64 protein-coding genes and 6 tRNA genes (1 of these 70 only partly in view) are annotated in these 57,186 nt (G+C 34.2%); 53 read left to right on the top strand and 17 right to left on the bottom strand.

What is annotated here, in order from left to right; translation table 11 throughout:
• From ACWG42_RS07980 to ACWG42_RS07870, 23 genes are all read left to right on the top strand, one after another.
• On the top strand, positions 1-645 hold the 3' portion of the coding sequence (locus ACWG42_RS07980) for a D-alanyl-D-alanine carboxypeptidase family protein (protein WP_455791403.1). 444 nt of this gene lie to the left of the window's left edge; the window shows 645 of its 1,089 coding nt (coding positions 445-1,089); its start codon lies off the left edge, out of view; it ends in the stop codon at positions 643-645.
• Position 646: 1 nt separating this feature from the next.
• On the top strand, positions 647-1,240 hold the full coding sequence (locus ACWG42_RS07975) for an O-methyltransferase (protein WP_455791401.1): 594 nt from the start codon (positions 647-649) through the stop codon (positions 1,238-1,240).
• Positions 1,241-1,315: 75 nt separating this feature from the next.
• On the top strand, positions 1,316-1,981 hold the full coding sequence (locus tag ACWG42_RS07970) for a ribonuclease E inhibitor RraB (RefSeq protein WP_455791400.1): 666 nt from the start codon (positions 1,316-1,318) through the stop codon (positions 1,979-1,981).
• 117 nt (positions 1,982-2,098) lie between these two features.
• On the top strand, positions 2,099-3,421 hold the full coding sequence (locus ACWG42_RS07965) for a hypothetical protein (RefSeq protein WP_455791399.1): 1,323 nt from the start codon (positions 2,099-2,101) through the stop codon (positions 3,419-3,421).
• A gap of 46 nt (positions 3,422-3,467) precedes the next feature.
• Entirely contained in the window at positions 3,468-4,295 is an 828-nt protein-coding gene (locus tag ACWG42_RS07960) for an energy-coupling factor transporter ATPase (RefSeq protein WP_455791398.1), read from the top strand.
• Positions 4,271-5,131 (top strand): energy-coupling factor transporter ATPase, encoded by an 861-nt coding sequence (locus tag ACWG42_RS07955; RefSeq protein WP_455791397.1) that lies wholly within the window; start codon positions 4,271-4,273, stop codon positions 5,129-5,131. The genes ACWG42_RS07960 and ACWG42_RS07955 overlap by 25 nt, the downstream gene beginning before the upstream one ends.
• On the top strand, positions 5,124-5,924 hold the full coding sequence (locus ACWG42_RS07950; protein WP_455791395.1) for an energy-coupling factor transporter transmembrane component T family protein: 801 nt from the start codon (positions 5,124-5,126) through the stop codon (positions 5,922-5,924). The genes ACWG42_RS07955 and ACWG42_RS07950 overlap by 8 nt, the downstream gene beginning before the upstream one ends.
• Complete coding sequence (truA, locus tag ACWG42_RS07945; protein ID WP_455791394.1) at positions 5,917-6,660, top strand: tRNA pseudouridine(38-40) synthase TruA; 744 nt, start codon at positions 5,917-5,919, stop codon at positions 6,658-6,660. Before ACWG42_RS07950 ends, truA begins: the two co-directional genes overlap by 8 nt.
• A gap of 54 nt (positions 6,661-6,714) precedes the next feature.
• Positions 6,715-7,329: a hypothetical protein gene (locus tag ACWG42_RS07940; RefSeq protein ID WP_455791393.1), complete on the top strand. Its 615-nt coding sequence runs from the start codon at positions 6,715-6,717 to the stop codon at positions 7,327-7,329.
• A 115-nt stretch (positions 7,330-7,444) separates the two neighbouring features.
• A complete protein-coding gene (locus tag ACWG42_RS07935) occupies positions 7,445-8,245 on the top strand; it encodes a histidinol-phosphatase (protein WP_455791392.1) in 801 nt (266 codons plus the stop codon).
• Between the two features lie 289 nt (positions 8,246-8,534).
• A complete protein-coding gene (gene rplM, locus ACWG42_RS07930; protein WP_455791391.1) occupies positions 8,535-8,972 on the top strand; it encodes a 50S ribosomal protein L13 in 438 nt (145 codons plus the stop codon).
• Positions 8,973-8,984: 12 nt separating this feature from the next.
• Entirely contained in the window at positions 8,985-9,389 is a 405-nt protein-coding gene (gene rpsI / locus ACWG42_RS07925) for a 30S ribosomal protein S9 (RefSeq protein WP_455791390.1), read from the top strand.
• Between the two features lie 400 nt (positions 9,390-9,789).
• Positions 9,790-11,163 carry an SH3 domain-containing protein gene (locus ACWG42_RS07920; protein WP_455791389.1) on the top strand — a complete coding sequence of 458 codons (1,374 nt, stop codon included), beginning with the start codon at positions 9,790-9,792 and terminating at the stop codon, positions 11,161-11,163.
• Positions 11,164-11,626: 463 nt separating this feature from the next.
• Positions 11,627-12,076 carry a DM13 domain-containing protein gene (locus ACWG42_RS07915; protein WP_455791388.1) on the top strand — a complete coding sequence of 150 codons (450 nt, stop codon included), beginning with the start codon at positions 11,627-11,629 and terminating at the stop codon, positions 12,074-12,076.
• 127 nt (positions 12,077-12,203) lie between these two features.
• Positions 12,204-12,899, top strand: coding sequence for a response regulator transcription factor (locus ACWG42_RS07910; protein ID WP_455791387.1), 696 nt, complete (start codon positions 12,204-12,206; stop codon positions 12,897-12,899).
• On the top strand, positions 12,896-13,933 hold the full coding sequence (locus ACWG42_RS07905) for a sensor histidine kinase (RefSeq protein ID WP_455791386.1): 1,038 nt from the start codon (positions 12,896-12,898) through the stop codon (positions 13,931-13,933). The genes ACWG42_RS07910 and ACWG42_RS07905 overlap by 4 nt, the downstream gene beginning before the upstream one ends.
• 70 nt (positions 13,934-14,003) lie before the next feature.
• On the top strand, positions 14,004-14,705 hold the full coding sequence (gene ccdA2 / locus ACWG42_RS07900; protein ID WP_455791385.1) for a thiol-disulfide oxidoreductase-associated membrane protein CcdA2: 702 nt from the start codon (positions 14,004-14,006) through the stop codon (positions 14,703-14,705).
• Between the two features lie 23 nt (positions 14,706-14,728).
• A complete protein-coding gene (locus tag ACWG42_RS07895) occupies positions 14,729-15,241 on the top strand; it encodes a redoxin family protein (RefSeq protein WP_455791384.1) in 513 nt (170 codons plus the stop codon).
• A gap of 49 nt (positions 15,242-15,290) precedes the next feature.
• Positions 15,291-16,385 (top strand): peptide-methionine (R)-S-oxide reductase MsrB, encoded by a 1,095-nt coding sequence (gene msrB, locus ACWG42_RS07890; protein ID WP_455791383.1) that lies wholly within the window; start codon positions 15,291-15,293, stop codon positions 16,383-16,385.
• A 147-nt stretch (positions 16,386-16,532) separates the two neighbouring features.
• A complete protein-coding gene (locus ACWG42_RS07885) occupies positions 16,533-17,261 on the top strand; it encodes a winged helix-turn-helix domain-containing protein (protein ID WP_455791382.1) in 729 nt (242 codons plus the stop codon).
• A 132-nt stretch (positions 17,262-17,393) separates the two neighbouring features.
• Positions 17,394-18,755 (top strand): MFS transporter, encoded by a 1,362-nt coding sequence (locus ACWG42_RS07880; protein WP_455791381.1) that lies wholly within the window; start codon positions 17,394-17,396, stop codon positions 18,753-18,755.
• Positions 18,756-18,775: 20 nt separating this feature from the next.
• Positions 18,776-19,540 (top strand): uridine phosphorylase, encoded by a 765-nt coding sequence (gene udp / locus ACWG42_RS07875; RefSeq protein ID WP_455791380.1) that lies wholly within the window; start codon positions 18,776-18,778, stop codon positions 19,538-19,540.
• A gap of 163 nt (positions 19,541-19,703) precedes the next feature.
• Positions 19,704-20,975 (top strand): EAL domain-containing protein, encoded by a 1,272-nt coding sequence (locus ACWG42_RS07870; RefSeq protein WP_455791379.1) that lies wholly within the window; start codon positions 19,704-19,706, stop codon positions 20,973-20,975.
• A 251-nt stretch (positions 20,976-21,226) separates the two neighbouring features.
• On the opposite strand, the gene tgt is transcribed toward ACWG42_RS07870, so the two are convergent.
• Together tgt and ACWG42_RS07860 are read right to left on the bottom strand one after the other, a co-directional pair.
• The gene (tgt, locus tag ACWG42_RS07865) at positions 21,227-22,438 is read right to left on the bottom strand and encodes a tRNA guanosine(34) transglycosylase Tgt (protein ID WP_455791377.1); all 1,212 of its coding nucleotides are present in this window, start codon (positions 22,436-22,438) and stop codon (positions 21,227-21,229) included.
• A complete protein-coding gene (locus ACWG42_RS07860) occupies positions 22,435-23,067 on the bottom strand; it encodes a queuosine precursor transporter (RefSeq protein ID WP_455791376.1) in 633 nt (210 codons plus the stop codon). Before ACWG42_RS07860 ends, tgt begins: the two co-directional genes overlap by 4 nt.
• A gap of 135 nt (positions 23,068-23,202) precedes the next feature.
• Between ACWG42_RS07860 and ACWG42_RS07855 the strand changes: the two genes are divergently transcribed.
• The 5 genes from ACWG42_RS07855 to ACWG42_RS07835 all read left to right on the top strand — a co-directional run bounded on the left by ACWG42_RS07855 (position 23,203) and on the right by ACWG42_RS07835 (position 25,136).
• Complete coding sequence (locus ACWG42_RS07855; RefSeq protein ID WP_455791375.1) at positions 23,203-23,598, top strand: MerR family transcriptional regulator; 396 nt, start codon at positions 23,203-23,205, stop codon at positions 23,596-23,598.
• Complete coding sequence (locus ACWG42_RS07850; protein WP_455791374.1) at positions 23,595-24,128, top strand: flavodoxin family protein; 534 nt, start codon at positions 23,595-23,597, stop codon at positions 24,126-24,128. Before ACWG42_RS07855 ends, ACWG42_RS07850 begins: the two co-directional genes overlap by 4 nt.
• A 61-nt stretch (positions 24,129-24,189) precedes the next feature.
• The gene (locus ACWG42_RS07845) at positions 24,190-24,885 is read left to right on the top strand and encodes an N-acetylmuramoyl-L-alanine amidase (protein ID WP_455791372.1); all 696 of its coding nucleotides are present in this window, start codon (positions 24,190-24,192) and stop codon (positions 24,883-24,885) included.
• A gap of 80 nt (positions 24,886-24,965) precedes the next feature.
• Positions 24,966-25,042: transfer RNA gene (locus tag ACWG42_RS07840), tRNA-Ile, on the top strand.
• Positions 25,043-25,060: 18 nt separating this feature from the next.
• A tRNA-Ala gene (locus ACWG42_RS07835) sits at positions 25,061-25,136 on the top strand.
• 84 nt (positions 25,137-25,220) lie between these two features.
• Here the strand turns inward: ACWG42_RS07835 and ACWG42_RS07830 are convergent.
• Positions 25,221-25,772, bottom strand: coding sequence for a DUF4362 domain-containing protein (locus ACWG42_RS07830; RefSeq protein ID WP_455791371.1), 552 nt, complete (start codon positions 25,770-25,772; stop codon positions 25,221-25,223).
• 104 nt (positions 25,773-25,876) lie between these two features.
• Here ACWG42_RS07830 and ACWG42_RS07825 point away from each other — a divergent pair, with 104 nt between their 5' ends.
• On the top strand, positions 25,877-26,530 hold the full coding sequence (locus tag ACWG42_RS07825; RefSeq protein WP_455791369.1) for a hypothetical protein: 654 nt from the start codon (positions 25,877-25,879) through the stop codon (positions 26,528-26,530).
• 26 nt (positions 26,531-26,556) lie between these two features.
• On the opposite strand, the gene ACWG42_RS07820 is transcribed toward ACWG42_RS07825, so the two are convergent.
• Positions 26,557-26,973, bottom strand: coding sequence for a DUF2871 domain-containing protein (locus ACWG42_RS07820; protein WP_455791368.1), 417 nt, complete (start codon positions 26,971-26,973; stop codon positions 26,557-26,559).
• A gap of 79 nt (positions 26,974-27,052) precedes the next feature.
• On the bottom strand, positions 27,053-27,454 hold the full coding sequence (locus ACWG42_RS07815) for a thioesterase family protein (protein ID WP_455791367.1): 402 nt from the start codon (positions 27,452-27,454) through the stop codon (positions 27,053-27,055).
• A gap of 84 nt (positions 27,455-27,538) precedes the next feature.
• On the opposite strand from ACWG42_RS07815, the gene ACWG42_RS07810 reads away from it, so the two are divergent.
• From ACWG42_RS07810 to ACWG42_RS07780, 7 genes are all read left to right on the top strand, one after another.
• Entirely contained in the window at positions 27,539-28,195 is a 657-nt protein-coding gene (locus tag ACWG42_RS07810) for a manganese catalase family protein (RefSeq protein ID WP_455791366.1), read from the top strand.
• Positions 28,196-28,276: 81 nt separating this feature from the next.
• Complete coding sequence (locus ACWG42_RS07805) at positions 28,277-29,278, top strand: hypothetical protein (protein WP_455791365.1); 1,002 nt, start codon at positions 28,277-28,279, stop codon at positions 29,276-29,278.
• 66 nt (positions 29,279-29,344) lie between these two features.
• On the top strand, positions 29,345-30,007 hold the full coding sequence (gene deoC / locus ACWG42_RS07800; RefSeq protein ID WP_455791364.1) for a deoxyribose-phosphate aldolase: 663 nt from the start codon (positions 29,345-29,347) through the stop codon (positions 30,005-30,007).
• Between the two features lie 137 nt (positions 30,008-30,144).
• Positions 30,145-30,220 (top strand) — tRNA-Asn (locus tag ACWG42_RS07795).
• Positions 30,221-30,398: 178 nt separating this feature from the next.
• Positions 30,399-32,027, top strand: a complete 1,629-nt coding sequence (locus ACWG42_RS07790) for an N-acetylmuramoyl-L-alanine amidase (protein WP_455791363.1) — start codon at positions 30,399-30,401, stop codon at positions 32,025-32,027.
• A 17-nt stretch (positions 32,028-32,044) separates the two neighbouring features.
• Positions 32,045-34,051: a dockerin type I domain-containing protein gene (locus ACWG42_RS07785; RefSeq protein WP_455791361.1), complete on the top strand. Its 2,007-nt coding sequence runs from the start codon at positions 32,045-32,047 to the stop codon at positions 34,049-34,051.
• A 15-nt stretch (positions 34,052-34,066) separates the two neighbouring features.
• Positions 34,067-35,431 carry a cadherin-like beta sandwich domain-containing protein gene (locus tag ACWG42_RS07780; RefSeq protein ID WP_455791360.1) on the top strand — a complete coding sequence of 455 codons (1,365 nt, stop codon included), beginning with the start codon at positions 34,067-34,069 and terminating at the stop codon, positions 35,429-35,431.
• A gap of 64 nt (positions 35,432-35,495) precedes the next feature.
• On the opposite strand, the gene ACWG42_RS07775 is transcribed toward ACWG42_RS07780, so the two are convergent.
• Positions 35,496-35,924 carry a hypothetical protein gene (locus ACWG42_RS07775; RefSeq protein WP_455791358.1) on the bottom strand — a complete coding sequence of 143 codons (429 nt, stop codon included), beginning with the start codon at positions 35,922-35,924 and terminating at the stop codon, positions 35,496-35,498.
• Between the two features lie 193 nt (positions 35,925-36,117).
• Here ACWG42_RS07775 and ACWG42_RS07770 point away from each other — a divergent pair, with 193 nt between their 5' ends.
• The 3 genes from ACWG42_RS07770 to ACWG42_RS07760 all read left to right on the top strand — a co-directional run bounded on the left by ACWG42_RS07770 (position 36,118) and on the right by ACWG42_RS07760 (position 38,742).
• Entirely contained in the window at positions 36,118-36,954 is an 837-nt protein-coding gene (locus tag ACWG42_RS07770; RefSeq protein WP_455791357.1) for an alpha/beta fold hydrolase, read from the top strand.
• Between the two features lie 63 nt (positions 36,955-37,017).
• Positions 37,018-37,434, top strand: a complete 417-nt coding sequence (locus ACWG42_RS07765) for a helix-turn-helix domain-containing protein (RefSeq protein WP_455791356.1) — start codon at positions 37,018-37,020, stop codon at positions 37,432-37,434.
• Between the two features lie 147 nt (positions 37,435-37,581).
• Positions 37,582-38,742 carry a D-alanyl-D-alanine carboxypeptidase family protein gene (locus ACWG42_RS07760; RefSeq protein ID WP_455791354.1) on the top strand — a complete coding sequence of 387 codons (1,161 nt, stop codon included), beginning with the start codon at positions 37,582-37,584 and terminating at the stop codon, positions 38,740-38,742.
• A gap of 212 nt (positions 38,743-38,954) precedes the next feature.
• On the opposite strand, the gene ACWG42_RS07755 is transcribed toward ACWG42_RS07760, so the two are convergent.
• Positions 38,955-39,848, bottom strand: coding sequence for a PHP domain-containing protein (locus tag ACWG42_RS07755; RefSeq protein WP_455791353.1), 894 nt, complete (start codon positions 39,846-39,848; stop codon positions 38,955-38,957).
• A gap of 63 nt (positions 39,849-39,911) precedes the next feature.
• Complete coding sequence (locus ACWG42_RS07750) at positions 39,912-41,171, bottom strand: EAL domain-containing protein (protein WP_455791351.1); 1,260 nt, start codon at positions 41,169-41,171, stop codon at positions 39,912-39,914.
• Positions 41,172-41,304: 133 nt separating this feature from the next.
• Between ACWG42_RS07750 and ACWG42_RS07745 the strand changes: the two genes are divergently transcribed.
• The 4 genes from ACWG42_RS07745 (at position 41,305) to ACWG42_RS07730 (ending at position 44,486) form a co-directional block, all read left to right on the top strand.
• The gene (locus tag ACWG42_RS07745; protein ID WP_455791349.1) at positions 41,305-42,102 is read left to right on the top strand and encodes a Cof-type HAD-IIB family hydrolase; all 798 of its coding nucleotides are present in this window, start codon (positions 41,305-41,307) and stop codon (positions 42,100-42,102) included.
• Entirely contained in the window at positions 42,103-43,065 is a 963-nt protein-coding gene (locus ACWG42_RS07740) for a type I phosphomannose isomerase catalytic subunit (RefSeq protein ID WP_455791348.1), read from the top strand.
• A 105-nt stretch (positions 43,066-43,170) separates the two neighbouring features.
• Positions 43,171-43,818: a hypothetical protein gene (locus ACWG42_RS07735; protein ID WP_455791346.1), complete on the top strand. Its 648-nt coding sequence runs from the start codon at positions 43,171-43,173 to the stop codon at positions 43,816-43,818.
• Positions 43,815-44,486 (top strand): LytTR family DNA-binding domain-containing protein, encoded by a 672-nt coding sequence (locus ACWG42_RS07730; protein ID WP_455791344.1) that lies wholly within the window; start codon positions 43,815-43,817, stop codon positions 44,484-44,486. The genes ACWG42_RS07735 and ACWG42_RS07730 overlap by 4 nt, the downstream gene beginning before the upstream one ends.
• A 31-nt stretch (positions 44,487-44,517) precedes the next feature.
• On the opposite strand, the gene ACWG42_RS07725 is transcribed toward ACWG42_RS07730, so the two are convergent.
• From ACWG42_RS07725 to ACWG42_RS07715, 3 genes are all read right to left on the bottom strand, one after another.
• On the bottom strand, positions 44,518-44,808 hold the full coding sequence (locus tag ACWG42_RS07725; protein ID WP_455791343.1) for a helix-turn-helix domain-containing protein: 291 nt from the start codon (positions 44,806-44,808) through the stop codon (positions 44,518-44,520).
• 169 nt (positions 44,809-44,977) lie between these two features.
• Positions 44,978-45,063 (bottom strand) — tRNA-Leu (locus ACWG42_RS07720).
• A 207-nt stretch (positions 45,064-45,270) separates the two neighbouring features.
• A tRNA-Leu gene (locus ACWG42_RS07715) sits at positions 45,271-45,356 on the bottom strand.
• 176 nt (positions 45,357-45,532) lie between these two features.
• Here ACWG42_RS07715 and ACWG42_RS07710 point away from each other — a divergent pair.
• A complete protein-coding gene (locus ACWG42_RS07710) occupies positions 45,533-45,895 on the top strand; it encodes a hypothetical protein (protein WP_455791341.1) in 363 nt (120 codons plus the stop codon).
• A 17-nt stretch (positions 45,896-45,912) separates the two neighbouring features.
• Here the strand turns inward: ACWG42_RS07710 and ACWG42_RS07705 are convergent, their stop codons facing one another.
• From ACWG42_RS07705 to ACWG42_RS07695, 3 genes are read right to left on the bottom strand one after another with little or no spacing between them, the layout of a single operon-like run.
• Positions 45,913-46,929 (bottom strand): aspartate-semialdehyde dehydrogenase, encoded by a 1,017-nt coding sequence (locus tag ACWG42_RS07705; protein ID WP_455791340.1) that lies wholly within the window; start codon positions 46,927-46,929, stop codon positions 45,913-45,915.
• Between the two features lie 46 nt (positions 46,930-46,975).
• Positions 46,976-48,286, bottom strand: coding sequence for an aspartate kinase (locus tag ACWG42_RS07700; protein WP_455791338.1), 1,311 nt, complete (start codon positions 48,284-48,286; stop codon positions 46,976-46,978).
• Complete coding sequence (locus tag ACWG42_RS07695) at positions 48,279-49,466, bottom strand: homoserine dehydrogenase (RefSeq protein ID WP_455791337.1); 1,188 nt, start codon at positions 49,464-49,466, stop codon at positions 48,279-48,281. Before ACWG42_RS07695 ends, ACWG42_RS07700 begins: the two co-directional genes overlap by 8 nt.
• Positions 49,467-49,582: 116 nt before the next feature.
• Here ACWG42_RS07695 and thrC point away from each other — a divergent pair, with 116 nt between their 5' ends.
• The 8 genes from thrC to ACWG42_RS07655 all read left to right on the top strand — a co-directional run bounded on the left by thrC (position 49,583) and on the right by ACWG42_RS07655 (position 55,252).
• A complete protein-coding gene (gene thrC, locus ACWG42_RS07690; RefSeq protein WP_455791335.1) occupies positions 49,583-51,073 on the top strand; it encodes a threonine synthase in 1,491 nt (496 codons plus the stop codon).
• Positions 51,070-51,951: a homoserine kinase gene (thrB, locus tag ACWG42_RS07685; RefSeq protein WP_455791333.1), complete on the top strand. Its 882-nt coding sequence runs from the start codon at positions 51,070-51,072 to the stop codon at positions 51,949-51,951. The genes thrC and thrB overlap by 4 nt, the downstream gene beginning before the upstream one ends.
• Positions 51,952-52,386 carry an ACT domain-containing protein gene (locus ACWG42_RS07680; protein WP_455791332.1) on the top strand — a complete coding sequence of 145 codons (435 nt, stop codon included), beginning with the start codon at positions 51,952-51,954 and terminating at the stop codon, positions 52,384-52,386.
• 109 nt (positions 52,387-52,495) lie between these two features.
• Positions 52,496-53,224, top strand: a complete 729-nt coding sequence (locus ACWG42_RS07675) for a TIGR01906 family membrane protein (RefSeq protein ID WP_455791331.1) — start codon at positions 52,496-52,498, stop codon at positions 53,222-53,224.
• Positions 53,214-53,780 (top strand): Maf family protein, encoded by a 567-nt coding sequence (locus ACWG42_RS07670; RefSeq protein ID WP_455791329.1) that lies wholly within the window; start codon positions 53,214-53,216, stop codon positions 53,778-53,780. The genes ACWG42_RS07675 and ACWG42_RS07670 overlap by 11 nt, the downstream gene beginning before the upstream one ends.
• A gap of 54 nt (positions 53,781-53,834) precedes the next feature.
• A tRNA-Thr gene (locus ACWG42_RS07665) sits at positions 53,835-53,908 on the top strand.
• Positions 53,909-54,029: 121 nt separating this feature from the next.
• Complete coding sequence (traF, locus tag ACWG42_RS07660) at positions 54,030-54,464, top strand: conjugal transfer protein TraF (protein ID WP_455791328.1); 435 nt, start codon at positions 54,030-54,032, stop codon at positions 54,462-54,464.
• Positions 54,434-55,252: an aminoglycoside N(3)-acetyltransferase gene (locus ACWG42_RS07655; protein ID WP_455791326.1), complete on the top strand. Its 819-nt coding sequence runs from the start codon at positions 54,434-54,436 to the stop codon at positions 55,250-55,252. Before traF ends, ACWG42_RS07655 begins: the two co-directional genes overlap by 31 nt.
• On the opposite strand, the gene ACWG42_RS07650 is transcribed toward ACWG42_RS07655, so the two are convergent.
• The 3 genes from ACWG42_RS07650 to ACWG42_RS07640 form a co-directional block, all read right to left on the bottom strand.
• Positions 55,240-55,698: a GAF domain-containing protein gene (locus ACWG42_RS07650; RefSeq protein ID WP_455791325.1), complete on the bottom strand. Its 459-nt coding sequence runs from the start codon at positions 55,696-55,698 to the stop codon at positions 55,240-55,242. The genes ACWG42_RS07655 and ACWG42_RS07650 overlap by 13 nt on opposite strands.
• A gap of 107 nt (positions 55,699-55,805) precedes the next feature.
• On the bottom strand, positions 55,806-56,087 hold the full coding sequence (locus tag ACWG42_RS07645) for a spore coat protein (protein WP_455791323.1): 282 nt from the start codon (positions 56,085-56,087) through the stop codon (positions 55,806-55,808).
• Positions 56,087-56,299, bottom strand: a complete 213-nt coding sequence (locus ACWG42_RS07640; protein ID WP_455791322.1) for an oxidoreductase — start codon at positions 56,297-56,299, stop codon at positions 56,087-56,089. Before ACWG42_RS07640 ends, ACWG42_RS07645 begins: the two co-directional genes overlap by 1 nt.
• Positions 56,300-56,410: 111 nt before the next feature.
• Between ACWG42_RS07640 and ACWG42_RS07635 the strand changes: the two genes are divergently transcribed.
• Entirely contained in the window at positions 56,411-56,956 is a 546-nt protein-coding gene (locus ACWG42_RS07635) for a DUF402 domain-containing protein (protein ID WP_455791320.1), read from the top strand.
• Positions 56,957-57,186: the final 230 nt, after the last annotated feature.

Below are 57,186 nucleotides of genomic sequence, written 5' to 3'. Positions count from 1 at the left end.
TATCAAGTTACTTCTAATGTGAATATTTCAAAAGAAGGAAGTTATACAGTAGAGGTAACCGCAATTGATAAGAATGGCAATAAAGCTAAGAAAAGCTATAAGGTAACAGTAAAAAAAGGTACACAAGGAACATCTCAAGAAATCCAACCTACCTATATCAATGGTATACTCATTGTGAATAAGAAGTATGGTTTACCAAGCAGTTTTGGAGAAATGGATTCGACAGCTTATGCAGCGCTACAGAATCTTCAAAAAGAAGCGCAAGAGGCAGGTTATGATATACCAACACTCTCTGGTTTTCGTACCTATGATACACAAGTAACGTTATATAATAACTATGTAGCGCGTGATGGAAAAGAAGCCGCAGATCGTTATTCTGCACGTCCTGGTTTCTCTGAACACCAGAGTGGCTTATGTTTTGATATTGGGGCGATCGATGATAATTATGGAGAAACGCCTGCAGGGAAATGGTTAGAAGAAAATTGCCATAAATATGGATTTATTATCCGTTATCCAAATGGAAAAGAAAATATTACAGGATATATGTATGAACCATGGCATGTACGCTATGTTGGAGAAACAGTCGCAACTACGATTATGAATAAAGGAATCACATTAGAAGAATATTTAGGAGTAAAAGGATAAAATGGAGAATGAGACAAATAATTTAATACAAGAAATGGAACAATATGCAGTCGATAACAACGTTCCTATTATGATGCAAGATGGACTAGAATTTATGTGTTCTTTTATTCATGAACACAATATCAAATCCGTTTTGGAAATAGGAAGTGCTATCGGATATTCTGCACTACGTATGGCAATGCTTGACAAAGATATACGCGTTGTAACGATTGAAAGAGATGAAGCTCGATATCAGAAAGCAAAAGAATATATAGAACGTAGCAAATACGCAACTCAAATCACGTTATTATATGGAGATGCTTTAGAAGCACATATCGAAGGAGAGTTTGACATGTTGTTTATCGATGCGGCCAAAGCGCAATATATCAAATTTTTTGAGCGTTATGAAGGCAATGTGAAACAACATGGGTATATCTTATCTGATAATTTACAATTTCATGGGTTTGTAGAACATCGCGATCGTAAGATGTCTAGAAATCTTCGTCAATTGGTTGGCAAAATTGAACGCTTTGTAGATTACTTAAAAACCAGAGATGATTATGACACACAATTCCTAGAAGATGGGGATGGTATTGGAATTAGTAGAAAAAAATAGTTTTCATGTATTAACTATAAGGTTTTGTGATACAATATAATCATAGAAAGATAATATTAGAAAGTGGTGACTTATATGAAAAAAATAATACCTGTATTAGCAATTCTTGGTGGTGCAGCAGCACTTGCTGCATATAAAATTAAAAAGGATGAGCAGAAAAAAATCATCGATCTTGATGAAGGTATGCTTTATGATGAAGCATTAGCAGAAAATGAAGATGATCCTGTTGAAGAAGGTCCTATCAGTGATCCTACTTCTTGTTGTGTAGAAGATGTCAAAGATAAGATTAAAGACACTTTAGACAGCGCTGATGAGGCAATTGATGAAGCAAGCGATAAAGTGGAAGCTTTTGCGGAACATGCTTCAAAGAAAGTAAAAAAGGCTGTAAAGGATGCAAAGGAAGTATTTCCAAATCTTTTAGAAGAAGAAATCAATGAGTTAAAAGATAAGGCAAAAGCAATCATGGAAGATATGCGTGCACAAGGTGATGTTCACGAAAACGAACGTCCTGTACAACACACTGTCCATTTTGATGCTGTTGAGGATGCTGAGAACTTTAAAAACAAAATCATCAATAAAGGATATGTTGTAAGTGCTGGTGAAACAGAACTTGAACTTCTTGTACTTCATATCGCTCCACTAGATGAAGTGAAATTGATTGCGAACATTTTATACATCGTAAATGAAGTCCGTGCAAATCATGGAACTTACGATGGATGGACAAGCAAGATAACTTATTGAACATGGAAAATTCCATGTTTTCTTTTTTTCTATAAACATACTTGAGAATTATAGAATTAGGATATTGCGATTTTTTTACTTTCCTATATAATAAGAGGATATAGGGAGATGAGGGAAATGATTAAAAAGCACTTTAATTTTTTCACGATGTTTGTAAGTGGCGCTTTTTTTTGTGTTCTCGGCGTCTCTTTTCTTTTTGATAGCTTGTCTATATGGAATTGGCTCTATATTACATTAGTTGCGGGTATTTCAGGAGTCGTTGTCATTAAAATCTTTAATATGTTCTTAAACTATAAAAAGATTAAAAAAAGAATTTCACAATGGATGGATATCCTTCTTTGGATTGTAGTATTAATCGTCTCCTTTTCTGTTCCAGAATATTTTTATGCGATATTACCTAGACTAGTGGGTGGATGGATTTTGCTTCATGCGATTGTAAAAATCATTGTTTTGAACATACGTAAAAAAGATAAACTACCCGTACAAATTCATAGTATTTTATTCTTGATTGGTGATTTAATCATGTGTTTCTATTTATTGATTGCGCCTGATAAACATGAGACAGTTATCAATTGGTTTACAGGGGGATACTTCATTATTTATGGAGGAAATGTTTTACTTGATATGATTCGTGAAATATTACCAACTGGTTCAGGAGAAAAGTTAGATCATAAAATACAATTATCCGTACCTCCAATTTTATCTGTAATCATACCACCTCATCTAATGTCTACGCTATTAAACAAAGATAAAGAAGATCAAATCAAAGAAGAATTTGAGGCCATTAAAGAAGATATACCGGTAGATATGGAAGTGCTTATTCATTTAGCCGCAAAGGGACCAGCGATGTTTGGACATGCGGATTTGGTGTATCGTGGGATGGTCATATCCTATGGGTGTTATGATCCTCATAATCGTCGGTTGTTTGGTACGTTAGGAGATGGGGTAATCATCATCGCACCACGTGATTCCTATATTAAGAATTGCCTTGAGAATGAAGGGAAAACATTAGTTAGCTTTGGGGTATCTTTAAATACAGAACAAAAGAAATTACTGAATGAACGATTATTAGAAGTGTTTTCTAATTTGGTTGATTTTGAAAGTGATGAACAATTAAAACAAAAAAATCTTCCAATTCAAGGCATTTGTGATGATTATATTAGTAGGGTAACACGAACTTCACCAGAAGCACTGTTCTATAAAATCAAAGAAGGAAAATTAAAAACATTCTTTGTGTGTTCTACAAATTGTGTGTTCTTCATGTCCAACATATTAAGTGTCATAGGTTTAAATTTGTTTGATTTAAGCGGTATTGTATCACCAGGAGCATATTATGACTTTTTAAACAAACAATTTAAAAGTAATAAAGGATTCATTGTTTCTAGAAAATTATATCGAAAAAAAGATGCACATTTGTTTTCAAAGCGTAAGGGTTTGTAATACGGTCTCATTCGTTGTATAATAATAAGGCTTTGAGGTGATGAAAATGGAAAAGATAAGAGTAGAAAATCTAACCTTTTCTTATGATAGAGAAAGAAACGCAGTAGAAGGTGTTTCTTTTCATATTGAGAAAGGCAGTTATACGACAATCATTGGACATAATGGTAGTGGGAAAAGTACGATAGCAAAATTGATCACTGGACTATTAGAAAAAAGTGATGGAAAGATCTTTGTAGACGATGAAGAATTAACGGTTGATAATGTGTACGATATACGCAATAAAATTGGAATTGTTTTTCAAAATCCTGACAATCAGTTTATTGGTGCAAGCGTCGCAGATGATATCGCGTTTGGTTTAGAGAATCATCAGGTAGCAAGTGAAAAAATGCAAGAGATTATCGAACGTTTTGCGGATAAGGTCAAGATGAGTAAATATTTGTTAAGTGAACCTACGAAATTATCTGGTGGACAAAAACAAAGAGTTGCCATTGCGGGTGTTTTAGCAATGTCTCCTGAAATCTTGATTTTTGATGAATCCACTAGTATGTTAGATCCACAAGGAAAAGCAGAAATCAACGAACTTATTCAAGAAATTCATCGCGAAAGTAAAATCACAATCATCTCAATTACGCACGATATTGAAGAGGTGGCAACTGCAGATTACGTCATTGTCATGGATGATGGACATGTCGTTATGGAAGGAAAACCAGAAACCATATTGTTGCGTGAAGAGGAACTAATTGCGCTTCAATTGGATATCCCTTTCGCATTAAAATTTACAAATGCATTGAAAAAATGTCATATTCATATAGCAGCATGTACAACAATGGAAAAGGTGGTGGATGAAGTATGTCAATTACGTTCAAACAAGTAGAACATACATACAATCCTGATTCTCCTTTTTCTTATGCAGCATTAAAAGGAATCGATTTAGATATAACAGAAGGAAAAGTAACCGCTGTTATCGGAGAAACTGGAAGTGGAAAATCTACACTTGTTCAGCATTTAAATGCACTTCTTTTACCAAGTGGTGGAGAATTACAAGTTCTAGATAAAACCATTACCGCAAATGTAAAACCAAAAGATTTAAAAAGCTTACGTAAACAAGTAGGACTTGTGTTCCAATTTCCAGAGTATCAATTATTTGAAGAAACAATCGCAAAAGATGTTAGCTTTGGACCTAAGAACTTTGGTGTAAGTGAAGAAGATGCATATCTTCGAGCAAAAGAGATTATAAAAATTGTAGGCATGGATGAAAGCTACTTAGAAAAATCTCCATTTGATTTATCTGGAGGACAAAAAAGAAGAGTCGCAATCGCTGGTATTTTAGCAATGGACCCAAACGTATTAGTACTTGATGAACCAACAGCTGGATTAGATCCACAAGGTGCACAAGATATGATGGCACTCTTTGTACGTATGAATAAAGAATTCAAGAAAACAGTTTTAATTGTTACGCATGATATGGAACATGTTCTTCATTACTGCGATGAAGTAATCGTAATGAAAGATGGTAAAGTGAAAACTAAGTGTGATGTACAATCTTTCTTTGAAGATGTTTCTATATTAAAAGAATTGGAGATTAATCCACCAGCTGTCATTCGTCTTCGTGAAGAATTGATTAAAAACGGATTTCATATCGACACAAAGATATTGGATATCGATGAACTTGCGGCTGCGGTTGAAAAAGAGGTGAATCCTCATGAATAATATTGCATTAGGTAGTTACCTTCCATTAGATTCACCAATACATAAAATGGACCCTCGTGCCAAAATATGTGCGATGTTACTAATGATGATTGCGATTTTCTTGCCAGCAGGATACATTGGTTATGTTGTATTAGGCATTTGTATTGTGCTAGTGGCAATCCTAGCAAAACTAAAAATCAAATTCTTATGGCGAGCTATGAAGCCAATGTTGTTTATGTTAAGTTTTTTATTGATTATCAACTTAATTGTAGTAAAACAAGGAGATGTCTTATTTTCAATTAGTAGCTGGGATATTTATAGTGGTGCTATTTCACAGACTTTATATATTGTGGTTCGATTAGCCTTAATGATTATGATTACCACAATATTAACAGCCACCACAAAACCCTTAGAACTTACATTAGGAATCGAAGATTTATTAAAACCATTTCAAGTAATTCACGTACCAGCTCATGAAATTGCGATGATGATTTCTATAGCGTTACGTTTTATTCCTACATTAATTGAAGAAACACAGCGTATAATGAAAGCACAGGCATCCCGTGGTGTGGATATGGAAAATGGGAAATTAATCGAAAAAGTAAAAGCGATTCTTTCTTTGATTGTTCCATTGTTTGTTTCTGCCTTTCAAAGAGCAGAAGATTTAGCCTATGCAATGGAAGCGAGAGGGTATATTCCAAATCGTCCTCGTACACGTTATAAACAATTGAAAATGACAGGGCGTGACTATATATTACTTGTAGGTGTCTTTGTTATCCTAGCTCTTACTATCGGTATTGCGCTATATGTCTAGATTCAAAGCGATTGTAAGTTATGATGGTTCTCGATACGGTGGATGGCAAAAACAACCCAATACTCATTCTATCCAAGAAGAGATAGAACTTGCGTTAGAGAAGATCAATGGCACCCCTACACCTATCACAGCGAGTGGTAGAACGGATGCACTTGTTCATGCGATTGCGCAATGCTTCCATTTTAATGCTGTTAAAGAACTTGATGGAGATCACTGGAGACAGGCGATCAACTCCCTTCTTCCTAAAGACATACGTATTCAACAGGTAGAGAAGGTTCATGATGAATTTCATGCACGATTCGATTGTGTTGGGAAACGTTATGATTATTTAATTACACATGATGTACTCAATCCATTCCTAGAACAATATATGGAAAAAGATCGAAAGATTTTGGATGTTGCCTATATGCAAGAATGTGCAAATGTATTTATTGGCACCTATGACTTTACAAGTTTCACAAGTAATAAAATTGACCCAAGAAAGCCAAGGATCAAAACTATAACACGTGCTGAAATTCTACAAGAAGGTAAATCTGTACGTATGATATTTGAAGGCAATGGATTCTTACGTTATATGGTAAGAATGCTAGCGGGAACACTCATTGAAGCTGGAAAGCATCGTATTTCTAAAGAAGATGTTGAACAGATGCTACATGCGAAGGATAAACATGTATGCCGTTATAAAGCGCCAGCCCAAGGGTTGTATTTAGTAAAGGTTGATTATAAAGAAGAGTAATCTTCTTTTTTTGTTATATAAGGTGTATGATCAAAATAGAACGGAGGTATTCAAATGAATTTAGAAGAATTTTATGATCAATTCAAAAAGGAAGTTGATACTGCTGCAAAAAAAAATGAATTAGGAGATGATAATGAACCCAAAGGGTTCACAAAGAAAATTTTAAAATGTATTGAGGATAGTCTGACTAATTTGGGAATTGAATATCATAATCCTAAGTTAAAAGACAATAGAATAGGAAGCTTTTTTCAAAAAGAGTACTACAAAATCGATATGGTAGGATGGACAAGAACAGAAGAATATGAGAATGCGGGTAAGAATGCTCCCCTAAACAAACATGCATGGATATTGGATTTTGCCATAGAACATGAGAATAATTATCGAGATTGGTCGGATGAAGTTATTAAGCTGATGAATATTGATTGCCCACTAAGGGTCGTGATTGGTTATGTGAATAGAAAGGATCTTTGTGATGAAGGAGCATTAAATTATATGAACGAGATGTTATCTAAGCTTTATATAAATATGAGACCTAAAATACATCAGAATGATGAGTTTGCAATCATACTAGGAAATAAGAATGCAAAAAGGACAATTACAAAAAGTTTAGATTATAGATGTTATAAGGTATATTTCGAAAATGGGAAATTCGATTATAGACAAGTATAGGAATAAAATTATATACAAGATATTCTCACTGCTTTATAAGCCAGGTAATTTCAATTTCTTATACTTTATGGTATAGTATACCTATAATTTTTATACTAATTAACAAGGAGGTACTATGCGGAAAACAAATTATCATACACATACAAAAAGATGTATGCATGCATCAGGAGCAGATGAGGAATATGTAGTAAGTGCAATAAAGAATGGTTACAAAGAACTGGGATTTTCAGATCATACACCATGGAAATATGGAAGTAATTATGTCGCTCATATGCGAATGAAACTTGCACAGTTCGACGATTACTATGCATCCATAGCAAGTTTAAGAGAAAAGTATAAGGATCGAATTTCAATTAAAATAGGATTGGAATGTGAATACTTTCCCAAATACATGCCATGGTTAAAAAGCTTTATAAAAGAAAAAAACATCGATTATATTATCTTTGGGAATCATTATTATAAAACAGATGAAAGACAAGTTTATTTTGGGACTGCATGTGAAAGCGAAGAAATGATGCGCTATTATGTAGATGAAGCTATTGAGGGAATGGAAACAGGATTATATTCTTATTTATGTCATCCAGATTTATTTATGAGAGGGCACCGTGTATTTGATGATATTGCGAAACGCGAATCAAGAAGACTATGTGAAGCCGCAAAAAGACTTAACATTCCTTTAGAATATAATTTAGCTGGTGCACAATATAATGATATTATGAATACTATGCAATATCCACATACAGAGTTCTGGAAGATTGCGGCTGAAGTTGGGAACACAGCCATCATTGGTGTTGATGCTCATGAGCCTGCTGCTTTGGAACATGATAAATATCGTAATCAAGCACTTGCTTTATTCGAAGAACTACATATGAATGTTACGGATACGATTAAATTTTTTAACTCTTCTAATAAATAGAGGAGTTTTATTTATATCCTGTAAACAACTTGATGAAATAAAGGTGTACTTCCATAATAATCTCCACGATATTGTTAATGATTAGATGATATTTAAAACAAAAAAACATCATTATTTAGTTTTGTCCTATGCTTAAAAAAGGTTATAGAATAAAGCGTTCATGAAAAAAGGAGGAATCTTGCAAAAACACAAAGTTTTTGTTGACTTATAGGTCATTTGATTATAAACTATTAAATAGGCACTTATGCCTTTGTAGCCCCGGAAACTACATCGGAAAGGAAGTATTAATATGCGCCAAACAACATTTACAAAACCTGCTGAAGTTGAACGTACATGGTACGTTGTAGACGGAACAGGAAAAACTTTAGGACGCTTAGCGACTGAAGTTGCAACAGTATTAAGAGGTAAACACAAACCTACTTATACACCAAACGTAGACTGTGGAGATTATGTTATCGTTATCAACGCTGACAAAATCGAAATGACAGGAAACAAATTGGATACTAAAAACTATTACAATCACTCTGGTTATGCAGGCGGAATGCGTGTACGTAGTGCACGTACTATGAAAACTAAGTACACAGTTGAATGGGTTGAAAAAGCTATTCACGGTATGTTACCTCATACAAAACTTGGTGATGTAATGCGTAAACATGTATTTGTTTACACAGGTAATGAACATCCACATACAGCACAAAAACCAGTTGAACTGGTTATCAAAGGTTAGGAGGAATAAGAAATGGCAGCTAAGAAAAATACAGTTACTTACATTGGTACAGGACGCCGTAAAACATCTGTTGCTCGTGTCTTTATGACTCCGGGTAAAGGTACAATTTCAGTTAATGATAAAACATTAGAAGAATATTTGCCTTATGAAACTTTGCGTATGGTTGTTCGTTCACCATTAGAATTGACAGAAACTTTAGGTCAATTTGATATCAAAATCAATGTTCAGGGTGGTGGTTACACTGGACAGGCTGGAGCAATGCGTCATGGTATCACTCGTGCTTTAATGGAAGCAAGCGCTGATTACCGTCCTGCATTAAAAGCAGCTGGTTTTGTTACACGTGACCCTCGTGCGAAAGAACGTAAAAAATACGGTCTTAAAGCAGCACGTCGTGCACCTCAGTTCTCAAAACGTTAATTATTTATCGTATTGGAACAATTCACAATTTATTGTGTACAGAGAACCCTTTATTGCAAAGGGTTTTTTTGTGTTTAGAAGTGTATAGAAAGTTACATTTATGTGTATATTTGCTCATCAGTATTTCAAATAACCATAATTTAAAGATCTCTCCTTTCTATTGAAATGATAAAAAACTATTAACTTAGAATTTATTTAGAAGTATTGATTACTAAAAACCTTTTTTATAATCTAGTTGCTTCGCGTCTATTTTATAGAATCATTGTGATAATACCGATGGATGTGATAAGATGTTTGTATACTTAAATATTCTTTTGATTTTCATCGTTAATAATTTATAAATCAGATTATATATGATAGAGATACATTTTACAGTATAGACTAAAGGAGAAGGGAAAATATGAAAATGAAGAAAATGGCACTGATATCAATGATTATGATATTACTCACCGCTTGTACGAGTAAATCAGGTGGGGAAATACAGGTTAGCGGAAAACCTAATCTCGTGGGGGCTTATCAGGAAATGAACTTGCCTACATATTGGATCGATAAATTAGATAATCCTGATGAACTTATTATGTCAAAAAAACAGATTGAAGATTTCAATAAAAAAATTACAGATTCAGAGGCTACAAAATGTATAGATTTAGACAGCTATAAGAAAACACTAGAGAAAGATGAATTACTTGAAAAGTTAAGATTATATACAGTTCCAGAAGAACCAATATATATTAATAATATTGCTGTAAGTGATGATTATTACGAACAACTTCTTTCAAATAGGAATGAAGAGAAGGTAAAGGATGAAAATCCCGTAAGATTTGGAGTGATTATACAAAATACTCAAGTAAGAAATTTTCCTACTTCTGATGTGAGTTACAGCGAAGCAAATGATATCGATTTCGATATGGGCTGTGAATCAGTTTTAAAAAGTGGCGAGAGGGTTTTGATTTTACACGAATCCACTGACCAAAGTTGGCAATATGTACAAGCATATAATTATATTGGTTGGGTGAAAACAGAGGATACTGCATACTGTACAAACGATGAGTGGAAATCAATAGCACAGAATACTGATTGGCTTACGGTTACAGGAAATCGAATTATCTTAGATGTGAACAATAGTAATCTTAAAGTTTCTAGTAAGGAATTTACTATGGGGACGAAATTCATGCTAGTTAAAGATAAGCCTTTAGATGTTGACGGAGTTTTTACAGAAAGCTCTTATGTAGTGTTGATTCCCACAAGAGAAGAGAATGGAGATTTGAAACTAGTTGAAACAAGGATACCTCAAGGATTAGATGTAACTGAAGGTTTCTTGGAATATACTCCTAGAAATGTAATAACGCAGGCATTTAAAATGCTTGGAGAGCGTTACGGTTGGGGTGGACTGTGGAATGCACGTGATTGTGCTAGTTACATAATGGATGTTTATCATTGTTTCGGAGTTAATTTACCTAGAAATGCTGATAGTCAGGCTGCAGTACCTGCTAAAAGAGTTGATGTATCGAAAAATAGCGATGAACAAAAAGAAGCCTTAATTCTAAAGCAACCAATTGGCACATTGCTTGAGATAAATGGTCATATTATGATATATATAGGTGAGTATGGGGGGGAACCATTTGTAATTCAGCAAGCATTTAGCTTTATACCAAAGGAAGATGAAAAACTTGTTACAGCTGGATGTTCATTTGTGTCTAATCTTGAGATAAAAAGAGGGAATACAGGAAAATCATTTTTAAGAGAAATTAGAACGATAAATGCAATTCAATAATGATATTTATTTACTTAATTATATTGGTACTATAAGCTTTCATAGGTCAAAAAGGCACGTCATTTAAAATGATATGCTTTTTTTTACATTAATCTTAATTTATATAGAAATTCTGTGAGCAAAAACAAAAAGAATTTTATTCATAAAATATGATTCCTTAGTACCTATGTGCGAATCTCCAAATTTCATAACGAGACATTTAGAAATGCTTCGTAAAACCTCGTGTTTAATAAATTTAGATAAAACTCCTATGAAGATCATATGTGACAAAATCAATTGATAAAATATTCCTATCTCCTTACGTTATAGATCAATTGAGAAATTAATTTTATTATGAACGGACTTTTTAAATACATTCTAAAAAAATTTAGAGGTACATTTAATATTTAATTAAGAATCATTTGAGATTGTATTAAGGGTTATCGTGTATGCTTAGCACAGAAAGAAAAAGGAGATGTTCAAAATGAAAAAGACAAGAAAAGTGTATACAATTTCCATGGTAGTAATGTTATGTTTTATGATAGCGGCATGTGGAACAGGGAAAAAAGAAACAAAAATGGAGAAAGATGAGATGACAGAAGCATCGGATAAATCCATGAAGAAGGAGGACAATAGTATGAGTGGTATGTTTGTTGCGGAAATGAACAAGAAAACAAGTGGTAAAGTTGAACTTAAAGATAACAAATTGATGTTAACAGAGTTTGTGACAGATGAAGGACCAGATGTTCATGTATGGTTAACGAAAGATGGAAATATGAAAGATGGATATGATGTTTCAAAAATTGATCTAAAGGATATGGATCAAACATTTGAAATCGACATGGCTATGAAGAAAGACTTTAATACGGTTGTGATCTATTGTAATGATGCGGAAAGTGTATTTGCTAAGGCGACATTATCAATGATGAAATAAGGCTTAAAAATCATATAAATGGTAATTGATAGGTGTAAAGGTTACACTGTAGGTAAAACGAACCTTTATAAGCAACTGCGAAGAATACAAACTTCCTATCATGCTTATAAAGGGGAAGGAGAGTCTTATGAAACAAATACTAATTGTTGATGATGAAGCGGATATCATTGCTATCGTGAAACGTTATTTGGAACGAGAAGGCTATGAAATTTATACCGCAACAAATGGTGTGGAAGCATTACGGATTTATAAGACACATGCGATTGATTTGATCATAACAGATATCATGATGCCAAAAATGGATGGATATGAATTTATGGAAGAGGTTTTAGAAATTGAAGAACGCGCTCCCTTTATTTTTATAAGTGCGAAAGATCAGGAACAAGATAAAATATATTCTTTAATGCTTGGTGCAGATGACTTTGTGACAAAACCATTTAGCCCTAGAGAATTAACTCTTCGAGTGAAGAACCTATTAAATCGAATCACTCCAAATACGCAAGACAATGAGTATAAGGTTGAAAAAGAACATATTAAAATAGATAAACAACGACATCAAGTATATTTATATGAAGAAGAATTGATATTGTCTATTAAAGAATTTCAATTATTGTTGTTGTTTTTATGCAATATAGGGCGCGTGTTTTCAAAATCTGAGCTGTATAAGAAAGTTTGGGAAAGTGATTATATGGATGATGCGAATACATTGAATGTACATATATTTAGTCTTCGAGAAAAGCTAGATAAAGGTTCTATGGGGAAAGCATATCCACGCATTCAAACGGTTTGGGGACTTGGATACCGTATGGAGGAAAGTCGATGAGACTTAAGAACCTTATGATTACCTCTTTTATTGTATCGGGTCTTGTAGTTTTGTGTATCGTTTGGGTGAGTATTCAAAAGATGTATGTGACAACAGAAACAGGATATATTCTTATCTTGATTACTTGTATTGCGAATGTTGTAGGTGCTATTTTTGGCTTATTTCTATTAAGAGGAACGTTTCATTCTCTAGATAATTTTCGTGAACAAACGCGACAAGTGCAAAATAACTGTTTTCAAATGATTACACTAAATAAGGCACCAAAAGAATTTATGCGGTTGGCTGGTGATTTTAATGATATGGTCGTTGCATTGTCAGACAGTTTTACTGCTTTAGAGAAAAGTGAACAAGAAAAGAGCAATATGATTTCACAGCTTGGTCATGATATTAAAACTCCTATTACAGCTATAGGGAGTCAAATAGAAGCTATACAAGATGGGATTATATTAAAAGAAGAGATACCAGAAATTTTAAATCAAATGATGAATCAAGTAGAACGATTACATGAATTAACGAAGCAGTTGATGGAAGTGGCAATGGTAGAGAATGAAAATCACTTTTTGAGCTGCAAACAAATGCTTCATGAAGTATGGATGGATCAATTGTTAGTAAAGATTTTATCAGGGTTTCAATTTAAAATGAAAAAGAATAGACAACACCTTTGTGTAGAGATGAAGGAAGATATATGCTTTCAGGCTATGGATGAAATGAGCTTAACAAGAATTTTAAGTAATTTGATTGATAATAGCATTCAGTATGCCAATAAAGAAAGTACTATCGTAATAACTGTGAAAAAAATAGTGAATACCGTAGAATTCAGCATTCAAGATGAAGGTATTGGTATTCCTAAAGAAGATATCCCTTATATTTTTGATCGATTGTATCGTGTTGAAAAATCCCGTAATCAGTATACAGGAGGCTCGGGTTTAGGGTTGTATATTAGCAAGACATTGGCACTCCAACTAAAAGGAACATTATTTGTAGAAAGTGAAGAGCATGTAGGATCGAAATTTACATTGGTATTGCCTTGTTGATGGTGTGTCATAGGAAACATTATCTTGTATGATAAAAGTTTCGAATTTTTGAAGAAGAGGAAGTGATTATATGTATCATGAAGTGTATTTTGGTACTGTTTTTGTGGCAGGGATACTATCGTTTTTCTCACCTTGTATTTTCCCATTGTTGCCAGTTTATATGAGCACATTGTTTAAAGATGTGGATACGCATGAAAAGCAAACGATAATGAAAATAAAACATTTGCGTGCGATTGCGAAAACCCTATGTTTCATATTAGGGTTATCTACCGTATTCTTTATTTTAGGGTATGGAGCGGGCGCATTAAGTGGAGTGTTAAATCATCCATATACCAATTATGTAATGGGCGCAATTGTCATTGTAATGGGATTACATCAAATGGAGATTATTAACATCAAAACCTTGCAAAGAGAAAAAAAGGTAAAAATGAAACAGAAAGAGTTTAAAGGTTATCTTCAAGCGTATATATTGGGGTTAACATTTAGCTTTGGTTGGACACCATGTATTGGACCTGTCTTAAGTGCTGTTCTTGCGATTGCGGCATCCAATGATGGATCTGCGTTATATGGAGGAAGTCTTATGATGGTGTATACTTTGGGGTTATCTATTCCATTTCTGTTATTAGCACTTGCCTCAAGTTTTATCATGCAATACTTTCAATTTATAAAGAAGCACATGATATTGATAAAGCGCATCTCGGGTCTTTTGTTAGTTTGCATGGGTGTACTGCTTATGTTTAACAAGTTGAATGAACTTATTACGTTATTTTAGGCGTAAGGAAAAGAGGATATAATATGCGATTTAAGTATATAACAATGATAGGTATGTGCCTATGTATTATGGCAGGTTGTTCAGAACGTGATATGTCTAAAAAAGAGGAACAACAAAAGGATATGGCACCATTGTTTACGATGCAAAATAATCTTGGAGAAACTAAGAGTTTAACGGATTATAAAGGAAAGAAACTGTATATAAAAATATGGGCATCTTGGTGTCCGATCTGTTTGTCTGGATTGGATGAGTTGAATACGTTGAAGGAAGATAATAGTGAATATGAGGTTGTGACAATGGTTGCGCCACTTCATCAAAGTGAGATGAGTCAGGAAGATTTTATGGAATGGTTTACGAAATTGGAATATAAAAATATAAACGTGCTATTTGATAAAAACGGCGAATACTTACAAAAAATTGGTGTACGTGGGTATCCTACATCGGTATTTATAGATAAAGAAGGTAATCTGATAAAAGTACAACCTGGCCATTTAAATAAAGATCAAATTGATCAAACAATGGCAGATATCAAGTAAAAAAGGAAGGAACGTACAATAGAGAATACGTATTGTATATGGTCGTTTTATGAAGAAGAAAATCATAATACTTGTATGTAGCGTAGCTACAATCCTTGTATTGTATGCTGCGATACAAAGTAACCGATCAGAAAAAAGTAAGATCGATAAGAGAATCGAAAGCATCTCAAAGAAAGAGGTAAAACCGATGGAAAGGAATCAAGAGAAAAAAATAAAAGAAATTTATTTAGCAGGCGGTTGTTTTTGGGGACTAGAAGAATATTTCTCGAAAATAGATGGCGTGGAAGATGCGTCTGTTGGATATGCAAATGGTACCAAGGATAAGACAAGTTATGAAATGCTGAGAAATACAGAACATGCGGAAAGTGTTCATGTGGTATATGATGAAAATATCGTGAGTTTGCATGAGCTTCTCTTATATTACTTCCGTGTGGTAGATCCTGTTAGTTTAAATAAACAAGGCAATGATGCTGGTAAACAGTATCGTACAGGTGTTTATTATATAGATGTGGAAGATCTAACAATCATTGAACAAACAATGAAAGAACAAGCAGTGAAATTAGGAAAAACATTAGCTGTAGAAGTATTTCCATTAAAGAATTATGTAGTTGCGGAAGAGTATCACCAAGATTATCTAAAGAAAAATCCTGGAGGATACTGTCATATTGATGTGAGTAAAGCAGATATGCCAGTCATAGATGAAGCAAAATATCCAAAGCCAACAGATAAAGAATTGCGCGAAATGCTCACGATACAACAGTATGAAGTTACTCAAAATGGAGTTACAGAAGGAGCATTCAATAATTTATACTGGGATGAAAAAAGCGCTGGAATCTATGTAGATATAACGACAGGAGAACCTTTATTTTCATCAAGTGATAAGTTTGATTCTGGATGTGGATGGCCAAGCTTTACAAGACCGATTTCTTCAGAGGTGATTACCACGAAGAAAGATGAAAGTTTTGGTATGAAACGTATAGAAGTAAGAAGTCGAAGTGGGAATGCACATTTAGGACATGTGTTTGATGATGGGCCTAAGGATAAAGGTGGATTGCGTTTTTGTATCAATAGTGCATCTATTGAATTTGTAAAGAAAGGGGATATGGAAAAGAGAGGGTATGGCTCCTTATTGAAGTATGTATAATGAAATTATAAAGTAAATGAAAAGGTACTTGCAGAAGGATAGTATATTTTGTAAGTGCCTTTTTTGTTAGGGGAAGTTAGAGTTATTAATGCGCGATTGTCTAAAATGTACAATTGTAGTATGATATAGGCAAAAAGGATGTGTCATATGGAAAATAATCGTTCAAGAGATAAGGCAGCTCGTTATGCAGTTGTCTACAATAAAATATTACAAATGATTGAAGAAGGAATGTATCCAGAAGGAAGCAAACTAATAAGTGAGCCAGTTCTAGCACAACAGATGGATGTAAGTCGTTCCACTCTTCGTCAAGCATTAAATCTTTTACAAGAAGATGGTATTATTGAAGCCCGTCGAGGTGTTGGAAACTTTGTACGTAAGACAATTGATATCAATGCGACTGGATTAGAAAAGATGGATAATCCTATTTATAAATCTTGCATGGATACTCTAGAACATGTTCGACTTGAGATTGTGCCGGGGATTTCAACTGAATATACACAACGCATCTTTAAGCGTAAAATGCCAGTTGTGTTGGCTGTTCATCGTTATTATGAATATGAAGGGAATGTATATGCTTATTGTTTCTCACATATTGCGAGTGATTGGCAATGTTTGAATTCATTTGATCTTAATGATGATGCAAGTTTTATGAAGTTCATGGAACAGGATATATATCAGCTAGCGCATTCAAGGAAGTGTGAAATTAAGGTTGTTGCTATGAGTGATAATTTGAAAGACAAAAACATCGTACATACAACAGATATGTTTCAAATGATCCATGAAACAATCGTGGATATGCATGGAGAAGTAGTTGCGGTGAATAAATATTATATACCAATTGATCGAGCATTGATTAAAATTTATAGTAATCATTAAAGGAACTTCGAGAGTGAAGTTCTTTTTTTTGTAAGCATTTACAAAAAAGTTGTTGACAAATATTGTACACATGTATTATATTATATACATAACATACAACAACACATACAAGTATGTAAGAAAGGAGAATGTATGAATTCGAAAAATGTTCAAAAAGCAATGCCGATGATCATGCTTGCTTTCATCCTTGCGGGGAGTCTTCAAGAAGCCTTTAATGTCTGTGCCCCTTTAATTGCGGAGGATTTTGCGGTTTCTTCATCGGATGTTAGTTTGATTTCGGCAGTCGCAATGTTAACGATGGGAGTCGCTTATGTTGTGTATACTGCGCTGTCTGATTTCATGTCTATTAAGAAACTGTTGATTGTAGGGATCATTATTTCTGCGATTGGATCGATCGGAGGTTTATTGTTTAATCAATCGTTTATGTTAGTAGTCATATTTCGTGCAGTTCAAATGGCAGGAGGTACTTGTTCCTCTGCGCTACTAATTCTAAGCGCAACCAAATATTTGGATGAGACACAGCGTATGAAATATTATGGATTTAACACTGCTTGTTTTTCAGGAGGTCAAATGTTTGGTATTTTACTAGGAGGTATTTTCTCAGCCTATCTAGGATGGCGTTACTTATTCATCGTGCCAGCGTTCTCACTTATCTGTATACCATTTATTATGAAGTACTTACCAGAAGATTCAAAAGAGGAGAAAACAAAGATTGATTTTCTAGGAATTACGATTATGGCACTTCTCTCATTATTTATCTCTCTCTATTTTAATCTTATGGATGTACGCATCTTAGCGTTGAGTGTGGTAACAGCGGTTATCTTCCTTGTATATATTAGTCGCTATAAACATGCGTTTATTACCATTGATTTCTTTAAGAACTGGAAATATATGTTGGTTATACTTGTTGTATTGATTACATATTTAACACAAGGATCATATTCCTTCTTATTCTCCTTTATGGCGAAGAATGTTCATCAAATCGATGTAAGTCAAATATCTATGATTTTACTTCCAAGCTATGCAATCAGTATGGCAATTGGTATTATGGGAAGTAAAATCACAAAACGTATTGGACTTACAAAAACACTCGTTATGGGTCTTGGTAGTATGGCGTTAGGATTGTTGCTAGGTAGCTTCTTCTTAGAATCATCCATTGTATTATTGGTGATAATGTCTTGCTTGTTTAATGGAGGTTTCTCTATCTTATATACACCAATTATGACACTTGTTATCAATGCACTTCCTGAAAAAATGCGTGGTACAGGACTAGGGTTCTTCAACCTATGTATCAAAATTACATCTTCTACAGGGATTGTAATTACTGGTCGTCTATTAACAATGGACGCTCTTCAAAATGCTTCCTTTACTGGAACAGCCTCTAGTGCAGGGATGTTATATAGCAATATTTTATTACTCTTTGTAATTGTCGTCTTTATCAGTTTTATCACTGTAAATATCGTAAAGAAAATGTTGATCAGCGAATCAAATTAAGAAAGGTAAAAGGTAATCTTATGAAAAGAAATGACGGAACACAATTCCATATCGGAATACAAGATGGAGAAGTTGGAGAATATGTAATTCTACCTGGAGATCCAAAGCGTTGTAAAACAATCGCAACATATTTTGATGATGCGAAAGAAATCGCAGACTTAAGAGAGTATACAACATATACAGGAACTTTAGATGGTGTTAAGGTAAGTGTAGCATCTACTGGAATTGGTGGTCCAAGTGCTGCCATCGCATTACAAGAATTGGTGGATGCGGGTGCTAAATACTTTATTCGTCTTGGCACTTGTGGAGGAATGAACTTAAATGTAAAAGGGGGAGATTTAATTATTGCGACTGGTGCAGTAAGAATGGAAGGAACTAGTAAAGAGTACGCTCCTATTGAATTCCCTGCAGTAGCGAATCATGAAATTGTAAATGCATTGATTCAAGCAGCAAATGAAAACGAAGCTTCTTATCATGTGGGTGTTGTACAATGTAAGGATTCATTCTATGGACAACATGAACCAGAAAATATGCCAGTTTCTTATGAATTAGAAAGCAAATGGAAAGCATGGATGCAACTAGGTTGCCTTGGTTCAGAAATGGAATCTGCTGCATTATTTACAGTTGCGAGTTATTTGAACGTGAAATGCGGTACCATTTTACTTGCTGTAGGAAATCAAGAACGCGCAAAAGCAGGAATGAGCAATGAAGGGTTCTACGATACTACTTTGGAAACAAAAGTTGCGGTGGCTGCATTAAGAAAATTAATCGCTCAATATAAATAAGAATGTATAGAAGAAAGAATTAGGGTTGGAAGGTAGCTATTTACCTTCCTTTTTTTTCAGAATTTGTTACATATGTGTTATTTTATACAAGTTATTCCATTATTTCACTTGTTTGAAAGAGGAAAGAATTATATAATGATTAGTAGAGAAAGAGGTAGGGCGAATGGAATTGTTAAAAGAAGAATTAATCATACAAAAATACAATGAAATTATAAATCAAAATATAGAGGGATATAGCTTGGTTTCTATAGCATTAAAAAACTTTCGTGAATATTGTCATAGAATAGGACATGAAGAGACACAAACCATCATAACTTCTAGCAAACAACAATTATTAGATTGTCTACAAGAAGGGGAATATCTTGTTCATTTAGATTCTAATGTATTTCTTCTTCTTATTCATTGCGACGCAAATCTAGAACATTTGCATACAAGAGCTCCTCAATTTCATTACGCAGTTCGAGATAAAATGAAAGAGCTATATGAAAAACCACTCTATATTGAAATGGGATTCTTTCCAATCATTATGGATAAGAATATTGATTATGCCAACGCAAAATATTTCGCTGAAGTATCAAGGTTTGGACCACATCATTACTATTCAGAATCTAATTATGATATGTATTATATTTCTATCACTGATCAAAATGAAGCATTTTTAAAATTAGAAAATAAAGTAGACAGTGCATTAGAAAATGGACATTTTCAATTGTACTTACAACCGAAAGTAGATACAAAGACAAAAGAAATATATTCTGCCGAAGCGTTGATGCGATGGATTGATCCTGAGTTAGGAATGATTCCATTAGAAAGTTTTTTATCAAATATTGAAGAAAACGGAAAGATACGCGATGTAGATTTATATCTTTTTGAAAAAGGTTGTCAATATATGGAGAAATGGAAAAAACAATACAACAGAGATATTCAAATCAGTTTTAATTTATCTCGCGCATATTTTAGTGGCCCATATTTTTATCCGGAATATCGTGAAGTATTTGAACGTTATGATATTGATAGTGAGAATATCTGTATTGAATTGTTGGAAAGTGTTGTATTAAATGAACTTGAACAGCTAAGAGACGTTGTTCATAGTATTGATACATTAGGTTTTCATTGTGCGTTAGATGATTTTGGAAGTGGTTTTTCTTCCTTTGATATTTTAGCTAATATAGATTTATCAGAGTTAAAGCTAGATCATTCCTTATTTCAAAATTTCAAAAACGAAAAAGAACATGTACTATTAAAGCATATCATTGAAATGGCACATACCTTTAATATGCGTGTTGTAGCTGAAGGTATCGAAACAAAAGAATATGCCAAATACCTAGAAAAGATCAATTGTGATTTCATCCAAGGGTTCTACTATTATAAACCAATGCCTATAGATGAATTTGAAGAGAGATTTATCTTGCATAAGGAAATGGCACAAGCTTAACAATATCCACTACAATATAAAAATACCGCTCTGCTAATCGTTATGAATGGCGAAGTGGTATTTTTATATTGCAGAGTTTCGTTACATGTATAAAAAAAAGCCTGTAATAGGCTAATTCCAGTGCTAGCATTTTATATACCGTACTCTAGCTGACGGGGTGAATATCTCTCGATATATCGGCTCGTTGGTATGATATCATACATTGTATAGATATGCAAGGAAAATAAAGAAAGGGTGGAAAGTTCCACCCTTTATCTCTTGTAGTAATCTTTTAGAAAGTTCTCTTTGTATTCTTCAAAAGTTCCATCTAAGATGGAAGCACGTATTTCTTCTGTTAAACGAATAATGAATCGTAAGTTATGTTGCGAAGCAAGGTTGAAATATTGAAATTTCTTTTCTTCTTCACCAGATTTCCATAATTCTCGTAATTCACCAAGTGTCCATCCCGCTTTACATGTAGGACAATCACAATGTACATCCGGAAGCTCCATACTTCCTGTGCATTTTTGAAGATTGATGGGACCATGTTTTGTATAAATTTTACCATGTCTAGCCTCTCGAGTTGGTGCCACACAATCAAAGGTATCTGCTCCCATCTCTGTACCAATTAAGATATCATCTGGATGAGATAGACCAAGTAAGTGACGAGGTTTATCTTCTGGTAATTCTTCACAACACCAAGTAAGTATTTCTCCAAGACTTTCTTTTAGGAAAGCACCACCAAGTCCATATCCATCAAAGTCCATATTCGCAAATTTCTTGGCAGTAGAACGTCGTAAATCTTCCCAACGTCCTCCTTGTAGGACTCCATATAGAGATTGATGATATCCCAAATCATCACAATGCTTCTTATGCTCATCAAGACTACGTAGCGCCCAGCGCTCTGTACGTGCTAATGATTCTACATTATAATCGTAACTATCCGCAAGTGAAGTAAGCTCATCATATGCCATATGGATATCTGCCCCAATACGACATTGAATTTGCATAGATTCTTCTGGACCAATAAAATCTTCTTGATTTGTGAAAGGGTCGATAAATCTTACTCCGTCTTCTGTTACGTGGGTTAAACGTTCTTTAGGATCTGTATTGATTACTTGTTCTTCGCGTTTCATACTAACTACTTTTCCAAGACCAGATCCAAGCGACATCACTTGAAAACCACCAGAATCAGTAAGCGTTGGCCCATCCCAACCAGACCATTTTGCTAAACCACCTTGTTGCGCAATTTCAGGTGAAATGTTACGTAGATGATACCCATTGCTTAACATAGCCTGTGCATGAATATTTGCTAAATCTTCCATTGCAACAAAGCGAACTTCTCCTTTTGTACCTACACACATAAATGCAGGTGTTTTAATATCACCATGCGGGGTATGTATAATACCAGCACGTCCTAATTTACCAGGAATTTTTCTCTCAATTTCAAAGCTAAATGTGTTGTTATTTTTATAATTTGTCATTCTAGTCTACCTCTTAATCTTTTTGCGATGATAACTTCCATAGGGGATAAGATAAGTTCAAATCCGATACCTAATATATATGCGAATACTGCTTGTGCGAAGAATTCTTTCAATGTTAACACACCTAAGAATGCAATTGTTTCAAATATGATACAATCAATGATATGAGCAAATGCAGAAGAACTCAATGCTCTTGCGATAAAACTTCTCGCAAATACGCCATTTCCATTTTTCAATCTTGTAAAAATATAGTTATTCAATAAATTTGAACAAATATAAGCTGTAAGAGAACCGATGATAATACGTGGAGTAAACCCTAGAACACTTGTATACGCATCTTGCATATCCCATCCAGGATACGATGGTAACGCTATTACTATATAGAAAGCAATAACGGCGATAATATTGACTAGGAAAGAAGAGAAAACAACACTCTTGGCAATTTTCTTACCATAGAATTCTACGATTAAATCACCGAGTATATAGGTGAGAGGAAATACAACGATTCCTCCATCAACGGCGATACCTAAAAAATCCCATAGCTTAATCGCTGCGAGATTAGATATCAATAGGGCGCCTGCAGAAATTGCGGCGAAATAGATTAATAGTTTTAATTTAAAATTTGACATGGTGATATTATAGCAGAAATGAGGATAACGGAAAAGACAAAGATGTAGACATTTTTAATGTTTACAAAATAATGCTTGCCTTGGAGTTTACTCTAAGGTTTATAATAGAAGGAAAGAACCATAAGGAGGATATTTATGGCAAGTATAAAAGAGGTAAGTGAACGTTATGATATTTCACAAGACACATTACGTTATTATGAAAGAATCCACTTAATACCTCCTGTACATCGTACCCCTGGAGGTATTCGCGATTATCAAAAAGAAGATACCAAGTGGGTAGAATTCATTAAGTGTATGCGAAGTGCTGGTTTATCGATTGAATCTTTGATTGAATATGTAGCGATGTTTCAAGAAGGCGATTCTACGATTGCTGCGCGTAAAGAGTTGTTGTTGGAACAACGCAATTTATTAACAAAGCGTATGGAAGAAATGAAGATGACTCTAGAACGATTAAATCAAAAAATTGAAGGATATGAAACAAGAGTACTAACTGGTGAAAAGAAATTAAAGAGAAAAGAGGAAAATAAATGAAAAATGTTGTGATACTAGCAGGAAGCCCAAGGATTCAAGGCAATTCAGATGTATTGTGTGATGAATTTATGAAAGGCGCAATAGATGCTGGACATCGTGTTGAAAAAATTCAAATTGCTAAGGAAGATATTCATTTTTGCACAGGATGTGGAAGTTGCCCCAAGACTGGACGTTGTGTACAAAGAGATGCAATGGATGCTATCTTAGAAAAAATGGTTGCGGCAGATGTAATTGTAATGGCTACTCCAGTCTATTTTTACAATATGAGTGCACAAATGAAAATGTTGATTGATCGTACTTGCCCTGTGTATACAAAACTTGGGAATAAAGATTACTATGTAATTATGAGCGCTGCAGAAGAAGACGGAGAACCTATGAAACATGTAGTAGAAAGCTTCCAAGGTTTCTTTGATTGTTTAGAGGAACCAAATGTTAGAGATATCATCTATGGATTATGTGCATATGATATGCATGAAGTAGAAAAAACTCCTCTTATGAATCAAGCTTATCAAGCGGGTAATAAAATTTAAAAAAGACGATTGTCTTTATTTTACGCAATAATTTTGTTGGTGTATTCATATACTGCTAGTGGTGAAGAACTTGAAAAAGAAAAAATATATACTTGGAATCGCAATTCTTTGTACATTATTATTTGGAAGCTTTTTTATGACTCGAGTAACAAGTGTAACAGCTTTAAAAAGAGTACAAAATCTTGCTGGCATTGTGATTGTATTAGACAGTGGACATGGAGGAATAGATGCAGGTGCTAAAAGTGGTAAGTATAAGGAAGATGAAATCAATCTTTATATTGCAAAAAAAACAAAAGCCTTATTAGAACAATCTGGAGCTAAAGTAATTATGACAAGGGATGGAGATTATGATCTAGCTTCAAAAGATGCGAAGGTACGAAAAAAAGAAGATATGAAAAAAAGGATAAGCATTATTAACGATAAAGATGTAGATTTATTTTTATCGATTCATCTAAATGCATATCCAAATACGAATGTAAAAGGAGCACAAGCTTTCTATCAAAAGGATAATGAAGTTGCTAGAGCATTTGCACAAATCATGCAGAAACATTTAAAAACATTAACAGGTACGCAAATGACATGCAAAGAGGGGGATTACTATATATTGAATAATGCGAAAAAAATAGGATCCCTAATTGAATGTGGTTTCTTATCAAATGCACAAGATCGCGCTTTGCTTATTCAAGAAGAATACCAACAGAAAGTAGCCAAAACCCTATATAATGGTATCAGTGAATATTTCGATTTTTTAACATAAAAAAGTAATAAAAAATTGTTCAAAAAGTAGTTGACACGATAATACTCACATGGTATTATATATAGGCATTCGATGGAAATGGGCCTGTAGCTCAGGTGGTTAGAGCGCACCCCTGATAAGGGTGAGGTCGTTGGTTCAAGTCCATTCAGGCCCACCATCGAATTTAATTATACATGGGGTTTTAGCTCAGCTGGGAGAGCACCTGCCTTGCACGCAGGGGGTCATCGGTTCGATCCCGATAAGCTCCACCATGATAATTAACGAGAGATTCCGAAGCAGTCGCTTATCGGGATCTTTTTTGTACGTGCAAGGGGTGCTTTGCCTTTTTTTGAATGTTACTTTCGTTTTGTAACCAATATGTTGTAGGGATCCATTATAAAAGTAGGCGTTTTTATAATGTTGATATCACGATCTTTAAATATGTTTACTTTTGGATAATCGCTAAGAAACCAATAGTCCATGAAAGCAGGATCTTCGCTAAAACAGATGATATACGATTCTTTAATAGCATCACTATATTCCTGCCCATTCATACTATGAAGGTACTTAAAAGACTTTGATACAATGGGATTAATATGTCCTCGATACCCATCAGCACTAGAATCGATTGTTAACATATATCCATCTTTATCTTTCGTTAATGTAGTGATAATAGGATCTCCTTCTGTTGTATACGTTATGATTTTAATGGTAGCTTTTTGATACTGTGATTTTTCCTTCACAAAAGAATTCCATGCGCTTACATCATTTTCTTCAGTGAATGTATATAGAACTTCACCAAAATCCTTTACTTTTGAAACAGATGCCTCTTTTTGTTCCTGTTTTTGTGTTGAACACCCTATGCCAATGAGAATACCTAGCATACAAATCATCAATATTTTCTTCATCCTATTCACGCTCCTCTATAAAGAAGACCGTATAAATATAAAAAATGTTTCATTAAGGTTTATTTACTTTATCAATTAGTGTAATATTAAGGAGGTGATTTTATATGAAATACTTAAATAGTAATGATTTGATGATGTTTTTAGAAAAACCTATCACAAAGTTATCTGTATTTGAAGCAGAAAGTGTAGATGCAATATTAATTATGTGTGCAGAAGCTTTTCCTAAGTTGGAAAAGGATTTTTCTGTTAAGATAGATTTTCCTACTTTTAAATTCCAAGTACTTAAAACCATGGGAGAATTTTTATCAAGATGTAAAGAATGCAATCATGAATGCTTGAAAAATCCAAGAAAGCGTATTGAACAAGAACGATATGATCGTAATCATATCATTCGCTCTTTATGGCCAACACATATCCAAAAAGAGAACGCTGAGAACTTCTTCATTATGGAATATTGCTTAACATACGCGGATATTTTATATCGCTATTTATTAGATGCAGGTTTACCAAATGAGTTTACACATCGTTTAGCAGAAAATGCGATGTTGGAACTTGCGAAATGGATTGATAAAAACTGTATTATGAAATGTAAATATGAGTGTATACGTAGGAGCGATTCTATGGGATACTGCACGTTATGTTCTTATATGATTCAACCACTTGCGTGTCCTTTGAAAGAGGAAATACATGTAAGCCAGTTGGGTATGCAAGTAGATGAAATACAGTGTATGCGTAAAGAGAATTTGATAAAAAAATAGGTCATAACTCGAGGTTATGACCTTTTCTATGATTGCTTAGTCTGGTGTTTTAAGATTTTGAAGAAATAGAACAAGCCAATACAAATAAGAATGTGTCCAATTCCTGCAATTCCACTAATTGCACTATTCATTCCAGATGCCAATGTGATATTCAAAACTTGAGGAATACCACGTGCAAATAGCATGACAATTGCGATTAGTAATCCTATATTATAAATATATAGAAATCTAAGGAAATTCTTTTGTGTACTCAATGCGAATAATTTCTCAAGAATTAGTACTACTAAAAAGAACATCATACCTAGCATAAATGCATGCGTATGTACTACTCCTAGAGAAGTAACTCCATCAAAGCCCTGTAGTTTCGTAAATTCTCTAAAAAATACTCCACCAGCCATTCCAAGTATTGCGTAAAAAACAGATAGTTTATATAATTTGTTCATTTGTATCCTCCTCGTATAAAAATATCCTATCATATCTTAATAAGGAAGTAGAGTGATTTGCTCATAGAAAAAACAGCCCTTAGAGCTGTTCATCTAATTTCTGTTTAGCTTTTTGTTCGAACTTTTCTTTCAGTACTACGAAACGATCATGACTCGCTTTGCCAATGATATCCTTTTCATCTTCAGCAATGATTTCAAAAGATATTTTTTTACGATCTACCGCAGTAATGGTAGCACTCACGCGTACTTTCATACCAACAGGAGTGGCAGCGTCATGTGTGGAGTTGATCATAACACCAACAGAAGTTTCTCCTTCTTCCATAAATGGCTCTAAGCATTTTACAGCCGTATTCTCCATACATGCAATCATCATAGGAGTTGCATATACATTTACAACTCCACTTCCTACATTTGCGGCTAACATACGTTCTTCTACCACGATTTCTTGGGTATACGTTGTATTTAAAGTTATTTCTTTCATAAGCACCTTCCTTATCTTTTGGTATTATAGCATACTTCAAAAAACTTATGCCATACTAATGTTAAATATGGAGGTATAGAATACATGTTTATATATGAAGATAAGCTTCCAGTGGAAGTGCATATCACAAGACCTAACGCGCAGTATTATTTATTGCTTGACCACCAATTACAAGGATGCAAATCAGGCTTAGAGCAAGCCCTTGTATATATTCGACAATCGTTTATGATTCATAACGAAGAGTTTCATGATGTATATATGCAACTTGGTGCAAAATTGTTGAATGATATGGAAGTGCTATCGGATGTAATTCATCAAATGCATGGAGAAGACGATCGTTATTATGATGAATCAAACGATGATACTCCAGTATTTGAATTTATTTTGCCATGTGGTGAAGAGGAAAAAGAGAAACCTATTGAACATCACGTAAACAACGATTTAACCGCATCTGTATTACGTGATATGGAATTTGAAGATGCTCGTGTTCATCAATATGAACAACTTGTTGAATTTATACAAGATGAAGGTGCACAAAAAGTGTTTTGTTATTTAAAAGAAAATGCACAAAAATCATTACAAACATTAAAGAATTTAATGACCATTCTAACTACACATACAGAAACTAAAGATTTCGGATTGGATGGACATAATGCATTTGATTTAGATACATCTAATTATTTTGATAAACCGAATCCGACCTTTATAAATCCAAACGATATAATAGAAATAGATGAATAAATTCATTTCCCGGGAAACATTACAAGTCACATTGCATAGGCAAATGTGGCTTTTTCTTGTATAATAAGAAAGGTGATAAAATTGAACAAAACGCTTTTTATAAATGAAGAAGCTTTTCAATCCGCAAGAAATAGAGGACTACGCAAATTGCGTGTACAACTTCTTTTTCTTCTTGTCTTTCTGATTGCGTTCTTTGGCGTAGGATTTCTTGCGATAAAGGCAATCTTTCAGGAACAAGAAGTCCTTGTACAATATTGTGCACAAAGTGGGATAGAAATATTGTTATGGGTCATTGCTATTCTGTTTTTGTGGAAAGAAACAAAAATGGGAAGATTGTTATTTACATTGGTGAGTATATTTAGTTTGTATGGACTATACTCGATTGTGATGTTTTACCAATATGATGCAAAAGATTTATATGAAAACACAATAAGAATTTTGTTCACAATCTTATATATATGTAAATGTATTACATTTCTTATGTACACATATCGCTTATATCAAAAACCCATTGCTTATGTATGGGAGCGTTATGAAACAACAGGTCAATCCGCAGAAGAAGAGGATCGAGCATTGATACAAAAGTTGTTTGCGGAGAATGATGACTATGAAGTACGCAAGCAATCGCAACTGAAAATTAAAGGAAGAGCTCTTCGTTCGTTGAAATGGAATGCGATCCTTTTAATAGTTTGCATTTATGGGGGATTGATCCTAATCTTTATGGGACTATTCCTTTTAAGGCTTTATGTATCGAGTGATGGAAAAGGGATTGATTATGTACAACGTTATATGTTGTTTGCGTCGTTGTATAGTGCACTTATTTGGTCACTTCCTGCAATTGCGATGTTCTTGTATAAGCGGTGGACATATTATACGTTTATAGTTGCCTGGATACTAGAACTTATACGATTTTCAACATCACTATCTAATACAATAGATATGTTTATGACACAACATTATGGATGGACTTCTATTATCACAATATGCCTGTTAGAAGTCATTCGGTATACTGTGTTTGCACGATTTACAATCTCATTTATAAAAGATCCATTTATACAAGCGTATTGGAAAAAACAAAAATAAGTAAAGCTATGATTTATATAGAAAGACATGCTATACTAATATCATAAAGAATATGGAGGATTGAACATGGAATTAAATAAATATATTGATCACACATTATTAAAGGCAGATGCTGTCTATGATAAAATCAAAGTATTATGTGAAGAAGCAAAAGAATATGATTTCGCAAGTGTTTGCGTGAATGGTTGTTGGGTTAAGACTTGTGCTGATTTATTAAAAGGAAGCAATGTTATGGTTTGTACTGTCATTGGGTTTCCACTGGGAGCAACGACTACAGCAGCTAAAGCATTCGAAACAAAAGATGCGATTGCAAATGGAGCAAGCGAAATTGATATGGTCTTAAATATTGGGGCCATGAAAGCTGGAAATTATGATTTAGTTAAAGAAGACATAGCAGCAGTTGTAAAAGCGGCAGATGGACATTGTGTAAAAGTGATTTTAGAAAACTGTTTACTTACAAAAGAAGAAATCGTTAAGGCATGTCAATTATGTATGGAAGCTGGAGCGACTTTTGTGAAAACTTCTACAGGATTTAGTACGAGTGGCGCAACTCCAGAAGATGTGAAATTGATGAAGGACACTGTGAAAGGTGTTTGTAAAGTAAAAGCCGCTGGTGGTGTTCGCTGTTATGAAGATATGGAAAAGATGGTAGAAGCTGGTGCAGATCGTATTGGAACAAGTGCTGGTGTAGCGCTTATGCAGAACAAAACAAACGAATCAGATTATTAAAATTAGGAGCACTTGTAGCTATATAAACAAGTGCTTTTTTTAAGGGATAAAAAGAAATAAAAAAATGTGAATTTTCTTGAAAAATAATATTGCCAAATCAGATTTATTATGATATCATAATTAAGCACTTAAGAAATGCCTGAATAGCTCAGTCGGTAGAGCATCCGGCTGTTAACCGGCAGGTCACAAGTTCGAGTCTTGTTTCAGGCGCCATTTAGTGCAACAAACAAACTATCAATGATGGTTTGTTTTTTTTTGTTTTTCAGTAGTTATAGTAAATATAGGACAATTTCATGAATAAATTTGTTAATTATTACCTTTTGTTGTTATGATACTTTTATGATAAAGCGTTTTGATGTATAATTAAAAGGATATGAAAGGGGAGAATCAAATGAAAATTAAAAAATTACTCGTTATGGTGACAGCGTTGTCTTTGTTTGCTACCTTAAGTACAGGTTCGTATTTGATACATGCTGAAGACGATGATACAAGTAATGGATATACAGAAAGTGGAGAAGAAGATCAAGAATTAGTGCCAGATTATGACACAAGTGGATATGAGGCTTGGATGCCTGATTACAATCCACGTGCTCGCGAAATGTATGGTGGATATAACCGACTAGGGAATTTCATTATTTGTGGGAATGGAACTGGAGAAATTCGTTATGCTTCTGCCGTAAGAGTGGCCTGGGAAGCTTTTGAGGGATCAACAACATCTCAGTATTTTAATGTAAATGGGAGTTGGGTAAAAAAGACAAGCATTTTAACTATAAGAGAATATGCAAATGTAAATGGTACGTTTACATTGAAACGTAATTGTACAGAATTTAAAGCTCCTATCGCAAATAGTAAATTTAAAACTGGCCAAACATTGCCGGCAGGTACTTATCAAGTAAGGAAAGAAGCTATGGAATTCCTGGAATTGGTAAAGCCAAATGGAACTACTGCTTGGGTATCTCCACAGTATGGTGACGATGGCAATTATTACTATAGTAGTAATCAAGGAACTTTTGTTGATTCTCCATCTTCTTTAAGTGTAAGCTCTGTTAACGGAGTTTCTATTAAACAAAGAATTATGCCAATCCGAGAAGATAAGCGAACAGGGATTGCGATGAAACCACAATATGTAACGATACATAATACTGCAAGTACAGGATATGGTGCCAATGCAGCAGCTCATGCAAATTTGCAAATTAACGATAGTAGAACATGGATATCATGGCATTATACAGTTGATAATAATGAAATATATCAAAGTATGCCTATGAATGAAGTGGGATACCATGCTGGTGATGGACAGATGATGGGGAATGCAGCAACGATAGGAATTGAAATCTGTGAGAATGCAGATGGAAATTATGCAAAGGCAGAAAAGAATGCGGCTTATCTAACAGCACAATTACTATATGAAAATGGACTCCCTTCCAATGCAGTAAGAATGCATAAAGATTGGTCTGGTAAAAACTGTGCACATAACATCATTGAAGGAACTAAAGGTACTATGGGGTGGAATGCATTTTTGAATTTGGTGAAACAGGAGTATGAACGATTGGTATTGGAAAATAGCGTAAATACAACCATACCAGAGAATTTTAAAGCAATGATGACAAATAGTGGTACTCAGTTTGAGGATGGATTTGTTGGAGGATTAAATTTAAATACATCGCTTCAAAATCTTACAGATAAACTGAAAGCAGCAGATAGTTCTGTAGGAATATCTGTTACTAAATCAGCGAATCCTGTTTCTTTAGATAGTAAAATTGCGACTGGACAATTAGTGACTGTGAGTAAAGGAAACGAAAATTTTAAATTTATGATTGTAGTTAAGGGAGATACAAATGGAGATGGTAAAATATCCTCATTAGATTATGCATATGTAAAAAATGAAATTCTAAGAGTGACTTCATTAAGTGGTGCAGCAAAGAAAGCTGGAGATGTAAATCGTGATGGCAAAATATCTTCTTTAGATTATGCATTCATAAAAAATCATATTTTAAATATAAATCAAATAAAGCAGTAAGTTAAGGAGATACAAATTTGAAAAAAGTCAAAATTTCTATGTTGATAGTTATCAGCGTGTTCCTGTGTTTCCTTTATCAAGGAAATCTTCATGCACAAGAACAATCAACAAAAGATGAAAAAAGCGAAGAAGATAAATTTAATGAAGAAATAGATACGACATTCGTGGTAATCGAAGAAGATGGAAGTATTACGTTTCACGAATCTCCATTTGAAACTTATGAACCTGATTACTATGAAGTGGTAAGAGAAATTGGAACAAAAGAAGATGTAGTGGGCGAATATGATACAAAAGAGGAAGCGCAAAAAGATGTCGATATAAAAAAGAAAGCACGTAGTGTAGGCGATTATAGTGTTCGTGATGCGTATAATACCCGTGCTGGTACATATAGTGTTGCTCATTTGAAAGGAACATTTTACTATAACAACCTTGTGACAGGATTACAGGATATATTTGCTGGAGGTTCTGCATCAGATGCCGCATATTTATCAACAAATGCAAATGGCACTGTGAGAGTGAAAGTAGCTAATACAGTATTGGATGTTCCTGCGGCAAATGTTAGCTTGGTAGAATATAACAGTTCCACACCGACGAGTCATTATATTGTAACAAATGGACGATTGAAGCATGTTTATTATTACAATAATATGACAGCTTCTGCATCAAACTGGGTAGGTTATCAACCTTCCTATCTAAATGCGAATACAAAATACTATAGCTATGATGGAAATTATTTCTACACTAGTTACACTAAAATGATAGATGATTATCGTAGTGGTGTTACAACGAATGCGATAAATGCAAAGCTTCCATATTACAATTATTACGAATATTTATCGCATCGAACCACATCAAATTTCACTGCAAGTGACTTGAATAATTATTTCATAAGTAAAAAGGGTTCAGGGATTACATCAGCAATGAAGAGCCAAGGACAAGCATTTATCAATGCGCAGAATAAATATGGAGTGAATGCATCTTTGATGTATGGAACAGCAATCAATGAAAGTGGTTGGGGAACAAGTGGTTATTCCCTTGATCGTAATAATTTGTTTGGTCACAATGCTGTGGATAGTAACCCAGATTTAGCGACGCACTATGCAACATTAGAAGATTGTATTAAAGCTCATGCGTTTACGTATATTTCCTCAGGTTATTTAGATCCTGCAAATTATCGCTATCGAGGACCACATCTTGGAAATAAATATGCGGGAATTAGCTCAAAATATGCTTCTGATCCATACACTGGTGAAAAGAAGGCATACTTTAGTTACGAAATTAATGAGTTTACTAATAAAAATGATTACAACAAATATACCATTGGAGTAACAGATGAAAATGCATATGTGTATAATTCAACTTCATCAACTAAAAAAGCTTTATACTCTACAGGAACAAACAGAAATCAAGCATTAGAAAACTTTCCAATGATTATACTAGGAAAGGAAACTGGTGCAGATGGTGCTCAGTATTATAAAATACAATCGGATGTTCCTCTCAATAGTGCGAGAACTACAATTGTACCAGATGCTGAGTATAGTTTTTCTAGGGATTATGGTTATATACTGGCATCGAAAGTTTCTATATGTAACTCTGGAAGTAGAGTTTTCTCAAGTTTAGGCTTGCTTTCTTCTGGAGATATTGTGAGTGGATTCACAGTAGGAACGGATGTGGCGACGATTGCAACCAAAATTAATGCGAGTAGTGCAGGAGCTTTCGTATCAATGAAAAACGCCTCTGGAAAAGTAATCACCTCTGGGAAGATAGGTACAGGAATGAAAATCACTATCAAAGAAGACGGAGAAACACAAACATACGATGTTCTTGTTCGTGGAGATGTGAATGGTGATGGAAAGATATCATCTTTAGATTATGCATCTATCAAAAACCATATTTTAAAGATAAAATCTATCCAAGGGATATACAATACTGCCTCCGATGTAAATCGTGATGGGAAGATATCCTCACTAGATTATGCATTGGTCAAAAATGTGATATTGAATATTTCAAATATTTCACAATAGAAAGGGAAATAAAATATGAAAAAGATAGGAAATAAAATTTTAGCTTTTGTAGCAGCTGTTTCATTGTTGTTGGGAACTCAAGGAGCAACTATTGTTAATGCGGCATCTGTGGCTCCAGGAGGAGGCTTTTCTGCAAGCTTCTCATGTGGAGTATATGAGGGAAGTGTAATAGCTTCAGCAAGCAACGCAACACTTCAAAGTGCTGGGAACTGGTGTGATCGTGGAGGTAGTGTAAGTGCAACTGCAACTGCTGGATCATCCGGAAGTGCATCTATTTCATTTACAGCTGGAGATTTAACTAATACATCCTCTATGACAGAAGTTCCTGCTGGGACATATCTTGGTGGAAACAGTGTTTCTATCGTAGCGCCTTCTACTGGTGGTAATACAAGTGGTGGCGGTGGAGGAGGAAATAGCAGTGGTGGTGGAAATACTACAACGAATACTCCAACTGAAGAAGAAAAAGAAGATACACGTTCTAAAAACGCAAATTTATCTACATTAACAATTTCTGAGGGTAAACTTAGCCCAGACTTTAGCGCTGATGTCACAGAATATAGCGTATCTTTGGTGGCTACAGTGACATCTATAAAAGTAGGAGCAACTGCAGAAGATTCTAAATCATCCGTATCTGGTACTGGTGATATCGAAGTAAAACCTGGAGAGAATAAAATCACAGTCACTGTTACTGCAGAAAATGAAAGTACAAAATCTTATGTAATTACAGCTACGGTAGATGAAAAACCTTTGATTTATATGAACTACAATAAGTTAAAATTAGGAGTTGTAAGAAATACAGATGCAGTTACTGCCCCTGATGGATTTGAAAAGACTTCCATCAAAATGAACGGAAAAGATGTTACGGCTTGGACAAACAAAGCAATGAACACTACAATCGTTTACTTAGTTGATGAAAAAACAGGAGAAAAGAATTTCTATGTATATGATACAGCTAAAAAAACGGTATCTACTGTTTTCAAACCAACCGCAATCTTAGGACAAAATGTATTTATTATTGATGTAGAAGAAGATTTACAGAAACAAGAAGGTCTAACCTATAAAAAAGTCAAAGTAGATACTGTTGAACTTATGGGATGGGAATTTAATGATAAAACATTAAAGAACTACGCGTTAATCTATGTAATGGATGGCAATGGTAAAAAAGTATATTACCAATATGAAAAAACACAAAATACTTTACAACTATACTCTGGTGCAGCACCAGTAAGTAAAGCAACTTATGAAGATATGGCAAAGGATTTGGATAGTGCCAATTTAATGAGAAATATTTTTATCGGTGTTAGTGTATTGTTGGCAATTACAACCGCTGCAGGTTTTGTTCTTGCGATGAAGAATAAAAAAGGAAACGTTCAAAAATAAGAAAAGAAATAGCACAATCGATTCATGTGCTATTTCTTTTTATGTCTATCAACTAATCAAATCCTTACTTCCCTTGAATAGGATGTGTTTTAATCCATCTTCGATGAGATACATTACGTTTGATATCTAATAGTTTTTCTTCTTCGAAATGCCAAAGCTTTTCATTATTATTCTGATTTAAAGCAAGTAAGTCTTCCGCATCTTCCATTAAATCCACTAATTTCATCTTTCCATACATCAAAGAAGGTATGATATACATTGGAATTTTGATTTTTTCATTTTTAGATTCATTTTTTGCATAGTACATCAAGTGTGGACAAAGGATTGCGATATCAGCATCTAGTTCTTCTTGCTTTGTCATTAGCAAAGGGAAAGGTAGAAATTCAACCTGTACTTTATCCTCCCAACCTTTCTCTACAATCTCTTTCTGCATATGAACAGCCAATGCACTAGAAGACATACCTAATCCACAACTAATAATCATTTTTAACATAGTTCTTCTCCTTTTTATGTCGCTAACTAGCGACATTATAACACCACTTCAATTACTTGTGAAGTCTTTTTTGTGAAAAAACAAAATAAATTTGGAGTTGAAAAAAATTACACAAAGAGTATTGTAACTGCATTCTACAAGTGATATACTAAAAACAGTGACGCGAATTAGCGACATAGGGAGGTTGTGTAAAATGGACTATAAGTTACATAAAAGTGATATCGATATTCAAATTTATGAAAGAGGGAATACTACTAGTAATATTCTCATTGTGATTTTACACGGAGGACCGGGTAGTGGCGCAAAGCCATTGATGGAATTGTCTTCCTTTCAAAGATTAGAGGAAAGTTATCATTGTATATATTTTGATCAACGTGGGAGTGGGATATCTACATATGAGCTTCGTAAAGGATTACCTAAGGAGTTGATTAGCAAGGATGTATACGATGTTATACAAGATTGTAAACAGCGTTGGAGGCATAAAAAAGTAATTTTGTGGGGAGGTTCTTTTGGAGGACTCTTATCTTGTATATATATGGAATGCTATGGTGATGTTGATGGATTAATATTAAGTAGTCCAGCCATCACTTTTGAACGCTTTCAAGCTCTGGAAATGTTTGAAAGAACTAAGTCCATGATGGAAGAAAGATTGCCCGTAAACAAGCCAGAAACATCTATGAAAGAAGATGTGATAGAACCTGAACAAGTATTCAAGGATGAACACTTTCTTGACTTTATCTATTCACCACAAAATCCTTCCAATTCATTGAGACACATTGCAGCTATGTCTTCTTGGTTTTACAAATATCAAGCTACAAATGCACTTGCGTGTATTGTTGTACCTACTTTGCTTATGATAGGGAAAGAAGATCCAATTTGTGATGCGAATGTAATTTTAAACAAAGTAAACGATATACAGAATTCATGGATTACATCCTATGGTCTATCTCCCTGTGGACACGCAGTGTTTGAAGATCGTGAAGATGATTTTATATGTACTACAGAAGCATTTATAAATTCTAATTTCTAATTAACATATATTTGACTTTCTAATCCTGGAAACCTATAATACCCTTATATGGAGGATGAAAGCATGAAATTAGATGAGGTGTTGACATTTAGTGAAGCTGCTGAAAAATGGGGTTTAGCGGATGGAAAAACAATTCGTAAGGCAGTGGAGCGCCAACGTTTTTTACCACATGAAATAAAGAAAAGTGGGAATGTTTGGTTGACAACCTATGCAGCTATGCAACGTGTATTTGGCGAACCCAAAGCAGATATGGTTGTTCTATATTATCGAGATATCATTGCGAATGAAAATATTGCGGAAATCCTTGAAGACTACTTTGAAAAAGCGGCAATTGCAATTGAAAAAGGAGAAATGGTTTCAGTTGTGGAAAGTAAAGAAAATCCAGATAAAATATTATATATATTAAAAACAAAGGAAGAATTGGAACATGAAAAGCATCGCTTACAATATTTCTTTACCTTAAAAGGGTATACATTTTAAATATATAGATGAACACAATTGTTCATGTGATAGCTAAGGGAATACTGTTTTGTAGGTATTCCTTTTGTACATAAACGATAATTTTGGTATTGATGATTTTAAATATAAGTATAATATGTTATCATAATGAAAAAGGGGATGAATACTATGAAGAAAAAAATTATTGTCATAATTATATTGTTGTTGATATTGATATCACTCGTTGTTTTGGGATTTATCTGGTTTCATAGAAATAATAGTGTTAATTTCAAAAAAGATACATTTAAATTCGAATACGGAGAAGTTGTGAATATCGAAGGAAAACAAGTGCTTGATACGAAAGACACCGAAATATTAGAATCTTTCAAGGCAGAGTATGCAAACTTGAAACTTGAGGAAGGAAAAAAGTATCCTAAAGTAGGAACGTATGATTTACAAATAAAGTATAATATCAATGGATCTGATAAAAAAGAGAATATCAAAATTATAGTCAAAGATAGCAAAGAACCAGAGTTCACAAAGTTCCCTGATAAAATAGAAGTGAAAAAAGGATCTGATCCAAATGAAATTGCTACCTATTTTGAAGCTAAAGATTTAAGTACTGTCAAAATCACTGTAAATATAGAAAAGCTTACTATCAACGAAGTTGGAGAATATGAAGTAGAAGTAACCGCGATGGATCAATATAAGAACAAAGTTGTAAAGAAAGCAAACATTACAGTAGTTGATGATCAAGAGGTTGTCCCTAAGGATGTAAATAATGAGAATGGTACTTCAGGTAGTGAATCAAAACCAACTGCATATACAGTAAGTGAACCACGTTATGTGAAAGGTGTTATGATTATAAATAAAAAGAATCCTGTGCCTTATAACTATATGCCTTATGAGAATGCTGAAGCAGGAGATAAGGCAAGAAGTTTAATAAAAGAAATGCAAAATTTAGGATATAATATCAACAGTAGTTATAGTGGTTTTAGAAGCTTTGATACGCAAGCAGGATTATATCAAAATTATGTAAATAATTATGGTAGTCAAGAAGCGGATACATTCTCAGCTCGACCAGGGTATTCTGAACATCAAACAGGGCTTGCATTTGACTTGCTCCATAAAGATGGGTCATTAGTAGAAAATAGCGCAGAAGTAAACTGGATTGCGACGAATGCGCATAAATATGGTTTCATAGTTCGTTACCAAGTAGGGAAAGAACATATAACAGGTTATCAAGCGGAACCTTGGCATATACGATATATAGGTTCTTTAGCAACAGATGTATACAATTCTGGATTAACATTAGAGGAATATTTGGGTGTGCAAGGTGGTAGTTATTGATATTTGCTTAGATTAGATTTAGGTGATGAGATATGGTATGCATAAAGGAGTAAAGAATAGGGCTGTTTGCGAGTATGTGAACAGTCTTTTCTTATCCATTCAAATGAGCTTTCAACAAAGGAAGATTTCTACTTGATAGGACAAAACCATATAAAAAAGAGTCAACAAGCTTACTGCTTATCAACTCTAGAAAATACCTACTTTAAATAGTTTTATTTTTTATGGATATAGCTTAAAAAGTTTTGGAGGATACTTTCTCCATTATCACGCGTGTATCCATATTCGCCTAAACGAATGCTTGGTTTGAAGGCGCCGTGATAATCAGAACCACAAGTCATCAAAACGTTGTGTTCTTTACAATAATTCTCATAAAATGCATTTTGTTCACTGTTATGATAATTGCTATAGGCTTCCATGCCATCAATACCTTGTTCAATCGCTATTTTTAACAAGTCTTCGCGATGATCAAAGTTTCTCCAAGGATGTGCAAGAACTGCAATTCCTCCAGCTTTGTGTATTTCTCTTACAGTTTCTTCTAATGTTGGATACTCTACATGTACATAACAAGGAGTTCCAGGGCAACATAAATCCCAATAGAAGTTTACAGATTGTGGGTCACTACGTTTACCACCTGTGCGATAAGGATCAAATTCTTTAATGTGATCATATCTAGGGTCCTCTAATATGGCTTGCACAATATTTGCCCAAGGGCGCTTATTTCCATATTTCTCAAAAATCTCTTCAAGTTTGAAATCCATGTGAAAATAGCTACATAATGCTTCTAAACGTTTTGGAAGCATACTATCTTTAATTCTTTTTAAACCACTTTTCAAATTTTCAAAATATGGTTGGTGGTAATCCATGTTATATCCAAGAACATGTACTTCTAACTCTCCAAACATGGTATCAAATTCAATCGCAGGAATTACCTGTATGTCATGTTGTTTCCCTATCTCCAACATTTCATCAATCCCCGCAGGCGTGTTGTGATCACTCAATGCGATTGTAGTAAGCCCAACCTCTTTTGCCATTAAAATCAATTCTTCTGGTGTCTTTTCCCCATCTGCACTGTAACAAGAGTGCATATGCAAATCAAATGTAGTCATTCTAATCCTCCTTTAAATGATTGTATTATATCATAAAAGGGGAACAAATTAGAATGTTTGTGGTTAGCTTTTTACTGGATTGTTCTCAAGTAAAAAGCGTTCAAAGAATGGTATTGGTAGTGGTTTACTGAAATAAAATCCCTGTAATATATGACAAGAATGTTGCGCAAAGAAATCTGCGATTTCTTTTGTTTCAATCCCTTCCGCTACAATTGTAAAGTCTAGTTCATTTAAAAGTTGTAGTAAATGTACTAGTATAATTTTCTTTTTCTCATCCCAAGCTCCCAAACAAAAAGAAGAGTCAAGTTTGATTGTATGAATGGGAAGATAAGTTAGTGTTAAAAAGGAGGAATATCCTGTTCCAAAATCATCTAGAGAACAAGCAAATCCATTGTCTTTTAATAGATTTAAGAAACGGTGTAAACGATGACTATCCTCAAAACAAATATCTTCACTAAGTTCAAACTCAATTAAGTGCTTATCAACTGAGTATTTTTGAAAAATGGTTTCGATTTCTTTTAAATAATAAAATCCATCTTCAAAGGAAGCTCTAGATATGTTGATACTGATTGGTATCAATTTTCTATGTTCCTGTTTCCATCGATCGAATAGTTTACATACTTCTTCAAAGACGAATAAATCGATTCTTCGTATAAATGCATTACGATCAATCAATGGCATAAAGTCTTTAAGTGGCACAAGGGTTCCCTGATGAATCCAACGTATCAATGCTTCTGCGCCAACGATTTCGTGCGATACTGCATGCACTTTTGGTTGGATATAAACTTCAAATTCATGGTGTTGTAGTGCTTTTTCTAGCTCACTTAGCATTTTGAATTGTTGTTTTGCTCGTTCGATCTCTTTTTGATCATAGAACTCAAAGGACGTGTTATATTTATGAATGTCTTTACTATTTTGCATCGCAAATTTGGCATGGTCATAGGCTTGGTAAAAGTCTACATGACGACGTAAAAAATAAATACCAATAGAGATTGCAATTGTATGTTGAATCGTTCCAAATTGGTAAGTTTCTATTTCATGATCTAATTCATATATTAGCTGTATAATAGAATAAGGATCTTGTGAATTTAAGAGGATAACATAATGATCAGTATACAAACGATATAGATAAGATTTATCATTTAAAATACGTAAGCATATAGATTGGATACCAGTATATAAAGCAGCGTCACATTCCTTTCCATACAGGTAATGTAACATATGGATATTTTTTATTCGAAATACAAGTAAGGAATATTCATTTTTTGATAAGGCATCATACATCGTATATAAAGCAGTTTCATCTTGAATCTTGATTCCCATAGTTTCAACTCCTTCTTTTCAAGTATTGCCATTTCTTTTTATTTTATGTGGTAAATCAAAGAAAGTTTGTTTGTTTTCATTGCATTTGATAAATCTTTACCATATAATTGAGCAGTAAGAAGGGGTGATGATCATGAAGGGACTTGTACTATTTGATTATGATGGAACACTTGTTGATGAACGTGATGAGATTTATGTTCCTACACTCAAAACAAAGAAGGCAATAGAACTGTTACAGGATAAAGACTATGTATGTGTACTTGCGACTGGAAGAGCACAAAGTTATATTCCAAAGGGTGCTAGAGACCTTAGTTTGGATGGGTATATTACAAGCAATGGAGCATGTGTGCAAATACATGGGAAAGAACTTTATCATGATGTATTTGAACAAGAGGAATTAAGTGAACTATTACAAGATTTTGAAACATATGATATTAATTTTATTTTGGAAAATTCTCAGCATTGTTTTGTGAAGGATTTAAAAGATTCTAATTATATTCATTTTTTGGATAATTTTCATACACCAAAGGATAATTTTATCGCATATACAAACTATGAACAAGTACATAATAAAATTGAGAAAATAACATTGATATTTAAAGATGATGCACATTTACAAGCATATTGTCCGATTGCGAAGAAAAAGTATGTAGTTGGATTTCATCGCAATTGTAATACCTTTGATATTGCGAAGCCTCATGTAAACAAAGGTGCTGGAGTAAAGGCTTTGCTTGCTAAATGTAATATTCCTATGGAAGAGACATATGCATTTGGAGATGGAGATAATGATGTAGAGCTTCTTGCAAGCGTGACACATGGAATAGCAATGGGGTTGCATGATGAATTGTTAGATCCAGTAGCAAGTATGGTAACAGGGACTGTAAAAGAAGAAGGCATTTATGAAGCATTGAAAAAATTGGAGGTAATATAAATGGCACTAGTTAAATTAAAACCCGCATTTAAAGATTATTTATGGGGTGGAACAAAATTAAAAGAAGAATTTCATAAAGAGAGCGATTATAAAATTGTGGCAGAAAGCTGGGAGTTGTCTACACATAAAGATGGAGAAAGTATCATTGATAGTGGAGAACACAAGGGTTCTACTTTGAGTGAATATCTTCAAATATTGGGTACTCAAGCGCTTGGGACAATTGGAAATACATTCACAAATTTTCCTATGTTGATTAAGTTCATTGATGCGAAAGGAAATCTTTCTATCCAAGTACATCCAGATAATGAGTATGCATTACGTGTTGAAAAAGAATATGGGAAAACAGAAATGTGGTACATTTTAGAAGCAGAAGAAGGAGCTTCTTTGTATTATGGGACAAAAAATGAAATCTCAAAAGAAGAATTTCGTACGCGTATCGAAAATGATACCATCCTAGATGTATTGAAACAAGTTCCTGTACATAAAGGAGATGTATTCTTTATTGAAGCTGGAACGATCCATGCGATTGGTGAAGGTATTGTAATCTGTGAAATCCAACAAAATTCAAATTCTACTTATCGTGTATATGATTTTGGACGTGTTGGTGCAGATGGAAAACCAAGAGAATTGCATATTGAAAAAGCGATCGATGTGTCAAATTTAAAACCCTTAGCTTCTGACTTTAAACCATGTGGTGAAAAAGAAGTGAAGGATGGTTTTACAAGAGCAATGATGGCAACTTGCGAATATTTTACAACGTATATTTATGAGGTTGAAACACAAGCAAATGTAGTTGTGGATGAAAAAAGCTTTGCTTCAGTCGTAATTGTTGAAGGTGAAGGATTCATTAAACAAGGTGATGTGCAACTTTCAATGCGTAAAGGAGATACATTCTTCATTAGCGCTGGTAGTGGAGAAGTAATTGTTGAGGGAACTTGTCAGTTTATTTTATCAAGAGTATAAAAGAGGATGAAAATTCTCTTTTTTTGTGTCATAAACAGAGTTTTCATGCCCTCGTGATTGTTATATATCATAAAACTATCTATAATTAAAGAAGAGGTGAGGAGAATGGATCAAGATATTTGTAAGGCTTCTATTTTCATTGGTAATAAGGGGAAGGATATAAAAAAAGCGATGGTATTGAATGTCATTCTTACAATGATATTTACTTGTATTGTAAGTACAGGAGTATATGCCTTCTTACATCCTTCCATTCTGATGATTTGTGGAGTATCAATACTTGTGTTTTTATTTTCATTGATAGGATTTTCGAGCTTTCTTTCTATGAATATACGCTATTTTGAAATAACGGAGCATGAAGTTATAATAGCTGATTCTACTCAGTTTCGTATACAATACCAAATGTTACTTAATGTGCTTTTTAAAACGCATTATGAAGTAGAGACCGTACGGTTCTCGTTGTGTAATATAGACGCAGTCAAAATTTATGCAATTGAAGATACTAGATATACAAGATTTACAAATTACGATGGACACACAAGCAAAGGATATCGTGTATGGATAAAACTATATTTGTCCGATCACTCTAGCTTTATCCTTAAGGATTGGTTTTATTATAAACACCCTAATGTTATCCGTGCCTTCGAATATTTAGAGGAAAACGATATAAACATCATAGATCATCAACAGATCCTTGAAATCATTAAAAAAGATCTTTCATTAAATGACATATTGAATAAGAAGGTGTCTTTATGATTAAGATATATATAAAGGCAGAAAAAGAAATTTATTCTTTATTAAATATGCATATTATGAATATGGCAAAAAGAGAAAACATAAATTGTCTTTGCAAAGCATTCAGCTCACTCGATGTCATAGAAGAGAAGGGTCTAGTGATATATCAAGTTTGTGATGATGTAAGAGATTTACAATCTCTTGCCATTGAAATATGTAAAGAAAAGGGAGAACTTATTTTCATCACAAAGGACGAATTGGTTTCTCGAAAAGAGTTATTATATAAAGTGAAAAAAATATATTGTTATGATATAAAAAAAGAGTTCTCTAATCTACTGAATGAGATTAAGAAATCACTCATAATACGAAATAGTTGTATCAGATATACTTCAGGGTTTATGGATTTTGAAATCCATCCAGCACATATAGTGTATATAGAATCCTATCATCATGATTTATATATTCATACAGATTTAGTAAAATTAAGAATACGAGATTCTTTAAAAAAATATTGTATGGAGAATGAATTTGTACATTTGATACAAATACACAAATCATTTATTGTAAATTTATGCTGTGTCAAAGAAATAAGAACTCATACAATCCTGCTGAATAACGGAGAAGAACTGCCTATTGGAAAACGGTATGAGAATGCATTAAATACATGTTTAGCGAATTATATGAAATAGCAGATATCTTCTAGGATACCTGCTATTTTTGTCATTCTTTTACATTGACCTGTTTTAGGTTGAAAACAAGATCTTCTAAATCAATCATTAAGTTTTCAAAACTTTGATTTGTAGGTTTATTTGCGGTTTTATCTAAGCTCATATTTAGACTGTTTGCAATCTTCACCGCAGTTGAAAAATCTAGTTCTCGTTTATTGTTGAGGATTTTGTTAAGCGTGGAATAATCAATATCGATTTCGCTTGCTAATTCTTTTTGTGTCTTTCCAATACGTTTTAGTTTCTGACATGCTTTTGTTGTGAAGCTAATTGATATATCGTCCATTTCATCACTCCTAATGGCTAAATTGCATATTTATGATTTAATTATATGGGCAAGTGGAGGACGATGAAATGTTAATAGATAAAATAGATATTATATGATATAAAATGGATGATATAGAAATACGTCGGTATATAAAAAACCGCTGATATAGAGCGGTTTACATATGCATTGGTGCAGAAGAAGAGATTTGAACTCTCACGCGATTGCTCGCACTGCCGCCTGAAGACAGCGTGTCTGCCGTTCCACCACTTCTGCATGTTGAATGCTTGTATATAATACACCTTTTTTTTTGTTTCGTCTATACTTGCACTGGCAATTTAAGATAGATGAAAATGGGCGGATATTTATTTCGTTTGTGTTTGATAAAGGAGAGAAATGAAGTGTTCATGAAAGAAAAAAACGATGAATTTCATCGCTTTCTTAGTGCTATTTAAACATGAATATCATGCCTATTAAGTACAATGGTGCAGTCGATGAGATTTGAACTCACACGAGCATACGCTCACTACCCCCTCAAAGTAGCGTGTCTGCCATTCCACCACGACTGCATTTCGTATTGCGTTATTTATCATACTATATTTTTATGTATTTATCTATAGCTTTTTCGCAATTTTAAATCAAAAAAATTTGTGATTTTATTAAAATTCTTTAAAAATTCACCGTTCGCACATACTCTTCACACATTTATAGTGGATAATGTAGCACGTATAGAAAGGTTGAGACTATGAACAAAACAAAAAAAGCAAGTAAAATCAGCGCGATTAGTATTGTATTCTATGTAGTAGCAGTTGTCTTCTTATGCATTGCGGCATTTAATATTTGGCAAGCATATGATTATGTACAAACACAACAAGCTCAATATACATTAACATTAAGTTATATCTTTTATGTATATAGCACATATAGTGCACAATACTTCGCGTATGCATTTATCCTTTATGGAGTAGGTGTAGGTTTAAGTAAAATTAATGTATTACATTATGCATTCAGCGAAATTGTAGGGAATGCTATGGAAGAAGTTGAAGTATCTTCCACAGATGATGAAGTAATCGGTACTGAAGAAACTCCTTTAGAAGAGGTAAAATAAAAAGCGCGTTGCGCTTTTTATTTGTCTAATTCTTTTACAACTAATTCTGCTATTTGTACAGCGTTGGTAGCAGCGCCTTTACGCACTTGATCACCACAGCACCAGAAACTTAAAGCATTTTTATGACCACTCATATCTTTACGAATACGTCCTACAAATACTAAATCTTGATCTGTTGTATCCAATGGCATTGGGTACTTTTTATTTGCTGGATCATCCACAAGTTTAATACCTGGAGCATCTTTCAATAACTCTCTTGCTTTTTCAACATCGATTTCATTTTCAAATTCTACCATGATAGATTCTGAGTGAGAACGAATGATGGGTACACGAATACATGTACAGTTTACACATAATTCAGGATTGCTCATAATTTTGCGTCCTTCGTTTTGCATTTTCATTTCTTCACTAGAATATCCTTCATCGTCGAATCCACCAATTTGCGGAATTAAGTTATAAGCAATTTGGTATTGAAAGTTTTTAACTTCAACTTCTTTTCCATGTGCAATAGCACCTAATTGTTGTTCAAGTTCATGAATTCCACCAACACCAGCACCACTGACTGCTTGATACGTAGATACTACCATGCGTTTTGCATGTGCATATGCATGTAGCGGTTGTAATGCAACCAATGCAATAATTGTAGCACAGTTAGGGTTTGCGATGATTCCATGATGATCTTTTACAGCTTCAGGGTTTACTTCTGGGATAATCAAAGGGACATTGTTGTCTAATCGATAGGCAGAACTATTATCTACAACTACAGCACCTTTACTAGCTGCGATAGGCAAATACTTTTCTGCAATATCATTTTCTGCAGCACCTAATACGATGTCCATTCCATCAAAACTGTTCTCTGTTGTTTCTTCTACTGTGTATTCTTTTCCAGCAATATTTAATTTCTTACCAGCACTTCTTGCACTTGCAAGCAAATGTAATTCCTTGATAGGGAAATTACGTTCCATCAAGATTTTGATCATTTCCTGACCAACGGCACCAGTGGCACCTAATATAGCAACATTGTATGTTTTCATTCTTCTTCTCCTTGCTTTTTCCTATATGATAAAAGATGATTCGAATTTATACAACAAAATTTGTATAAATTGCTTCTACTGTTTTTTCGTAATCTTTATTTTCAACACCAACAATGATGTTCATTTCATCCGTTCCTTGGGCAATCATACGGATATTGATGTTGTTTTTACCTAAGACTGCGAATAATTTTCCACTAATACCAGGTTTGTACATCATTTGACGACCAACTGTCGCGATTAAAGATATATTATCGACGATTTTGATTTCATCTGCGTTACATGCTTTTTTCATATCACCCACCATATCATAGATGACGTCTTTTACATCTTCACTATTAACTACGAGGCTGAATGAATCAATACCGCTAGGGATATGTTCAATGCTTACACGATAGTTTTCGCATACTTCTAAAGCACGACGGATAATTCCAACTTCATCTGACATATGGTTCTTATAAATTGCGATCACCGTAAAGTTCTTTTTACCAGCAATACCAGTAATCATTTGTTCGCTAGGTTTATCATCTTTTTCAATGATGATGGTTCCACCTTCTTCAGGGTGATTGGTATTTAAAATATTGATTGGAATGTTCTTTTCTTTTACAGGGAAGATGGCTTCTTCATGTAACACACTAGCTCCCATATAAGATAATTCTCGAAGTTCACCATATGTGATCGTATCAATACGTTTTGGTTGATGAACGATACGTGGGTCAGCCATTAAAATACCAGAAACATCGGTCCAGTTTTCATACATATCTGCATCTAAGATATCGGCTAAGATAGAACCTGTAATATCACTACCACCACGTGACATTGTTTTTACAGTGCCATCTGGAAGTGCTCCATAAAATCCAGGCATAACGAAGCGATCGTGATCTTTCATATAATTGCTCATGCGATAACGTGTCGCATCGAAATCGATTTTTCCATCATAACGGAAGGTGATAATATCTTTAGAATCAATGAAAGGGAATCCAAGATATTCCGCCATAAGTTTTGCGGTAAGATATTCCCCTCTAGAAACTAGATAATCCGTAGACATAGATTTCGAAAGCTTTGCTTTTAAATCAGCTAAATCATCTTCGATTGGATACGTTAAGTTCAAATCCTTCTTAATAGAAAGAAAACGTTCTTCGATTAAATTGAATAATGGTGTATGATCCACACTATATTTTAGATGAGCTTCAATCAGGTATAATAAATCAGTTACTTTATTATCTGTTTTATGTTCTCTACCAGATGCACTTACAACCACAAAGCGTCTTCCAGGATCACTTTCAATAATCCCTTTTACTTTTGCGAATTGTACTGCATTAGCAACAGATGAACCACCAAATTTAGTTATCTTAATCATAATCTTCTTCTCCTCTATAAATACTAGCCATAAATGCATCCCCATCAATGGCCATGATATCTTTCATATATTGATGCATATGATACACTTCTACCCCTTTGACATGTAAATAAGTGTTTCCTTCAAAAACATGTTCCTCTGTATTGCATTCTTTTAATACAGCATAAGCAGAAGGTTTCAAACGAACGATATAATCACGTAAACATAAAGTTTTGTCATATTCCATTTCATTCGCGAATGTGAGTTCCCAATGACTTGTTTTTTCATTAATATCTATAATATCTTGTACAATGGCATTGGCAGTTGGCAGTTTTCCAGCTCCCTGTCCATAGAATTTTAAATCTCCAATGGTTGTTCCATGAAGAGTAATGATGTTGTAGTTGTCTTTTGTATTACTTTCAATTTCGGTTTTATCAAATAGAATCGGTTCTACAACACATCCATAATGATTTCCATTGCGTTTTGTTTTCGCAATCAAGCGTACATTATATCCCAAAGATTGGAAATAAGAAACGTCTTGTTTTGTGATGGTACGAATACCATATACAGGGAATGTATCAGGCACATGGAAATCGTATGCTAAAGAAGCAGAGATTCTAAGTTTGTTACAAATATCATAGCCGTCGATATCTGCACTTGGATCTGCTTCTGCATATCCTAATCCTTGTGCTTCTTTTAAGATTTCATCAAAGGATGCTCCATAACGTTCCATGTGATCCAAAATATAATTACTAGTACCATTGAAGATACCATGTATTCTTTCTACTTCATCAATACGCATAGCTTTGGCCAATCCCTCGATCCAAGGAATGCCTCCACCTGTAGTTGCTTCATAATAGATTTTAACATGATGAGCATTTGCACATTCCACAAAATCTCTTAGATATTTTGCGATTACGGCTTTGTTTGCTGTTACCACATTTTTTCCATGTTGTAAGGCTTCCATAATATAGGTATGTGCAGGTTCAATACCACCCATTGTTTCCACAACTGTTTCACAGCTGTCATCATTTAATATTACATTTATATCATCACACATACATGGATGTGTTTTTTCTTTTCCTTTACGTATTAGAATGTGAGACACATGTAATTTTTCTGTATATGGTGTTTTTGCTTGTTCAATAATCTCTACAACACCTGATCCCACCGTTCCAAATCCTAAGATTGCGATATTCATAAGTTTCCTCCTCTAAAACTTTTTGTGTCTTTTTATCAAAAACACTTGTTTTTATATTGCGAACATTGTATCATAGTAAAAAAAGAAATGCAAGACGAAAAAAAGGAGAAATTAAAATGAAGAAAATATATACTAGCACAAGGAATAAAATGATAGCACTTACACCAAAAGAAGCGGTATTAAAAGGGATTGCGGATGATGGAGGCTTATATGTGTTCGATGATTTGGATACTTTAAAACTTCCTTTAGAAGATATGATGCATATGGATTATAACGAAATGGCTGCGGTTGTTTTAAAGACGTTATTACCAGACTTTACAGATGAAGAGGTTGCCGTATGTGTACATGATGCGTATACAGGTAAATTCCGTAATGAGGACATTACACCTCTACACAGTACAAAAGATACACATATTCTAGAGCTCTTCCATGGACCTACTTGTGCCTTTAAGGATGTGGGGCTTAGAATGCTTCCTCAATTGATGTCAAAGTCATTGAAAGAAAAACAAGATGCGAAGGTTATGATTTTAACCGCAACAAGTGGAGATACTGGTAAGGCAGCCTTAGAAGGTTTTTGCGATGTGGATAACATTGGGATTACCGTGTTCTATCCAAATCATGGCGTAAGCAATATTCAACGTTTACAAATGGCAACACAAACAGGAAACAATACACGTGTATGTGCCATTGAAGGTAATTTTGATGATGCGCAATCCAATGTGAAGAAGATTTTCAACGATCAAGCATTGGCAGCACGTTTAAAGGAAGAAAACATTTCTTTATCTTCCGCTAATTCAATTAATATTGGACGTTTGATTCCACAGGTTGTTTACTATATCTTTGCATATAAGGAAATGGTAAGCAAAGGACACATCCAGTTTGGTGATAAACTTAACTTCTGTGTACCTACTGGAAACTATGGAAATGTACTAGCTGGATACTATGCAAAATGCATGGGGCTTCCTGTGAATAAATTCATAGTGGCATCCAACTCTAATAATGTACTATTCGATTTCCTTAAGGATGGTGTGTATGATCGTAATCGTCCTTTCTATAAAACTATTTCTCCTAGTATGGATATCCTGATTTCTAGTAATTTAGAACGTTTGTTATATTACAAGAGTGGAAAAGATGCAAACTATATTGCAGAATTGATGAAGGATCTTGAAACAAAGGGACGTTATCAAGTGCGTGAGGATATCTTTGAAAGTGTGAAAGCAGATTTCTATGGTGGATATTGCGATGATGAAGATTGCGCAAAAGCAATGAAAGAATTCTATGAAGAAAGTGGTTATGTAATGGATCCACATACTGCCAATGCGTACAAAGTAATGAAAGACTATGAACAAATCGATAACCAATGCAAGAGTGTCTTATTGTCTACAGCAAGTCCTTATAAATTTGCACCTGCTGTATTTGAAGCGATTTTTGGTAAAACAGATTTGGACGAATTTGCATGTATGGAAGAATTACAAAAGAGAACAGGTGCTGGAATACCAGAGCCACTTCGTTCTTTAAAAGAAAAAGCAATCTTACATGAAGATGTAATTGATAAAGATGAAATGAGTGCCTACAGTGAGGAAGTTGCCAAGGAGATGCTTGCATGATTAAGGTAAAAGTACCGGCAACAAGTGCGAATCTAGGAGTTGGTTATGACTGCTTAGGGATTGCCCTTGACGATTTTGCATATGTAACATTTGAATTGTTGGATGAAGGCGTGGTAATCACTGGGTGTGAGGAAGCCTATTGCAACGAGGATAATTTATTCTATCAAGCTTTTTTAGAAGGCTTGCGTTATATGAACAAAACGGTTCCAGGAATTCATATTCATATTGATTCCAATGTACCGTTTGCTAGAGGTATGGGAAGTTCTGCCACTTGTATCGTAGCAGGTATTGCTGGAGCGAATGCACTCTTTCAAAATCCAATGAACAAATATGAAATATTTGATATTGCGACGCGTATGGAAGGACATCCTGATAACATTGCACCCGCAATATTTGGTGGATTGTGTGTTTCCTTTATGGAAGGAGATACACCAAATATGATCAAATATGGTATTAAGAAAGATATGATTATGGTTACGATGATTCCTGATTATGAGGTGTCCACAAAGAAAGCACGTGAAGTGCTTCCCAATACGATGTCCTATCAAGATGCAGTCTATCAAATGGGACGATGTGCTGCTTTAGCAAAAGCATTGGAAATTGGAAATCCACTCATTATAAAAAAAGCTTGTGTTGATAAAATGCAAGAGCCTTATCGTAAAGCACTGATTCCTCAATACGCGCAAGTAAAAGAGCTATGTGAAGAAGCAGGGGCAATTACGATGTTTATTAGTGGAAGTGGTTCTACCATGATTGCCTTAAGCAATGAAGAAGAAATTGCGAACCAAATCAAAACAACGATTGAGAACATGTTTCCAACATGGTCCGTTCGTTTACTCCATGCTACCTATGATGGGGTACAAAGTGAGGTGCAGTAAATGGAAAAGTATTATATCGTAGATAGTACCATCTTGCCAGATGTGCTTGATAAAGTCATCGAAGCACGTTCTCTATTACAAAATGGAGAAGTGAAGCAGGTGAGTGAAGCGGTAAAAAAAGTTGGTATTTCAAGAGGAACATACTATAAATATAAAGACTATGTGTTCTTGCCAGCACAAGGGATGAGCGCTCGTAAAGCCGTCATTTCCTTAATGTTACATCATGACAAAGGAATTTTGTCAGAAGTATTAAATGCGATGTCCAAGGTAAATGCGAATATTTTGACAATCAATCAAAACATTCCTATTCATGAATGGGCTTCTGTTGTGATTTCCTTTGACTTATGTGAAATGAGTGTTTCCATCGATGAATTGATGAATGCACTTCAACAATGTAGAGGAGTTAGTAACTTACGTTTAGTTGCGGTTGAATAACCAATCTTTGGATTGGTTATTTTTTTTAAATTCAGGGTAAATTTTATTTTCTTTTCACAAGAACTATGGTACGATATTTAAAGGCGCGATATAGAAAGTTGGAGATTTTATGAAACAGGAAATATTTGACAGGCTGAATGGGGTGACGGCTTACGTTTCTGTCATAGCACTTATCATAATCTTGCTCATAACAAGTATTGATATGAACTGCTTCAATAGAGACTTCTTTAAATCAGAATATGAAACATTAGAAACGGCGAAGGAATTAGGTATGAGCGAAGCTGACCTAAACAAAGCCACGAACACACTTTTAGATTATCTTCGAGATGAACGTGAGGACATTTCTGCAGAGATTACTTTAAAAGGAAGTAAGGTACAAGCATTCAATAGTAAGGAAGCTGCACATATGGTGGATGTAAAGGGACTATATCAATTTGCGATGGTTCTACGAAACGTATGTTTGATTGTTTTCTGTGCTTCTTTTATCTATCTTTTGATACGATTGAAGAAAGGTGCATTTACTTTATTAAGTATTGACTATATGAAAACGGCCACGTTATTTGCGGTTGTGTTTGCGATGATTGCGATGTGGGCATATGTGGATTTTGATGCATTTTGGACACTGTTTCATCGTTTGGTGTTCCGCAATGAGTTATGGCTGTTGGATCCTAGTACAGATTTGATGATTAATTTATTTCCATCACAATTCTTTTCTAGTTTAGTATTTCGTATAGTAGGAATGTTTGCGGGATCCTTTATTTTAATCTTTGCGGGAAGTTATTTATTTCTTCGTATACGTTTGAATCGTATGCATGAGGAACTACAAAATGAACTATAAAGATATTCTTCTTGCGAGTAATTCACCTAGAAGAAAAGAACTTATGGAAGATAGCGAAATACCCTTTAAAATATGTACAGCACAGAGCGAGGAAATCTTTCGTGTTGATATAGAAAAAGAACAAGCAATTGAACAAATTGCGTTTGAGAAAGCGAATGCTGTTTTTGAACAATATCCAGATGCGATTGTAATTGGTGCGGATACTATGGTTTGTTACAAAGAACAAATGCTTGGAAAACCAAAAAATCGTGAAGATGCTTATCGAATGCTAGCGTTGTTAAGCGGAAAGACACATGAAGTTATTACAGGTGTTGCGATTTTGAATTCTAATGGTAATGTGCTGTTTCATGAAAAAACCTTTGTGACTTTTTATGAACTAGAGCATGAAATGATGGAATGGTACCTAGATACACAAGAACCATTTGATAAAGCCGGAGCCTATGGAATTCAATCAAAAGGGAAACTGCTGGTAAAAGAAATCCATGGGGATTATTACAATGTGATGGGGTTGCCAATCGCAAGAGTTGTAAGAGAAATAAAAAAACTTCAGAAATAATCAATTTATAGTTGAAAAAGCAGGTAGAGCTTATTATAATATAATAGCTCAAGCGCCGACATAGTATAATGGTAATACAGAGCAATGGTAATGCTCAGCTCGCAGTTCAATTCTGCGTGTCGGCACCAGTGTGAAAAGGACGGATATTCTTAGGAATGTCCGTTTTATTCTTTTTAGACAAGTTACAAAAGTTAATGTGTTCCACTCATTTTTGTGATAAAATAAAAAAGACAGAAAAGAGGTGCCTATATGAAGAAGATAATATGTATAATGCTTTGTGTTTTTATGATGAGTGCATGTAGTATAGGACATCAGGCAGGAGATCCTATTGAACTTACTCCTCAAGAAGTCAATAATAAACTACAAGATGAAAAACAAAATACATTTATGTTATACCTAACAACTGATAATTGTTATGCATGTGAGGAGTATGTAAAGGTAATACAAGAAGTAGAAGATGAATCTCATTTTGATATATATTATGTAAATGTACCTTTGGAAGATGTGGATAATAATGAGAAATCTGCACTTGCGGAATTAGGAATTACAATTGGAAGCTATACCCAGTTACCTATGACCTTTTACTTTTATCAGGGAAGCCTGTTGCCTGAAAATAGAAAAGAAGGATTCATAGAGAAGAAGGATTTAAAAAAATGGTTGAAAGAACTTCACCTGATAAAATAAAAGATACACGTATGGATTCCGTAAATACAAAAGAAGATGTATGTGAAATATTGGAATCTATGGGAATTCAAAAAGGTATGGTGGTTTTACTACAGGCAAATATTCAAAAATTAGGATACTTAGTAGGTGGAGAACAAATGCTTATCGAAGCACTTATGGAAACGGTAGGCTATGATGGAACTATTGTAGTGCCTTCTTTTACTCCACAAATGAGTGATCCCGCTTGTCATAAGAGAAATGTGGATCGTGAAAGCTGGGAAAAGATAAGAGAGCATATGTTGCCATTTGATCGAAAACTTAGTGTATCCAAGTATGGTGATCCCTTTGTTCAACAATTCTTAAGAAACGAAGGTGTTGTGCGTTCTTATCATCCACTATATAGTTTTGCGGCATGGGGCAAATATGCCAAGTTAATTTGTGATAAACATCCCTTGCATTTTGGATTAAATCAAGATTCACCATTGGGTAAGATTGTGGAATTCAATGGATATGTACTATTGTTGGGGTGTAGTTATAAGGAAAGTGTTATGTTTCAGTTAGCACGTTATCATGGAGAACAATTACCAATTAAGATAGTAAGTGCACCAATTGAGATAAATAAAAAGCGTATCTGGAAGGATATGCTTGATTTGGAATATAATCAGAAAGATTTTGATGATATAGGAGAGGCTATGGAAGATCGCTACATTGTGAAGACTACCTATCTTGGTGGAGGATTATGTCGATTCTTTTCCGCTCGAGAAGCGCAAACCCTAGCAACCGCCTATTTTCATATTCATAAAGATTGAATTAGTAACTGTGCAAGTTTGGATAATGATTGAGCATCGATTTCATCAAAACGCGCCAATTCAAAAGAATCAATATCAAGAACACCTAACAAGGTGTTTTCTTTTACAATCGGGATTACAATTTCAGATCGACTTGCGCTATCACATGCAATATGACCTGGGAATTTGTGGACATCCTCTACACAAAGAATTTCTTTTTTACATGCACTTGTGCCACAGACACCTTTTCCCATTGGAATATGCATACAAGCAACCTTACCTTGGAAAGGACCTAGTACCAATTCATCATTCTTAAATAGATAAAATCCGACCCAGTTAATCTTAGGTAATGCATGATATAAAAGAGCAGACATATTTGCCATGTTCGCTATTTGATCATGTTCCTCATATAATAGAGCCTCTAGTTGTGCATATAGTTCTTTGTATAATACTTCTTTTTCACTCATTATGTTCACATCCTTTCTTTAAGTATATAAAAACCCTATAAGATTTGCACGTATTTTTTGTGCTACTTATAGGGAATGTTTATTTTGTAGGTGAAACTAAAGATGGGTTATGCTAAATCTGCTTCACTGTTACTAGCTTTAGTATATGCTTTAGAAATATTTTTAGCACTATCTGCAGTCATTTTGTACCAGCTTTGTCCACACATCATTTCAAACACATCACGTTGTAATTGAGATACTGTTTGATACAATTTTTCCGCTTCCTTATATAGGGCAGCATTACTTGCTTCTTGTGAGAAGGTATTCATCTCTGCTTTCATGTGTTTTAAAGTAACTAATAAATTGGTTGAAATATCTTTTTCAGAATAGCTTTGAGAACCAGTTGACATTATTTTGCCTCCTTTTCTAAAATCTTAACCATGGTTTTGTATTGCTCTTTTAATTTCTTGTTTACATTTTTGAAGCAGGTTTTTACTTCTTCTGTTTGTAACATGTTCATGTCATTTGCAATGCGTTTGTTTAAAACTAGGGTCTGATCTAATAAATCAGATAAATATAAGACGTCTTTAGGTGTCAGCATAGTTTGTTGTTGTATAGTCATAGGGAAAGACTATACTCTCCTTTCGTTTATAGTATGGAAATAAAAATCCTAGGTATTCCTATGATTTCATAAAAATATTTGCTATAATATTGACTCGTGAGGAGGTAGAACATGGAATTGAAAGAAAGAGATCATGTATACATACAGAGTTACAAACATGATGGAAGTCTTCATCGCACTTGGGCAACTGGTTATGTCATTGAAGTTAATGAGAAGAGAATCGTTGCGGTAACAAACAAAACACTCGTGAGTGAATCTGATGGGCGTAAGTGGATTACTAGAGAACCTGCGATTTGTTTCTTCTATCCTGACAAGTGGTATAACATTATTTGTATGATACGAAAAACAGGAATTCATTATTATTGTAATTTGGCATCTCCTTCAATATACGATGGGGAAGCTATTAAGAATATCGATTATGATTTGGATGTGAAGGTTTCACCTGTTGGTAAAACCATACTACTAGATGAAGATGAATATGATGCACATGCGAAAGAGATGGGATACAGCGAAGATTTAAAAAAAGCAATACGTTGTGGACTAGATCGTTTAATGGTGGATATACGTTTACAGAATTCTCCCTTCGAGCATCGTGAAATTTCTAAATTGTATGATAAATATCTGCAATATATAGAAGAAGATAAACGAGGATTTTAAGGAAGAATAGAGCTTTGAAAAAGTTTTAAAAAAAAGTGAGAATATTTGTTGACACAGTTTGGGATGTATAGTATTATATACAGGCACTCAACGAGAGTGAAAACAAATCGGTCTTTGAAAACTGAACAGGAAATACGTTGATTTCAATGAGATATGAACATAATCATATTCCAGATAAACAAACAAAAAAACAAGACGTTGGCAAAACGTCTGAGCTAAATCAAATGGAG

This window comes from Amedibacillus sp. YH-ame10 (assembly GCF_053848885.1).
This window is presented reverse-complemented; position numbering and strand designations above follow the sequence as displayed.

Excerpts from the sequence above, each read along its gene's own strand:
- ACWG42_RS07975 (WP_455791401.1), top strand. The coding sequence starts at position 647 with ATGGAGAATGAGACAAATAATTTAATACAAGAAATGGAACAATATGCA.
- ACWG42_RS07970 (WP_455791400.1), top strand. The coding sequence starts at position 1,316 with ATGAAAAAAATAATACCTGTATTAGCAATTCTTGGTGGTGCAGCAGCA.
- ACWG42_RS07965 (WP_455791399.1), top strand. The coding sequence starts at position 2,099 with ATGATTAAAAAGCACTTTAATTTTTTCACGATGTTTGTAAGTGGCGCT.
- ACWG42_RS07960 (WP_455791398.1), top strand. The coding sequence starts at position 3,468 with ATGGAAAAGATAAGAGTAGAAAATCTAACCTTTTCTTATGATAGAGAA.
- ACWG42_RS07955 (WP_455791397.1), top strand. The coding sequence starts at position 4,271 with ATGTCAATTACGTTCAAACAAGTAGAACATACATACAATCCTGATTCT.
- ACWG42_RS07950 (WP_455791395.1), top strand. The coding sequence starts at position 5,124 with ATGAATAATATTGCATTAGGTAGTTACCTTCCATTAGATTCACCAATA.
- truA (WP_455791394.1), top strand. The coding sequence starts at position 5,917 with ATGTCTAGATTCAAAGCGATTGTAAGTTATGATGGTTCTCGATACGGT.
- ACWG42_RS07940 (WP_455791393.1), top strand. The coding sequence starts at position 6,715 with ATGAATTTAGAAGAATTTTATGATCAATTCAAAAAGGAAGTTGATACT.
- ACWG42_RS07935 (WP_455791392.1), top strand. The coding sequence starts at position 7,445 with ATGCGGAAAACAAATTATCATACACATACAAAAAGATGTATGCATGCA.
- rplM (WP_455791391.1), top strand. The coding sequence starts at position 8,535 with ATGCGCCAAACAACATTTACAAAACCTGCTGAAGTTGAACGTACATGG.
- rpsI (WP_455791390.1), top strand. The coding sequence starts at position 8,985 with ATGGCAGCTAAGAAAAATACAGTTACTTACATTGGTACAGGACGCCGT.
- ACWG42_RS07920 (WP_455791389.1), top strand. The coding sequence starts at position 9,790 with ATGAAAATGAAGAAAATGGCACTGATATCAATGATTATGATATTACTC.
- ACWG42_RS07915 (WP_455791388.1), top strand. The coding sequence starts at position 11,627 with ATGAAAAAGACAAGAAAAGTGTATACAATTTCCATGGTAGTAATGTTA.
- ACWG42_RS07910 (WP_455791387.1), top strand. The coding sequence starts at position 12,204 with ATGAAACAAATACTAATTGTTGATGATGAAGCGGATATCATTGCTATC.
- ACWG42_RS07905 (WP_455791386.1), top strand. The coding sequence starts at position 12,896 with ATGAGACTTAAGAACCTTATGATTACCTCTTTTATTGTATCGGGTCTT.
- ccdA2 (WP_455791385.1), top strand. The coding sequence starts at position 14,004 with ATGTATCATGAAGTGTATTTTGGTACTGTTTTTGTGGCAGGGATACTA.
- ACWG42_RS07895 (WP_455791384.1), top strand. The coding sequence starts at position 14,729 with ATGCGATTTAAGTATATAACAATGATAGGTATGTGCCTATGTATTATG.
- msrB (WP_455791383.1), top strand. The coding sequence starts at position 15,291 with ATGAAGAAGAAAATCATAATACTTGTATGTAGCGTAGCTACAATCCTT.
- ACWG42_RS07885 (WP_455791382.1), top strand. The coding sequence starts at position 16,533 with ATGGAAAATAATCGTTCAAGAGATAAGGCAGCTCGTTATGCAGTTGTC.
- ACWG42_RS07880 (WP_455791381.1), top strand. The coding sequence starts at position 17,394 with ATGAATTCGAAAAATGTTCAAAAAGCAATGCCGATGATCATGCTTGCT.
- udp (WP_455791380.1), top strand. The coding sequence starts at position 18,776 with ATGAAAAGAAATGACGGAACACAATTCCATATCGGAATACAAGATGGA.
- ACWG42_RS07870 (WP_455791379.1), top strand. The coding sequence starts at position 19,704 with ATGGAATTGTTAAAAGAAGAATTAATCATACAAAAATACAATGAAATT.
- tgt (WP_455791377.1), bottom strand. The coding sequence starts at position 22,438 with ATGACAAATTATAAAAATAACAACACATTTAGCTTTGAAATTGAGAGA.
- ACWG42_RS07860 (WP_455791376.1), bottom strand. The coding sequence starts at position 23,067 with ATGTCAAATTTTAAATTAAAACTATTAATCTATTTCGCCGCAATTTCT.
- ACWG42_RS07855 (WP_455791375.1), top strand. The coding sequence starts at position 23,203 with ATGGCAAGTATAAAAGAGGTAAGTGAACGTTATGATATTTCACAAGAC.
- ACWG42_RS07850 (WP_455791374.1), top strand. The coding sequence starts at position 23,595 with ATGAAAAATGTTGTGATACTAGCAGGAAGCCCAAGGATTCAAGGCAAT.
- ACWG42_RS07830 (WP_455791371.1), bottom strand. The coding sequence starts at position 25,772 with ATGAAGAAAATATTGATGATTTGTATGCTAGGTATTCTCATTGGCATA.
- ACWG42_RS07825 (WP_455791369.1), top strand. The coding sequence starts at position 25,877 with ATGAAATACTTAAATAGTAATGATTTGATGATGTTTTTAGAAAAACCT.
- ACWG42_RS07820 (WP_455791368.1), bottom strand. The coding sequence starts at position 26,973 with ATGAACAAATTATATAAACTATCTGTTTTTTACGCAATACTTGGAATG.
- ACWG42_RS07815 (WP_455791367.1), bottom strand. The coding sequence starts at position 27,454 with ATGAAAGAAATAACTTTAAATACAACGTATACCCAAGAAATCGTGGTA.
- ACWG42_RS07810 (WP_455791366.1), top strand. The coding sequence starts at position 27,539 with ATGTTTATATATGAAGATAAGCTTCCAGTGGAAGTGCATATCACAAGA.
- deoC (WP_455791364.1), top strand. The coding sequence starts at position 29,345 with ATGGAATTAAATAAATATATTGATCACACATTATTAAAGGCAGATGCT.
- ACWG42_RS07790 (WP_455791363.1), top strand. The coding sequence starts at position 30,399 with ATGAAAATTAAAAAATTACTCGTTATGGTGACAGCGTTGTCTTTGTTT.
- ACWG42_RS07780 (WP_455791360.1), top strand. The coding sequence starts at position 34,067 with ATGAAAAAGATAGGAAATAAAATTTTAGCTTTTGTAGCAGCTGTTTCA.
- ACWG42_RS07775 (WP_455791358.1), bottom strand. The coding sequence starts at position 35,924 with ATGTTAAAAATGATTATTAGTTGTGGATTAGGTATGTCTTCTAGTGCA.
- ACWG42_RS07770 (WP_455791357.1), top strand. The coding sequence starts at position 36,118 with ATGGACTATAAGTTACATAAAAGTGATATCGATATTCAAATTTATGAA.
- ACWG42_RS07765 (WP_455791356.1), top strand. The coding sequence starts at position 37,018 with ATGAAATTAGATGAGGTGTTGACATTTAGTGAAGCTGCTGAAAAATGG.
- ACWG42_RS07760 (WP_455791354.1), top strand. The coding sequence starts at position 37,582 with ATGAAGAAAAAAATTATTGTCATAATTATATTGTTGTTGATATTGATA.
- ACWG42_RS07755 (WP_455791353.1), bottom strand. The coding sequence starts at position 39,848 with ATGACTACATTTGATTTGCATATGCACTCTTGTTACAGTGCAGATGGG.
- ACWG42_RS07750 (WP_455791351.1), bottom strand. The coding sequence starts at position 41,171 with ATGGGAATCAAGATTCAAGATGAAACTGCTTTATATACGATGTATGAT.
- ACWG42_RS07745 (WP_455791349.1), top strand. The coding sequence starts at position 41,305 with ATGAAGGGACTTGTACTATTTGATTATGATGGAACACTTGTTGATGAA.
- ACWG42_RS07740 (WP_455791348.1), top strand. The coding sequence starts at position 42,103 with ATGGCACTAGTTAAATTAAAACCCGCATTTAAAGATTATTTATGGGGT.
- ACWG42_RS07735 (WP_455791346.1), top strand. The coding sequence starts at position 43,171 with ATGGATCAAGATATTTGTAAGGCTTCTATTTTCATTGGTAATAAGGGG.
- ACWG42_RS07730 (WP_455791344.1), top strand. The coding sequence starts at position 43,815 with ATGATTAAGATATATATAAAGGCAGAAAAAGAAATTTATTCTTTATTA.
- ACWG42_RS07725 (WP_455791343.1), bottom strand. The coding sequence starts at position 44,808 with ATGGACGATATATCAATTAGCTTCACAACAAAAGCATGTCAGAAACTA.
- ACWG42_RS07710 (WP_455791341.1), top strand. The coding sequence starts at position 45,533 with ATGAACAAAACAAAAAAAGCAAGTAAAATCAGCGCGATTAGTATTGTA.
- ACWG42_RS07705 (WP_455791340.1), bottom strand. The coding sequence starts at position 46,929 with ATGAAAACATACAATGTTGCTATATTAGGTGCCACTGGTGCCGTTGGT.
- ACWG42_RS07700 (WP_455791338.1), bottom strand. The coding sequence starts at position 48,286 with ATGATTAAGATAACTAAATTTGGTGGTTCATCTGTTGCTAATGCAGTA.
- ACWG42_RS07695 (WP_455791337.1), bottom strand. The coding sequence starts at position 49,466 with ATGAATATCGCAATCTTAGGATTTGGAACGGTGGGATCAGGTGTTGTA.
- thrC (WP_455791335.1), top strand. The coding sequence starts at position 49,583 with ATGAAGAAAATATATACTAGCACAAGGAATAAAATGATAGCACTTACA.
- thrB (WP_455791333.1), top strand. The coding sequence starts at position 51,070 with ATGATTAAGGTAAAAGTACCGGCAACAAGTGCGAATCTAGGAGTTGGT.
- ACWG42_RS07680 (WP_455791332.1), top strand. The coding sequence starts at position 51,952 with ATGGAAAAGTATTATATCGTAGATAGTACCATCTTGCCAGATGTGCTT.
- ACWG42_RS07675 (WP_455791331.1), top strand. The coding sequence starts at position 52,496 with ATGAAACAGGAAATATTTGACAGGCTGAATGGGGTGACGGCTTACGTT.
- ACWG42_RS07670 (WP_455791329.1), top strand. The coding sequence starts at position 53,214 with ATGAACTATAAAGATATTCTTCTTGCGAGTAATTCACCTAGAAGAAAA.
- traF (WP_455791328.1), top strand. The coding sequence starts at position 54,030 with ATGAAGAAGATAATATGTATAATGCTTTGTGTTTTTATGATGAGTGCA.
- ACWG42_RS07655 (WP_455791326.1), top strand. The coding sequence starts at position 54,434 with ATGGTTGAAAGAACTTCACCTGATAAAATAAAAGATACACGTATGGAT.
- ACWG42_RS07650 (WP_455791325.1), bottom strand. The coding sequence starts at position 55,698 with ATGAGTGAAAAAGAAGTATTATACAAAGAACTATATGCACAACTAGAG.
- ACWG42_RS07645 (WP_455791323.1), bottom strand. The coding sequence starts at position 56,087 with ATGTCAACTGGTTCTCAAAGCTATTCTGAAAAAGATATTTCAACCAAT.
- ACWG42_RS07640 (WP_455791322.1), bottom strand. The coding sequence starts at position 56,299 with ATGACTATACAACAACAAACTATGCTGACACCTAAAGACGTCTTATAT.
- ACWG42_RS07635 (WP_455791320.1), top strand. The coding sequence starts at position 56,411 with ATGGAATTGAAAGAAAGAGATCATGTATACATACAGAGTTACAAACAT.